51 protein-coding genes and 3 pseudogenes (1 of these 54 only partly in view) are annotated in these 56925 nt (G+C 69.1%); 25 read left to right on the top strand and 29 right to left on the bottom strand.

What is annotated here, in order from left to right; all coding sequences use genetic code 11:
- Together ACZ7IB_RS15770 and ACZ7IB_RS15765 are read right to left on the bottom strand one after the other, a co-directional pair.
- Positions 1-1269: the beginning of a S8 family serine peptidase gene (locus ACZ7IB_RS15770; protein ID WP_470913028.1), read on the bottom strand. The gene continues 2466 nt to the left of window position 1, outside the view; 1269 of the gene's 3735 nt are visible here — the first part of the coding sequence; it begins with the start codon at positions 1267-1269; the stop codon falls past the left edge of the window.
- 572 nt (positions 1270-1841) lie between these two features.
- Positions 1842-4052, bottom strand: a complete 2211-nt coding sequence (locus ACZ7IB_RS15765; RefSeq protein ID WP_470913027.1) for a HelD family protein — start codon at positions 4050-4052, stop codon at positions 1842-1844.
- A gap of 628 nt (positions 4053-4680) precedes the next feature.
- Between ACZ7IB_RS15765 and ACZ7IB_RS15760 the strand changes: the two genes are divergently transcribed.
- On the top strand, positions 4681-5763 hold the full coding sequence (locus tag ACZ7IB_RS15760) for a winged helix DNA-binding domain-containing protein (protein WP_470913026.1): 1083 nt from the start codon (positions 4681-4683) through the stop codon (positions 5761-5763).
- A 398-nt stretch (positions 5764-6161) separates the two neighbouring features.
- Here ACZ7IB_RS15760 and ACZ7IB_RS15755 read toward each other — a convergent pair whose 3' ends face one another.
- Entirely contained in the window at positions 6162-7145 is a 984-nt protein-coding gene (locus ACZ7IB_RS15755; RefSeq protein ID WP_470913025.1) for a LuxR family transcriptional regulator, read from the bottom strand.
- Positions 7146-7363: 218 nt separating this feature from the next.
- Here ACZ7IB_RS15755 and ACZ7IB_RS15750 point away from each other — a divergent pair, with 218 nt between their 5' ends.
- Positions 7364-8776, top strand: coding sequence for an aminopeptidase P family protein (locus ACZ7IB_RS15750; RefSeq protein ID WP_470913024.1), 1413 nt, complete (start codon positions 7364-7366; stop codon positions 8774-8776).
- A gap of 285 nt (positions 8777-9061) precedes the next feature.
- On the opposite strand, the gene ACZ7IB_RS15745 is transcribed toward ACZ7IB_RS15750, so the two are convergent.
- Positions 9062-9439, bottom strand: a complete 378-nt coding sequence (locus ACZ7IB_RS15745) for a hypothetical protein (RefSeq protein ID WP_470913023.1) — start codon at positions 9437-9439, stop codon at positions 9062-9064.
- A gap of 13 nt (positions 9440-9452) precedes the next feature.
- Between ACZ7IB_RS15745 and ACZ7IB_RS15740 the strand changes: the two genes are divergently transcribed.
- The 3 genes from ACZ7IB_RS15740 to ACZ7IB_RS15730 are packed head-to-tail and all read left to right on the top strand — an operon-like array spanning position 9453 to position 11839.
- Positions 9453-10037: a carbohydrate ABC transporter permease gene (locus ACZ7IB_RS15740; protein WP_470913022.1), complete on the top strand. Its 585-nt coding sequence runs from the start codon at positions 9453-9455 to the stop codon at positions 10035-10037.
- Positions 10034-10312: a hypothetical protein gene (locus ACZ7IB_RS15735; protein WP_470913021.1), complete on the top strand. Its 279-nt coding sequence runs from the start codon at positions 10034-10036 to the stop codon at positions 10310-10312. The genes ACZ7IB_RS15740 and ACZ7IB_RS15735 overlap by 4 nt, the downstream gene beginning before the upstream one ends.
- A 24-nt stretch (positions 10313-10336) precedes the next feature.
- Positions 10337-11839: a LacI family DNA-binding transcriptional regulator gene (locus ACZ7IB_RS15730; RefSeq protein WP_470913020.1), complete on the top strand. Its 1503-nt coding sequence runs from the start codon at positions 10337-10339 to the stop codon at positions 11837-11839.
- A 49-nt stretch (positions 11840-11888) separates the two neighbouring features.
- Here ACZ7IB_RS15730 and ACZ7IB_RS15725 read toward each other — a convergent pair whose 3' ends face one another.
- The 13 genes and pseudogenes from ACZ7IB_RS15725 to ACZ7IB_RS15665 all read right to left on the bottom strand — a co-directional run bounded on the left by ACZ7IB_RS15725 (position 11889) and on the right by ACZ7IB_RS15665 (position 27491).
- A complete protein-coding gene (locus ACZ7IB_RS15725; RefSeq protein ID WP_470913019.1) occupies positions 11889-13340 on the bottom strand; it encodes a dihydrolipoyl dehydrogenase family protein in 1452 nt (483 codons plus the stop codon).
- Positions 13333-13662 (bottom strand): helix-turn-helix domain-containing protein, encoded by a 330-nt coding sequence (locus ACZ7IB_RS15720; RefSeq protein WP_470913018.1) that lies wholly within the window; start codon positions 13660-13662, stop codon positions 13333-13335. Before ACZ7IB_RS15720 ends, ACZ7IB_RS15725 begins: the two co-directional genes overlap by 8 nt.
- Positions 13663-13773: 111 nt before the next feature.
- Positions 13774-13923 (bottom strand): annotated as a pseudogene (locus tag ACZ7IB_RS15715) (transposase); the annotation flags it as partial.
- 78 nt (positions 13924-14001) lie between these two features.
- Positions 14002-14592 (bottom strand): PhzF family phenazine biosynthesis protein, encoded by a 591-nt coding sequence (locus ACZ7IB_RS15710; RefSeq protein ID WP_470913017.1) that lies wholly within the window; start codon positions 14590-14592, stop codon positions 14002-14004.
- 238 nt (positions 14593-14830) lie between these two features.
- Positions 14831-15289, bottom strand: coding sequence for a CBS domain-containing protein (locus tag ACZ7IB_RS15705; RefSeq protein ID WP_470913016.1), 459 nt, complete (start codon positions 15287-15289; stop codon positions 14831-14833).
- Between the two features lie 218 nt (positions 15290-15507).
- Positions 15508-15807, bottom strand: a complete 300-nt coding sequence (locus tag ACZ7IB_RS15700; protein WP_470913015.1) for a hypothetical protein — start codon at positions 15805-15807, stop codon at positions 15508-15510.
- Between the two features lie 263 nt (positions 15808-16070).
- A complete protein-coding gene (gene sbnA, locus ACZ7IB_RS15695; protein ID WP_470913014.1) occupies positions 16071-17147 on the bottom strand; it encodes a 2,3-diaminopropionate biosynthesis protein SbnA in 1077 nt (358 codons plus the stop codon).
- A 209-nt stretch (positions 17148-17356) separates the two neighbouring features.
- Positions 17357-18427, bottom strand: a complete 1071-nt coding sequence (sbnB, locus tag ACZ7IB_RS15690) for a 2,3-diaminopropionate biosynthesis protein SbnB (RefSeq protein WP_470913013.1) — start codon at positions 18425-18427, stop codon at positions 17357-17359.
- On the bottom strand, positions 18424-19419 hold the full coding sequence (locus ACZ7IB_RS15685) for a TauD/TfdA family dioxygenase (protein WP_470913175.1): 996 nt from the start codon (positions 19417-19419) through the stop codon (positions 18424-18426). The genes sbnB and ACZ7IB_RS15685 overlap by 4 nt, the downstream gene beginning before the upstream one ends.
- 32 nt (positions 19420-19451) lie before the next feature.
- The gene (locus ACZ7IB_RS15680; protein WP_470913012.1) at positions 19452-22739 is read right to left on the bottom strand and encodes a non-ribosomal peptide synthetase; all 3288 of its coding nucleotides are present in this window, start codon (positions 22737-22739) and stop codon (positions 19452-19454) included.
- A 63-nt stretch (positions 22740-22802) separates the two neighbouring features.
- Positions 22803-25337: a Pls/PosA family non-ribosomal peptide synthetase gene (locus ACZ7IB_RS15675; protein ID WP_470913011.1), complete on the bottom strand. Its 2535-nt coding sequence runs from the start codon at positions 25335-25337 to the stop codon at positions 22803-22805.
- 1222 nt (positions 25338-26559) lie between these two features.
- Positions 26560-27126: a molybdopterin cofactor-binding domain-containing protein gene (locus tag ACZ7IB_RS15670; protein WP_470913010.1), complete on the bottom strand. Its 567-nt coding sequence runs from the start codon at positions 27124-27126 to the stop codon at positions 26560-26562.
- The gene (locus tag ACZ7IB_RS15665; RefSeq protein WP_470913009.1) at positions 27123-27491 is read right to left on the bottom strand and encodes a hypothetical protein; all 369 of its coding nucleotides are present in this window, start codon (positions 27489-27491) and stop codon (positions 27123-27125) included. Before ACZ7IB_RS15665 ends, ACZ7IB_RS15670 begins: the two co-directional genes overlap by 4 nt.
- Before the next feature lie 18 nt (positions 27492-27509).
- Between ACZ7IB_RS15665 and ACZ7IB_RS15660 the strand changes: the two genes are divergently transcribed.
- On the top strand, positions 27510-27866 hold the full coding sequence (locus tag ACZ7IB_RS15660) for a hypothetical protein (RefSeq protein ID WP_470913008.1): 357 nt from the start codon (positions 27510-27512) through the stop codon (positions 27864-27866).
- Positions 27863-28792, top strand: coding sequence for a TIGR03619 family F420-dependent LLM class oxidoreductase (locus ACZ7IB_RS15655; protein ID WP_470913007.1), 930 nt, complete (start codon positions 27863-27865; stop codon positions 28790-28792). The genes ACZ7IB_RS15660 and ACZ7IB_RS15655 overlap by 4 nt, the downstream gene beginning before the upstream one ends.
- 182 nt (positions 28793-28974) lie before the next feature.
- Here the strand turns inward: ACZ7IB_RS15655 and ACZ7IB_RS15650 are convergent, their stop codons facing one another.
- Both ACZ7IB_RS15650 and ACZ7IB_RS15645 read right to left on the bottom strand, forming a co-directional pair.
- Complete coding sequence (locus ACZ7IB_RS15650) at positions 28975-29181, bottom strand: hypothetical protein (RefSeq protein ID WP_470913006.1); 207 nt, start codon at positions 29179-29181, stop codon at positions 28975-28977.
- A gap of 97 nt (positions 29182-29278) precedes the next feature.
- Positions 29279-29539: a TetR family transcriptional regulator C-terminal domain-containing protein gene (locus tag ACZ7IB_RS15645; protein WP_470913005.1), complete on the bottom strand. Its 261-nt coding sequence runs from the start codon at positions 29537-29539 to the stop codon at positions 29279-29281.
- Here ACZ7IB_RS15645 and ACZ7IB_RS15640 point away from each other — a divergent pair.
- A complete protein-coding gene (locus ACZ7IB_RS15640) occupies positions 29538-29981 on the top strand; it encodes an amidohydrolase family protein (RefSeq protein WP_470913004.1) in 444 nt (147 codons plus the stop codon). The genes ACZ7IB_RS15645 and ACZ7IB_RS15640 overlap by 2 nt on opposite strands.
- A 149-nt stretch (positions 29982-30130) precedes the next feature.
- Entirely contained in the window at positions 30131-30487 is a 357-nt protein-coding gene (locus ACZ7IB_RS15635) for an NUDIX hydrolase (RefSeq protein WP_470913003.1), read from the top strand.
- 109 nt (positions 30488-30596) lie between these two features.
- Here ACZ7IB_RS15635 and ACZ7IB_RS15630 read toward each other — a convergent pair.
- A pseudogene (locus ACZ7IB_RS15630) lies at positions 30597-30742 on the bottom strand (MMPL family transporter); the annotation flags it as partial.
- Between the two features lie 42 nt (positions 30743-30784).
- Complete coding sequence (locus ACZ7IB_RS15625) at positions 30785-31582, bottom strand: serine hydrolase (protein ID WP_470913002.1); 798 nt, start codon at positions 31580-31582, stop codon at positions 30785-30787.
- Between the two features lie 783 nt (positions 31583-32365).
- Between ACZ7IB_RS15625 and ACZ7IB_RS15620 the strand changes: the two genes are divergently transcribed.
- A complete protein-coding gene (locus ACZ7IB_RS15620) occupies positions 32366-33820 on the top strand; it encodes a glyceraldehyde-3-phosphate dehydrogenase (RefSeq protein WP_470913001.1) in 1455 nt (484 codons plus the stop codon).
- Between the two features lie 155 nt (positions 33821-33975).
- Here ACZ7IB_RS15620 and ACZ7IB_RS15615 read toward each other — a convergent pair whose 3' ends face one another.
- Together ACZ7IB_RS15615 and ACZ7IB_RS15610 are read right to left on the bottom strand one after the other, a co-directional pair.
- Positions 33976-34335 (bottom strand): peptidoglycan-binding domain-containing protein, encoded by a 360-nt coding sequence (locus tag ACZ7IB_RS15615; protein ID WP_470913000.1) that lies wholly within the window; start codon positions 34333-34335, stop codon positions 33976-33978.
- 828 nt (positions 34336-35163) lie between these two features.
- Positions 35164-35319, bottom strand: a complete 156-nt coding sequence (locus ACZ7IB_RS15610; protein ID WP_470912999.1) for a hypothetical protein — start codon at positions 35317-35319, stop codon at positions 35164-35166.
- A 213-nt stretch (positions 35320-35532) separates the two neighbouring features.
- Here ACZ7IB_RS15610 and ACZ7IB_RS15605 point away from each other — a divergent pair, with 213 nt between their 5' ends.
- From ACZ7IB_RS15605 to ACZ7IB_RS15580, 6 genes are all read left to right on the top strand, one after another.
- Positions 35533-36648, top strand: a complete 1116-nt coding sequence (locus ACZ7IB_RS15605) for a PP2C family protein-serine/threonine phosphatase (RefSeq protein WP_470913174.1) — start codon at positions 35533-35535, stop codon at positions 36646-36648.
- Positions 36649-36948: 300 nt separating this feature from the next.
- Positions 36949-37686, top strand: coding sequence for an SAM-dependent methyltransferase (locus ACZ7IB_RS15600; RefSeq protein ID WP_470912998.1), 738 nt, complete (start codon positions 36949-36951; stop codon positions 37684-37686).
- A 285-nt stretch (positions 37687-37971) separates the two neighbouring features.
- The gene (locus ACZ7IB_RS15595; RefSeq protein WP_470912997.1) at positions 37972-38310 is read left to right on the top strand and encodes an antibiotic biosynthesis monooxygenase family protein; all 339 of its coding nucleotides are present in this window, start codon (positions 37972-37974) and stop codon (positions 38308-38310) included.
- A complete protein-coding gene (locus ACZ7IB_RS15590; RefSeq protein WP_470912996.1) occupies positions 38307-39194 on the top strand; it encodes an NAD(P)-dependent oxidoreductase in 888 nt (295 codons plus the stop codon). The genes ACZ7IB_RS15595 and ACZ7IB_RS15590 overlap by 4 nt, the downstream gene beginning before the upstream one ends.
- Positions 39191-40165 carry an amidohydrolase family protein gene (locus ACZ7IB_RS15585; RefSeq protein WP_470912995.1) on the top strand — a complete coding sequence of 325 codons (975 nt, stop codon included), beginning with the start codon at positions 39191-39193 and terminating at the stop codon, positions 40163-40165. Before ACZ7IB_RS15590 ends, ACZ7IB_RS15585 begins: the two co-directional genes overlap by 4 nt.
- Positions 40162-41403 (top strand): cytochrome P450 family protein, encoded by a 1242-nt coding sequence (locus ACZ7IB_RS15580; protein WP_470912994.1) that lies wholly within the window; start codon positions 40162-40164, stop codon positions 41401-41403. The genes ACZ7IB_RS15585 and ACZ7IB_RS15580 overlap by 4 nt, the downstream gene beginning before the upstream one ends.
- 126 nt (positions 41404-41529) lie before the next feature.
- Here ACZ7IB_RS15580 and ACZ7IB_RS15575 read toward each other — a convergent pair whose 3' ends face one another.
- Both ACZ7IB_RS15575 and ACZ7IB_RS15570 read right to left on the bottom strand, forming a co-directional pair.
- Positions 41530-42738: an MFS transporter gene (locus ACZ7IB_RS15575; RefSeq protein WP_470912993.1), complete on the bottom strand. Its 1209-nt coding sequence runs from the start codon at positions 42736-42738 to the stop codon at positions 41530-41532.
- Between the two features lie 81 nt (positions 42739-42819).
- Complete coding sequence (locus ACZ7IB_RS15570; RefSeq protein ID WP_470912992.1) at positions 42820-43008, bottom strand: hypothetical protein; 189 nt, start codon at positions 43006-43008, stop codon at positions 42820-42822.
- A gap of 630 nt (positions 43009-43638) precedes the next feature.
- On the opposite strand from ACZ7IB_RS15570, the gene ACZ7IB_RS15565 reads away from it, so the two are divergent.
- Positions 43639-45147 carry a glutamate synthase subunit beta gene (locus ACZ7IB_RS15565; protein WP_470912991.1) on the top strand — a complete coding sequence of 503 codons (1509 nt, stop codon included), beginning with the start codon at positions 43639-43641 and terminating at the stop codon, positions 45145-45147.
- A 114-nt stretch (positions 45148-45261) separates the two neighbouring features.
- Here the strand turns inward: ACZ7IB_RS15565 and ACZ7IB_RS15560 are convergent, their stop codons facing one another.
- Together ACZ7IB_RS15560 and ACZ7IB_RS15555 are read right to left on the bottom strand one after the other, a co-directional pair.
- A complete protein-coding gene (locus ACZ7IB_RS15560) occupies positions 45262-45510 on the bottom strand; it encodes a hypothetical protein (RefSeq protein ID WP_470912990.1) in 249 nt (82 codons plus the stop codon).
- Positions 45507-46055 (bottom strand): AAA family ATPase, encoded by a 549-nt coding sequence (locus ACZ7IB_RS15555; protein ID WP_470912989.1) that lies wholly within the window; start codon positions 46053-46055, stop codon positions 45507-45509. The genes ACZ7IB_RS15560 and ACZ7IB_RS15555 overlap by 4 nt, the downstream gene beginning before the upstream one ends.
- Before the next feature lie 108 nt (positions 46056-46163).
- Here ACZ7IB_RS15555 and ACZ7IB_RS15550 point away from each other — a divergent pair, with 108 nt between their 5' ends.
- The 4 genes and pseudogenes from ACZ7IB_RS15550 to ACZ7IB_RS15535 all read left to right on the top strand — a co-directional run.
- Entirely contained in the window at positions 46164-46373 is a 210-nt protein-coding gene (locus ACZ7IB_RS15550) for a hypothetical protein (protein WP_470912988.1), read from the top strand.
- A 10-nt stretch (positions 46374-46383) separates the two neighbouring features.
- A complete protein-coding gene (locus ACZ7IB_RS15545) occupies positions 46384-46827 on the top strand; it encodes a hypothetical protein (RefSeq protein WP_470912987.1) in 444 nt (147 codons plus the stop codon).
- Between the two features lie 63 nt (positions 46828-46890).
- Complete coding sequence (locus ACZ7IB_RS15540; protein ID WP_470912986.1) at positions 46891-47550, top strand: hypothetical protein; 660 nt, start codon at positions 46891-46893, stop codon at positions 47548-47550.
- 304 nt (positions 47551-47854) lie between these two features.
- A pseudogene (locus ACZ7IB_RS15535) lies at positions 47855-48718 on the top strand (carbohydrate kinase family protein); the annotation flags it as partial.
- 258 nt (positions 48719-48976) lie between these two features.
- Here ACZ7IB_RS15535 and ACZ7IB_RS15530 read toward each other — a convergent pair.
- Positions 48977-51208, bottom strand: coding sequence for an alpha-N-acetylglucosaminidase (locus ACZ7IB_RS15530; RefSeq protein WP_470912985.1), 2232 nt, complete (start codon positions 51206-51208; stop codon positions 48977-48979).
- A 192-nt stretch (positions 51209-51400) separates the two neighbouring features.
- On the opposite strand from ACZ7IB_RS15530, the gene ACZ7IB_RS15525 reads away from it, so the two are divergent.
- The 4 genes from ACZ7IB_RS15525 (at position 51401) to ACZ7IB_RS15510 (ending at position 56054) form a co-directional block, all read left to right on the top strand.
- On the top strand, positions 51401-52654 hold the full coding sequence (locus tag ACZ7IB_RS15525) for an ROK family transcriptional regulator (RefSeq protein ID WP_470912984.1): 1254 nt from the start codon (positions 51401-51403) through the stop codon (positions 52652-52654).
- 180 nt (positions 52655-52834) lie between these two features.
- The gene (locus ACZ7IB_RS15520) at positions 52835-53623 is read left to right on the top strand and encodes an SDR family NAD(P)-dependent oxidoreductase (RefSeq protein ID WP_470912983.1); all 789 of its coding nucleotides are present in this window, start codon (positions 52835-52837) and stop codon (positions 53621-53623) included.
- Positions 53624-53777: 154 nt separating this feature from the next.
- On the top strand, positions 53778-55121 hold the full coding sequence (gene lysA, locus ACZ7IB_RS15515) for a diaminopimelate decarboxylase (RefSeq protein WP_470912982.1): 1344 nt from the start codon (positions 53778-53780) through the stop codon (positions 55119-55121).
- 9 nt (positions 55122-55130) lie between these two features.
- Entirely contained in the window at positions 55131-56054 is a 924-nt protein-coding gene (locus ACZ7IB_RS15510) for a LysR family transcriptional regulator (RefSeq protein WP_266364394.1), read from the top strand.
- 19 nt (positions 56055-56073) lie between these two features.
- Here the strand turns inward: ACZ7IB_RS15510 and ACZ7IB_RS15505 are convergent, their stop codons facing one another.
- Complete coding sequence (locus ACZ7IB_RS15505; RefSeq protein WP_470912981.1) at positions 56074-56823, bottom strand: serine hydrolase; 750 nt, start codon at positions 56821-56823, stop codon at positions 56074-56076.
- Between the last annotated feature and the right edge of the window lie 102 nt (positions 56824-56925).

Below are 56925 nucleotides of genomic sequence, written 5' to 3'. Positions count from 1 at the left end.
CGGCGCGGACAGGTCGGGCTTCAGCGCGTTGTCGCCGAGGCGCGGGCCCTGGCTGGAGAAGGGGGCACGCCGGTCGGCGGAGTCGACCGCGCCGATCGTCAACGCGGAGTCGGCCGCGCCGGGGGAGCCGATGCTGCCGGGTGAGCCGGCGTTGCCGGCCGCGATCACGAACAGGGCGCCCGTGTCCTTGGAGAGGGTGTTCACCGCCTGGGCCATCGGGTCGGTGCCGTCACTGCCCTGCCGCGATCCGAGGCTCATGGAGATGATCTTGGCGTGGACGTCCTTGGCCGCCCATTCCATCCCGGCGATGATCTGCGAATCGAATCCGGAGCCCTGGTTGTTGAGAACCTTGCCGACGGCGAGCGTGGCGCCGGGCGCGACGCCCTTCTCCTTGCCGTCGGACGCCGCGCCACTGCCACCGACGGTGGAGGAGACATGGGTGCCGTGGCCGTGCCGGTCGGCGACCTCCTGCCCGTCGATGAAGCTCTTGGTCTCGCTCACCCGGTCCTTGAGATCGGGATGGGTCAGGTCCACGCCCGTGTCGAGGACGGCGACCTTGACACCCTTGCCGGTCAGCCCGGCCTCCCAGGCCGCAGGGGTGCCGATCTGGGCGTTGCTGGCCTCCATCGCGACGTCGACGCGTGCGTCCAGCCAGATCTTCGCGACGCCTCCCGACAGACGCGCACTGCCTGAAGTCGCGCCGCGTGCCCCGGAGGTGACGTCCGACGCGACCGTGCGCCAGAACTCCCCGGACTTCGACGCCTCCAGGGCCGCACCACCTATGCTCGGCAGCCCACGGACCTGACGGGCTCCGTGGGGCGTCGCGCTCCGGGCGTTCTTCGTGTACGTCACGATGAGCGGGAGGCCGTCGGACGACGGGTCACCGAGCCCCTGCTCGATCAGAGCGGTGACGTCGAAGAGTTCGGCGTCGAGGACGCCTGCCTGGAGGTAGGGCCGGGCCTCGTCGGGTACGACGGTGATCCGGCCGTCGGATATCTCGCTGCGAACCGCTCCGGTCGCGCCCTCGGGACGCTCCACGGCGACCGACTTCCGGCCCGCGCCGAGGTCGGTCACGGTCACCTGATCACCGGTGATCAGGGTGACGGTTCGCGCGGTGCTGGGTGCGTGCACGGGTGACGTGGCACGGTCGGTGCCCGCCCCCGCCGCCCCCAATGCCCCGGCTGCGACGGCCTGCCCTGCCGGCAGCAGTACGAGCGACAGCCCCGCTGCGAGCAGCCGGGATCTCCGCCTCGCGGATAATCTGGTCATGGATGACTCTCCTCCACGCACCCGGTGAATGGGTGGTTCCAGGTGCTGCGAAGAGTTTTCGCGGCGGCAAGTTGCGTGTCGACCGTTCTGCGCTGGCGGATATCTGCCTTGGCAGAGACCCGTCAGTGACGGCCGCGGAGCACGGGCTCGCCCTACGCCCAGCCGTGGCGGCGGGCGTACCAGCCGAGTTGGACGCGGGTGGTCGTCCCGGCCGGGACCATCAACCCCTGGATGCGCCGCTGCACAGAGTGCGCCGGCATTTCCACCTGCGCGGCCACCGCGTGGCCGGTGAGACCGGCGCGGATCCGGCACTGTCGGTGCGGACCAGGATGTCGGTGCCGTGCCGATAGGCGTCGGGGGTTTGCGCGAGCCAGAGATCAGCTATCCGCCGCATCGTCAGCCCCGGCAGACAGGCGACGCGGCAACCTGTATCGCGAGCCACGGCCAGTGGCAGCGCGCCGATCTTGACGTCCGGACCGGCCCTCGCAGGCCGGCCCGGACACCCGCGGTGACGGGCCCGGGAACGGCGGCACCCATGGCCGGTGCCGCTCGAGTACCGTGTCCGGGTGCCGTCAGCGCAGTGACTCGGGCAGCTCCTCCCGGTGGACGATGCCCAGGCGCTGCGTGGCGCGGGTCAGAGCCACGTACAGGTCGCTGGTCCCATACCTGGCGGGCTCCACGACCAGCACATGGTCGAATTCGAGCCCCTTCGCCTGCCGGGGGTCGAGCAGAACCACCGTGCGGGTCAGATCGGGTTCGGCACCGGCCCTGACTCCGTCCAGTGGAGCGGCGATCTCCTCGTGGAGCGCCCGCGGCGCGATCACCGCGAGGCGTCCCTCCTTGGGCATCAGCTCCGAGACCGCCTGCGCCACCGCCCCCGCCAGGTCCTCCCCGGCGTCCCGCGTCCACGGCACCTCGCCGGTGGACCGCACCGAGCCGGGCGGCTCGAAGGAAGGGTCGTCGGCGCGCACGACCCTGGCGGCCAGCTCCATGATCTCGGCGGGCGTGCGGTAGTTGACCTCGAGCCTGACGTGCTCGAAGCGGCCACCGACGTACGGCTCCAGGATCTTCTCCCACGAGCCGACGCCTGCCTCCTCGGAGGTCTGCGCGGGGTCGCCGACCAGGGTCAGCGAGCGGGTCGGCGCACGGCGCATCAGCAGCCGCCACGCCATCGGCGACAACTCCTGCGCCTCGTCGACGATGATGTGCCCGAACGCCCAGGAGCGGTCGGCGGCGGCCCGCTCGGCCGCGCTGCGGTGATCGGCCTCCTCCTGCCGCTCCGCCATCCGTTCGGCGTCGATGACGTCGTGGGCGGCCAGGACCTCGGACTCCTCGTCCTCGAACTCGTACGTCTCCGAGCCCCTCGACAGCTCCAGAACGCCCTGCGCGTACGCGATCCGCTCCTGGCGCTCGGCCTCGGCGGCGGCTCGCTCGGCGCTGTCGTCGACCCCGAGGAGTTCCGCCGCCTCGTCGAGCAGCGGAACGTCGGCGGAGGTCCACTTTCCGCCGACGGGTGCGCGCCGGATGGCTACGGCGTCCTCGTCCGATACGTACACGGGGTCGGCCAGGTAGCCGGTGAGAAACCCCTCCGGGGTGAGCGCGGGCCACAGTTCGTCGACGGCCGAGTGCACCGCCTCGCTGACGGCGACACCCTTGCCGAGCTGGGCGATGTCGTCGGGGCCGAGGAAATTGGGACCGCCGTACGGGTCGGCCCCGATTCGCTCCGTGAGCTGCGCGGTGAGGGCATCGATGATCCGGAACGCGAAGTGCGGACGGGCGAGATTGTGCGGCAGGCGGGTGTCGCGGGCCGCCTGGCGGGCCTCGTGGGCGATCTCCCAGTCGAGGAGGAGGTCCCCGTCGTCGTGCGGGATGACCAGCGGGGCGCCGGGCTCGGGCAGCCGCTGCCGGTCGCGCACGGCGAGCGCGAGCGCCTCCGCCATCGGCTCACCGCCCTTGACAGCGGCGGCACGGGGTGTGTCGGTGCCGTCGGCATGGACCCCGGGGAAGAGTTCGGCCTGCGTGGCGAGCAGGACACCGGTCTCGCCGAGCGCGGGGAGCACCTCGCCGATGTAGCTCAGGAAGGCCGGGTTGGGGCCCACGATCAGGACGGCTCGCTTGGCGAGCAGCTCACGGTGCTCGTACAGCAGGAAGGCGGCCCGGTGCAGCGCCACCGCCGTCTTTCCGGTACCGGGACCGCCCTCGACTACGAGCACACCGCGGTGCGGGGCGCGGATGATGCGGTCCTGCTCCGCCTGGATGGTCCGCACGATGTCGCCCATGCGGCCGGTGCGGGCGGAGTTCACGGCGGCGAGCAGCACCGCATCGCCGCTCGGGTCCTCGAAACCGGTGCGCTCGCGGTCCCCGACGTCGAGGATCTCGTCGTGCAACTCGGTGACGACGCGGCCCTTGGTGGTGATGTGTCTGCGCCGGCGCAGCCCCATCGGCATGTGACCGGTGGCGAGATAGAAGGGGCGGGCGACCGGCGCGCGCCAGTCGATCAGAAGGGGCGTATGCGCGGTGTCGTCCTCGCGGATTCCGATACGGCCGATATGGTGCGCGGCGCCGTCGGAGAGATCGATGCGGCCGAAACACAGCGAGCCGTCCACCGCATTCAGAGCCGCCAGCAGACCCGAGCGTTCGGCGACGAGCACGTCGCGTTCGAGACGGGCCTGCAGTCCGGTCCCGACCGGCGTCAGCGCGTCCTCGACGTGCTGTGCGGCGACTCCGCGCAGCACGTCGACACGGTCATAGAGCCGGCCGATGAATTCCTGCTCCTTCTGCAATTCGGCACTTTCCCGAGTTGACAAAATGGCTCCCTGCCGGATATGGTGCTTCTTAAGTGGCCCCCGTTGTGGGGCTTTTCTGTGGGCACACAGAAACACTCAATATACCCGGGAAAATCCCCGGTCCGCAATTGCGGACCGGGGATTTCTTGTGCTGCCGGTACTGCGGGCCCCGCATCGGGGCGACTCCTACGAGAGGCCGAGCACCTCGGCGCGTCGTCCGTCGCCCTGATGCCGTCGGCGCGCAACAGCTCCGGACGGGTCAGCAACGCCCGTTCCTCGCCCGTTCGCTCCAGGACGGTGCTGGACCGCCCGGCGGTCATGGCTTCCTCCTGACTCCCCATCGGGTCCCGGCGCTCGGCCACCGGGTCCTCACACCCGGGCCGTCACGCCCGCTGTTCTGCCGTGGCAAAGCTTCCGGCAGCCGTCTGTCAAGGATCAATACAGGCTTTGCAGGTCCGGCGTGACCGGCTGGTCGAGAACGAGCTCACCGAAGTGGCGACGGAAGCCCCGGCCTCGTACTGGAAACGCTGTACTGCCGGCTGGAGGCCGCGGAGGCGTTGAGCGCGGCTGCTTCAGCACCGACCACTCAACTTGCCTGAGTTCCAAGGTTCTAGAGTGAATCGGCATGCGGACAGTGGATGCGGAACAAGCCCGGCTGATGCGCGCTCGCGCGCAGGGCATCGGAGGCGGGCTGCGTGGCACCTCGGTGCCGGACGTAATGGCGCGGGCCTTCGCCGTGCAGGCGCAGGACGCGTCGGCCGCGGCGCTCGGGCTGAGGGCCCGGGCCGTCGACCTCACGGCCGAGGCCGTGGACAGGGCGACGAACGTCGAGCGGAGCGTCGTACGCGGCTGGTTCATGCGCGGCACGCTGTATCTGGTATCCGCAGCCGATCTGCACTGGCTGACCGTGCTGCTGGGCCCGGTCTTCCTGAAGCTCAGCGCCCGGCGCTACCGCGAGCTCGGCCTGGACGACGATGCGCTCGCCCGTGCCGAGCGCCTGATCACGTCCGCGCTGGCCGCCGAGGGCCCGCTGACCCGCGCCGAGCTCGCCGAACGGCTGGCCGGGGCCGGACTGCCCCCCCGCGGCCAGGTACCGTTCCACCTCGTACGGCGCTGTGCGCTGCTGGGGCAGATCTGCCACGGCCCCACCAAGGACGACGGCGAGGCCACGTTCGTCCTGCTCGACGACTGGCTGCCGGCGGACGGCGGCCCCGCCCTCGACGTGGAGTCGGCCGCTGTCGAGCTGGCCCGCCGCTATCTGGCCGCCCACGCGCCCGCCGCCCTGGAGGACTTCACGACGTGGTCGGGGCTGCCTGCCGCGATGGCCCGAAGGGCCTGGCGGACGCTTGAGGACGCCGGCGAGTCCGTGGCGTGCGAGGTGGCGGGACAGCGCTGCGCACTGCCCGCGGAGCGCATCGAGGCGACCGCTGAACCGGCGCTGGACGTCCGGCTGCTGCCGGCATACGACAATTACCTGGTCGGCTATCGGACCCGCGCGCTCTCCGTGGCCGTGCCTTACGAGCGGCAGGTCTGGCCCGGCGGCGGGCAGATCCGGCCGACGGTCACGGTGGACGGCCTGGCCTGTGCGACCTGGAGCAAGCGGAACCGGGGCAGGGCTGTGGCCCTCACCCCCTTCGGAGAGTTGACGGACGACATGCTCGCGGGCATTGCCGCCGAGGAGGCGGACATCGCCCGGTTCCTCGGGTGAACCGCTGCGCCGTACCAGGGACGCGCTGGTCGCCGACTACGCCCACGGCGGGTTGCCGTTCGATCTGCTCGTGGACCGGCTCCAGCCCCCTCGGGCCGGCAACCGGACTTCCTTCTTCCGAGTGCGCGTCCAGGTCGAGGAGGGTGCTGGAACGCCGACCGGCTACGAGGAGCTGCCCGAGTTCCACGCGCTGCAGGCCGAGGGCCTGGTGCCCGGGTTCGTGACCGCCAAGTTCGACCTGAACTTCACGGTGCGCGTGGCCCAGGACGGTTCGGTGAAGGTCCGGGTGTTTCGCAGCGGGCCGGGTCGACGCCGTCCGCCATGCGGCGACAGTCCTCGGCGCCGCCGGCCGAGCACGTTCGAGCCGCTCGCCTTGGTTTCGTCCGGCAGTGTGCGGGTCACAACCATCCGCAGCGCTGTGCCTGCAAGGCCATCTGGAAGCGGTTCGCGGCGCCCAGCTGGGCCATCAGGATCTGCAGGCGGCGGAACAGCGTGCGGCGGCTGATTCCCATCTCGCGGGCGATGACGTCGTCGCTCGCGCCGCCCGCGAGGAGCCACAGCAGGCGGCGGTCGGCGGGTGGCAGGCCGCCTGGGCGGGTGGTGCGGCCGTGGAACGGCAGGGCGTTCTGCCAGGACTGCTCGAACAGTGCCACGAGTGCGGAGAGCAGGCCGCACGGCTGCACGACCAGCATGGTGTTGTGCACGTCGGCCTCTTTGATCGACAACGACACGAGCGCGTACGCCTCGTCGATGATCACGAGTTTGACCGGCACCGACGGCAGTACCCTGGCCTGTTCGCCGGCCTTGATGCACGGTTCGATGACCTCCTTCAGGTGGCCCGGATGCTCCAGCGACTCCCGCGAGTACACGACACGCTGCGTCACACCGCGGGCGAGCGTGGCCAGCGCGTCGTCCGTGGCCCCGGACAAGGGGAAGTACGGTGGTGACTCGAACTGCCGGATCTGATCGCGGGCGCTCGCCCAAGCGTGACGAATCCTGGGGCCGATGGCGTCGCCGGTCACGACCTCGACGAGATTGTCGTTGTACGCGGCGAGCCGCTGTCGCCGGAACGACTCGAACGCGCCCCCGACGGTGATGCGCGACTCCTCGAGCTCGGCCGCCCGATGCCGGGCGAGGATCTCCAGGCCCGCGGTGGGCGGAACCGGGGCCACCACGTCCGCGCCCTCTTCGGCGGCACTGGCCAGACCGGCGTCGACCAGTGCGCCGTACGCCGTGGAGAGTTCGGCAGCGCCCAGACCGGCCGCGGTTCCGATGGCACTCAGCGGAGCGGGGGCCAGCTCCAGCAGCGCCAGATAGACCTGGCCCGCCGCGTGATCGATTCCCAGAAGCCGAAGGGCCTCGCCGAGTTTCGCGTTCGTCATACGCCGCATTATCGACGGCTCCTGTCGGGGCTATGGCCGATCTGTGCCAGTGGCAGTCTTCGGCACCAAGCGCGCGCGGTGCGGGATACGGTCCGGGAGCCGCCATCGACCGGTGGCAGCGAGGGCGCCCGGACCGCACCGGGAGGGAGCTCGGCCTGTCCGTATGGCCCCCTCTGCCCCTCGCCGCTGAGGAACTCACCCAGAAGAAGGTGCATGACGTGGCGAAAGGCCGAAAGAACGGTCTCTACTCAGGGATCTCCGAGGAACTGTCCGCTCTGATGCGGACGGGGTGGGCGGACACCGAGCGGCACGACCTGCGGCTCGGCGAGCAGGCTCCGTATGCGGCCCGCCGCCGCGCCGCGCTCTCCGCGCGCTTCCCCGGCGAACGCCTCGTGATTCCCGCGGGGAATCTCAAGGTCCGTTCGAACGACGACACCTACCCGTTCCGCCCGTACTCGGGCTACGTGCACATGACCGGAGACCAGGCCCGGGACGGCGCGCTCGTCTTCGAACCCCGTGCGGACGGCGGCCATGACGCCTACTGCTACCAGCTGCCGCGGGACAGCAGGGACAACGACGAGTTCTGGACCGGCGCCACGGCGGAGCTGTGGATGGGCCGGCGCCGCTCCCTCGCCGAGTCGGAGTTCGTACTCGGTCTGCCCTGCCGGGACGTCCGCACGGCGGCCGGTGACCTGGCCGCCGCCTCCGGTGCGCCGACCCGGATCGTCCGGGATCTCGACCCGTCCCTGGAGGCCGCCGTCACCACAGATGAGGAGCGCGACGCCGAACTGGAAGAGGCGCTCAGCGATCTCCGCCTCGTCAAGGACGACTGGGAGATCGCCGAGCTCCGCAAGGCCGTGGACTCCACGGTGCGCGGATTCACCGATGTGATCGGTGAGCTCTCCCGGGCGATCGCGTCGTCCGAGCGGTGGATCGAGGGCACGTTCTTCCGCCGCGCACGCCTCGAGGGCAATGCCGTCGGCTACGGCTCGATCTGCGCCGCGGGCGAGCACGCCACGATCATGCACTGGACGGACAACGACGGTCCGGTGCGCCCGGGGGACCTGCTCCTGCTCGACGCCGGAGTGGAGACGCACACCCTCTACACCGCCGACGTCACGCGCACGCTTCCGATCAGCGGAACCTTCACTCCTCTGCAGCGCAAGGTCTACGACGCGGTGTACGAGGCCCAGGAGGCCGGCATGGCCGCCGTCAAGCCGGGCGCCGCGTACCGCGACTTCCACGAGGCGTCCCAGCGCCACCTGGCGGCCCGGCTGGTCGAGTGGGGCTTCATCGAAGGCCCGGCCGACCGCGCGTACGAACTCGGCCTCCAACGCCGCTTCACCATGGCGGGCACCGGTCACATGCTCGGTCTGGACGTCCATGACTGCGCGCAGGCCCGGCACGAGGAGTACGTCGACGGCGTGCTGGAGCCGGGCATGGTGCTCACCGTCGAGCCCGGCCTGTACTTCCAGCCGGACGATCTCACCGTGCCCGAGGAGTGGCGCGGCATCGGCGTCCGGATCGAGGACGATCTGGTCGTCACCGACGACGGTCACGAGAACCTGTCGGCGGGTCTGCCACGGTCGGCGGACGACGTCGAGGCGTGGATGGCCCGGTTCGCGGGTTGAGTGCGGTGAAGAAGGGGCCCGGTGCCGGATCCCGCCGGATCGAACGGGTGCCGACCGGCAACGCCTGGGCCTGCCGCAGGGGCCCGGCCCGGAAAGCCGCCCTCGGAGGCCTCGTCGCGACCGGCGAGCCGGCCGGGACCCACCGGGCCCCAGGTCAAGGGCGCAGTCGAACGTCTGCCCTGCCACCGCAGGATGGCCACTGGCCGGCCGTGTAGACAACCCCGTGGGCCGATGCGCCCGGGCCGGCCGCGGCCGCCGCGGCGCCCGGACGACGGCCCCGGCTCGTCATCGCCCGTCCAGCAGGGACCGCAGTCCCACGGCGAGGCGTTCGTACTCTGCGGGCAGGTTGTAGATCTGCCCGCAGATCCGGATGCCGCCGCTGCCCGGCCAGGGCCAGGTCAGCACCCGGCAGCCCAGCCGGGTCGCGATCTTCTCGCGCAGGGCGGCAGCCTCGGCATGGGTGCGGGCGAGGCCGGGCGGCAGGCGCAGGGCCCGCATGGCGAGGCCGTCGTCGGCGGGCAGTGGGGTCACGCCAGGGAGGCGGGCGAGAAGGTCGGGGCCCTCGGGGGCGGCGAGCCAGCCGGTGTAGTCGGCGGTGGCCCGGTACTCGACCGCGCGAGGGAAGCCGCGGTCGTCCTCCCAGGAGGGAACGGGAGCGGACATCCGCTCCCGGTGGGTGGGGGACACCGCGAGCAGAGCGCTGTCGCCACCGTCGCCCTTCGCCACCTATCGCTTCCGCGGCCATGAGGCCCTGTTCGGGCTGCTGATGCCGGGACTCGTCGTCCCCGCGCAGGTCACCCTGGTGACGCTTTTCAAGATGATGGCCGAGCTCCAGTGGCTCGACACCCATCAGGCGGTCATCGCCCCCAACCTGGCGCTGCCCTTCGGCATCTTCCTGATGCGGCAGTCGATGGCCGCGCTGCCGAAGGAACTGCTCGACTCGGGCCGGATGGACGGCTGCGGTGAACTGCGGCTGTTCTGGCGGGTCGCGCTGCCGCCGATGTGCCCGGCCCTCGCGGCCCTGGCCATCTTCCTCTTCCTCTATCAGCGGAACGACTTCGTCTGGCCACTGATCGTGCTGCGCGATGACACCTCCTTCACCATCCCCGTCGCGCTCGCCTCGCTCCAGGGACTGGACGAGACCGACTACGGCGCCATCCTGGCGGGTACCTCGATCGCCGCCGTCCCCATGGCGGTGGTGTTCCTTCTCCTCCAACACCACTTCGTCTCCGGCCTGCTCGCGGGAGCGGTGAAGGAATGACCACGAACACACATCAGCAGATGCAGACGGTCAAGCACGACGCCGTGACCACCGCGCACGAGGCCCCGGCCCTCGCGGAACCGCTCCTCGAGGAGGTGTCGATCGCCGTCCTCGCACCGGGCGGAGGCCCAAGCCCGCGCTGGACCCTGACCGAACTCCCGGGCAGGCTGCGGAAGCTGGACGTACGGGCCCAGGGCACCCCCGTGGAGATCCGTCTCTCGGTGCCGCTCGGCGAGCCGCGGGCTACTGGCATCCACTCCGACCTGGTGATGTGATCGGGCGGCGCGACGGCCGAGGCGGTGGCCCGGCAGATGATCGGGGCGCTGCACGCGGTGCCGCAGATCTCCGTACGCCTGGACGAGGTCCCGCCGGAGCATCGGGAGGTGGTGCGCTTCTGGCTCGGGTGGTGGCACCTCCACCGCGAGCTGCTGCTCGACGGCCGCATCGAGCCGGGACAGCCTGACGAGCTGTACCCGCTGGTGGCGGCGGCCAGGGGCGACGAGTGCCTGCTGAGCCTGCATGGCGACCGGGTGGCGGTCCTCGACTTCGCCGCGTACCGCCGCTTCCACCTGGTCAACGGCTCGGACCGGGACCGGGTGATGGTGGAGGTCACCGGGGGCGGCGGCCCGGTACGGGCACGGGTCCACGGGCCGGACGGCCGTATGATGGCTGATCCTCTGACGCTCCTGCCGGAGGGGCCACCCGCTGGCCGCCCCACGCGGCGGTGCGCTGTCGCTCACACTCACGGAAGGACCGCGATGAAGGTCGGCATCACCGACGTCGCAGCCCATGCACAGGTCAGCGAGGCCACCGTCAGCCGGGTGATCAACCGGCGTCAGGGCGTGTCGCGCAAGACGCGGGAGGCGGTCGAGCGGGCCATGGCCGAGCTCGGCTACGAGCGTCCTACCCAGGGGCAACTGGTAGCCGTGGTGACCGAGTTCGTCTCCAATCCGTTCTTCGCCGATGTTGCCGAGCGGATCGAGTCGTCGCTCGCGCCGCACGGCCTCAAGACGGTGCTGTGCCCCGTCTTCCCCGGCGGTGTGCAGGAGCTGGACTTCCTCTCCGCCCTGGTGGACAAGGGTGTCGCGGCGGTCGTCTTCCTGTCGGCGTCCAACACGGTGGAGGGCGCCGACACCGACAGCTACGAGCTGTTGCGTCAGCGCCGCGTCCCGTACGTGGGCATCAACGGTGAGTTCGCCGACGGGGTGCCGGCGCCGGTTTTCTCCACCGACGACGCGCTCGCGGCCGAACTGGCCGTGGACCACCTCCACCGCCTCGGGCACCGGCGCATCGGCATGGCCTCCGGCCCGTCGGGCAACCGGCCCGCCGATCGCCGGGTGAGGGGCTTCGTCGACGCCATGACCCGCCGCGGCGCGGACGACGCGGAGCGGTGGGTCGTGCGGCAGTCCTACACCGTGGAGGGCGGACAGGCGGCCGCCGCGTCCCTGGTCGCGCTCGGGGCCACCGCGATCGTCGCGGCCAGCGATTACATGGCGCTGGGCGCTGTCCGTGGCATCCGGCGGCAGGGTCTGTCGGTGCCGGACGACGTCTCGGTGGTGGGTTACGACGGCTCTTCGGTCACCGAGTTCACCGACCCGGCCCTGACCACGGTCCGCCAGCCCGCGGACCGGCTGGCCCTGGAGGTGGGCCGCAGCGTGCTGGCCCTGGTCAGCAACCGCGAGGTGCCCACCGGCGAACTCCTCTTCGACCCGGAACTGGTCATCCGCGCCTCCACGGGTCCGGCACCTCGCCGGGCGGCGTCTTCAAATGTCACGCCCGCATCAGCAGAGACGCAAGGGTGACAGCTGCGCGGCGAAACCGGGGGTGGAGCGTGGCCCACGGATACACCGCCTAGTTCCGCTGGTAGGCGGCGAGGAGGAAGAGCCAGATCTCGCTGACGGTCGGGAAGCAGGCGACCGCGTGCCGCAGTCGTTTGAGCGGGACCTCGCCGGCGACGGCAATGGTCGCGGAGTGCAGCAGTTCGCTGATTCCGTAGCCGACGAAGGTCACCCCGAGCAGGACCTCCCGGTCGAGGTCGACCACCATCCGGGCGTGGCCCTGGTAGCCGTCGGCGTAGAGGTTGGCGCCCTGCGCGGCGTTGAAGTCGAGGTCGACTACCTTGGTGCGGTGGCCGGCCCGGGCTGCTTCCTCGGCGGACAGGCCCACCGCGCCCGCCTCGGGGTCGGTGAAGAAGACCTGCGGCACGGCGTGCTGGTCGGCGGTGGTGGCGTGGTCGCCCCAGGGGGCGTCATCCAGCGGGAGGCCGGCGGCGCGTGCGCCGATTGCGTCGCCCGCTGTCCGGGCCTGGTACTTGCCCTGGTGAGTGAGGAGAGCGCGGTGGTTGACGTCGCCAAGGGCGTACAGCCAGTCGCCTTCGACGCCGCGGACCAGACAGGTTGTGTCCACGTCCAGCCAGGAGCCTGGGGTGAGGCCGACCGTGTCCAGGCCGATGTCGTCGGTGTGGGGGGCGCGGCCGGTGGCGAACATGACTTCGTCGGCCTCCAGCTCGCTGCCGTCGTCGAGGGTGAGGGTGACCGGTCCGGCGGGGTCGGGGCGACGCAGGGCGGTCACCTGCACTCCGATCCGCACGTCCACGCCCGCCTGAGTCAGGCCGCGTGCGATGAGCTCGCCCGCGAAGGGTTCCATCCGGGGCAGCAGGGGGCGGCGCGCGAGCAGGGTGACCTGGGAGCCGACGCCCTGCCAGAGGGTGGCCATTTCGACACCGACCCCGCCGCCACCGACGACGGCGAGCCGGGCGGGGACGGTGCTGGAGTCGGTGCCGTGCCGGTTCGTCCAGGGTCGAGCATCTTTGATGCCCAGGATGTCGGGCAGCGCCGGGCGGCTGCCGGTGGCGATGGCCACGGCGTGCCGGGCGGTGAGCGTCTGGCTTGCGCCGTCGTCCCGGGTGACCGTAACCCGGCGGGGGCCGTCGATCCGGCCTTGGCCACGGAAGAGATCGGCACCGATGGATCTGACCCACTTGGCCTGTCCGCTGTCGTCCCAGTCGGTGACGTAGTGGTTGCGGCGGGCGAAGACCCGGTCGGTGTCGAGCCGGCCGGTGACGGCCTGCCGGGCGCCGTCCACCCGCTGGGTGTCGGCGACGGCGACGACCGGCCGTAGCAGCGCCTTGCTGGGAACGCACGCCCAGTAGGAGCATTCACCGCCGACGAGCTCGCACTCCACGACGGCGACCGTGAGGCCGGCGGCACGGGCACGGTCGGCGACGTTCTGTCCGACCGGGCCTGCGCCCAGCACGACCACATCATATGTTCCATTTGTGCGGTTTTTCAGTGATTCATTCATTTCTCCATCGCATCACGATCAGCGGTCGATCGCTCAGCCATGGGTTGCGTTGCTTGACGACAGTCCTCCGTCCGCGCCGGCGGACAAGCTGCCCCAGTGGCCGGATGAGCTTTCGTTCCTGTCGCAACCGGCACACCTGGGCCTCGGCTCGGGGCGGCGTGCGGCACGGTGTTGCGTGGGGTCGGTCGGAACGGTCGTGCAGCTCGTCACCTTCGTCCCGCCACCGGCGGACCCATTGGTGGGCGGTGGCACGCGAGATGCCCGTCTCGGCAGCGCCATCACCGTGGAAGCAGCACCCGCCGTGAACGCCAGACTCGACCACGCGGTGGCCGCCCCGAATGCCCAGGACCGCCTTCTACGCCAACGACGGCGGCCCGGATTTCGCGTTGCCGGTCCGTTCCGGCTCAGCGCGCTGGGCGGGCATCCGCGCGGTCTCATCAGTGATGCGGGCCCGGCGGCAGCGCTCGCGGTCGTCCGTCCAGGAGGCGGGAAGACACAGCCGGCGGTCGATCAATGTCCGACGGCGCTGGGCGGCGTAGGCGAGAAGGACACCGACCTGGCAGTTCTCCGTCCGGCCCGCGGTTGTGGGACATCCCGGCGGGACACAGGCTGAGACGGCCTCAGGAGTCGCAGGTGGGCAGCGGAACCGGCCGGACGAGTTCTAGGCGTGCAGGGTGCCGTCCATGACCGTGACGGCGTTCCCTGTGAGGTGGACGCGGTCGCTGTGCACGGCAGTGTGGACCCGACCAGGACGCGCGGACGCCTGGAGGCCGGTGAGTTCGTCGCGGCCAAGGCGCCTCGACCAGTACGGGGCGAGCGCGGTGTGGGCGCTGCCCGTGACCGGGTCCTCGAGAATGCCGTCGGCCGGTGAGAAGAAGCGGGACACAAAGTCGTACTTCAGACCGGTCTCGGCCGCCGGGGCCGTGATGATGACGCCGCGCAGGCCCTTGCGGCGCGTCAGGGCGGCTACCGCGTCCAGGTCGGGAGTCACGGCCCGAACGGTGGCTTCGTCGGGCAGGACTGTCAGCAGATCGCCGAGCGCGCCGGTATGGAAGGTGGCTTCAGGCCTGACCGCCAGCGCCTCGGCCAGTCCTTCCGGTACGGGGACTTCGGCGCCGGGCGCGGCCGGAAAGTCCAGAGTGACGCTGCCTGATTCGTGGGCGTGGGTGACCAGGACGCCGCTTTGCCGACTGCTGAACCGCACGGTGCCCAGGAGACCCCGCTCCACGCGCAGGATGTGCGCCGTAGCCAATGTGGCATGGCCGCACAGATTTGGTCTCGACGAGCGGTGCGAACCAACGGATCGCCCAGTCGCGGCCTCGGACTCAACAGGCAGTACGACCCGTATCAATGCCAGGAGCATGGTCCGTGCATGCATCGCGGACCATGCATTCGTGTGCGGCGTCTACCAGTTCATCGGCGCGGCGGCCGAATGCCGTGCGGATCGGACCCCCGGTCGGCGACTGTCCTCCGGGGTTCGAGGAGACGCCTCAGTGTGCGGACTGACCGGAAATTCCAGCGCTCGCGTATACGCGGCTCGCAAACTCGGCAATCTGTTCGTCGCTCAGATTCTTCGCAAGATTGGCCTCCGTGATCATGCCGACCAGACGGTGGCCGCTCTGGACGTCGATCACCGGCAACCGCTTGATCTGATGTTCCTCCATGATCGTCAGGACATCGGTGGCGTCCGCTTCGGCATCGATCCAGTGCACCCTGGCATTGAGCGATCCGGCCTGCACTGTTGCCGGGTCGACGCCCTCGGCACAGCACTTGACGATGATGTCACGGTCGGTGATCAAGCCTGTGAGCTTGTTGTTGTCGCCGCAGATGGGCAGGCATCCGACGTCCAGATCGCGCATCATCTTCGCCACGTCGAACAGCGACTGGTGCGCCCCGACGCACTGCACGCCGCCGGACATGATGTCTCGCGCTCGCAGCTTCTCAGCCATGATTTCCTCCCGTTCTCGACAGCGTTTATGTCCTCCGCCATCGATCACAACACGAATGGCTCGTCACCGCTCCCCGGAAGCGTCAGCAAGACAGGGAAACCGAGGCCGGCCGCGATCGCGCACCGATCCAGGCGCTCGTCCAGTCCTTTTGGCGCCATCGACCGTGGCTCCTCGGCCCGCCGACCCCACGGCGCCGTCAACATGCGGAACGATGACTGCTATGGCGCCAGGTGACTGAATCCCACCTCGAAGCGCTCGACCGAGACAACCCGTTGACCTTCCCTCTTTGCGATTTCTTCGCGGAGCCGGGTTGTCCTTTCCTCGCTGGCCTGCATGGTCTGCTCGTCATCCCACAAGGTCAGCGATTTGGCCTTCCCGGAGGCTCGGTCGACGAGGTAGTACACGCCCCGGAAGCCGGGGACGTCCTGGACCTGTTCGAGAGTCTCGTCCCAGTTCGCGGTCAGGCCTCCCTGCGCAGGAACCGGTGATCCCTCATAGGTGCTCAGCCTCGCGAACATCGCTGCCACCCCTTCCTGCCCGGCTGCCGGTCGGGGGACAGGCAGCTTCACGATCAGAGTGCTCCGGTATGGCGCACGTCGCATGCCGAGCAGCTGTTCCGTCCATCCACCGGCCCGGTGGGGGCTGGTCTGCCCGGCCCCGGATGCGCGCCGGGCGGCCAACTGGTGAAGGCGGGACGCCACACTTCAGCCGCCTGCTCTGCGTGTGGCACCCAGGAGGGCCTTGTGTGGGCTGCCGGCTCCATGGACAGAACACCCAGGTCTTACGAACCTGGAACTGATGGCGCTGGTTGACATTGCGGTTGCCGGTCTGCAGGGTCCAGCCGCCGGACCCACCGTGGGGGTGGCGCGGGGGAGGATGCCCAGGAACCGGCGGTCACCTCGTCGGAGTCGAGCACGTCCTTGCCGTAGAGATCCTGCAGCCAGTTGGTCTGGTAAATGGTGTCGAGGTAGCGCTCGCCGAGGTCCGGGCCGATGGCCACTGCGGTGAGTTCGCGCGTGTCATGCCGGGCCAACCAGTCCGTGGCTCCGCTGACCACCGTGCCGGTGGAGCCGCCGAACAGGAATCCGCGCCTGGCCAGACGGTGGCAGGTACGGATGGTGTCCGCCTCCTCGATGTACATCACCTCGTCCACATAGGACTCGTCGAGCAGCGGCGGGCGCATGCTCATCCCCAGGCCGGGAATCATCCGGCGGCCCGGCGGACCGCCGAAGGACACCGAGCCGACGCTGTCCACCGCGATGATCCGCACCGGTCGGTGCCACTCCCGGAAGTAGCGCGCGCAGCCCATCAGGGTCCCGGTGGTGCCGGCCCCGACGAACAGCACGTCCAGCTGCGGGAACTGGCGGGCGATCTCCGGCGCCGTCTTGCGGTAGTGCGCCTTCCAGTTACTCGGATTGGTGTACTGGCTGAGCCACACGTACCGGTCGTCGGAGGCGCACAGCGCGCGGATGTAATCGATCCGCGCGCCGAGAAAGCCGCCGTTGGCCTCCTGATCGGCGATCACGTGCACCTGGCTGCCCAACGCCTCCATCATCAACCTGGTCGACAGGTTGCCGCGGGAGTCCGTCACACACAGGAACCGGTAGCCCTTGCTCGCCGCGATCATGCTCAGCGCCACGCCGAGGTTCCCGGACGAGGACTCGACCAGGATCGATTCCGGCGTCAGGACTCCATCCCGCTCGGCGGCCTCCACCATCTCGAGCGCGGCCTTCAACTTGATCGAGCCGGCGAAGTTGAAGCCCTCACACTTCAGGAAGAGCGAATGCCCGATTATCGACCGAAGGTCGACATAGAGCTCCTCTTCGTTGAAGGCGTAGGGAACGGATACGACGGGCACGATGGTCTCCTCTGTTGGAGCAGAGCGCTTTCGGAACGTCCATCCGACCGTGGGCGGGCTTCTCGCTCTGCGGGCGGAAACCTGTGCCCGATCGAGCCGGACGGGGCCCTGCGTCAGCGGCCGCTGTCTCGTGCGTCAGGGCCTGCTGAGACTTGAGTCGTGATCTCCTGGGATCAGTCGTGGGTAAGCCTCCTGGGTTCTCGGCCGGCTCATCCGTACCGGCTCAGTTCGTGGAAGAAGTCGTCGACGACGTGCAACTCTCCGCGGCGGACCACTTCGGCGTAGACGTACTTGCCCACCGCGAGATCGAGCACCCCGAGGCCGAAGGGCGAGAACACCACCGGCCGGTCCGCCGGCACCGTCACCCGCCCGGCCATCACGTCATCCAGCGTGCCGTGCAGGAAGTCCCGGTTGCCCGTGAGTTGCTCGGCCAGATGCGGCGAGGTGTCGGCCTTCAGACAGTGCTCGATGTCATCGACGACGTTGGTCGAGGCGAGCAGGATCTCCGGCGCGAGGTCGCGCAGCGAAACGTGCAGCACCAGCGGATTGTGTGCGAACCACGACAGGTCGCTGACATGCGGCTGACCGGCGACGGTGGCGAAGACCACGAGGTCGCTGTTGCGGATCAACTGCTCGGCGCTGTCGTGCACGGTGATCCGGCCGGCAGTGCCCGACTGCTCCAGGTAGCACCGGAAGCCTGCCGCGCTGTCGGCGGACAGGTCGTGCACGCCGATCTCGTCGAACGACCAGCCGGTGCCGGCCAGGAAGGTGTGGATGTAGCGGGCGATCAAGCCCACCCCGAAGAACCCGACACGCGTCGGTCGCGGCCGGTCGCGGCTGAGCCAGTCGGCCGCCGACGCCGCCGACGCGGCCGTCCTGGTGGCGCTGATGATCGAGCTTTCCAGACAGGCGAACGGGTAACCGGTGTCGTGGTCGTTGAGGATCAGCACGGCCGAGGCCCTCGGGATGCCGGCCGTCACGTTCTCCGGGAAGCTGGAGATCCACTTCAGGCCGTCCACGCGCACCTCCCCGCCGATCGAGGCGGGCAGCGCGATGATGCGGGAGGACGGGCGGTCGGGGAAACGCAGGAAGTACGACGGCGGGTTCACCGAATCACCGGCGCCGTGCACCCGGTAGGTGGCCTCTACCAACTCCACGATCCGTTTTTCGCATCCGTGCAGCGCGCGCTGGACCTGGGCACCGGAGATCACCGCGAACGGTGGCACGGTGATCGGCGCGGCCATCGCGGACTGTGTTGCGGTGGAACTGATGGTGGTCATCCTGCGGTCACCTCGATGGTTGGCGAGCAATCGGCCAGATGCACCGGGTCGGCCATGGCGACGAGCACTTCGCGCGGTCCCTCGAAGGGCTCCCTGCTGTGCGCGGTGCGGATGTTGTCGACGAGCATCAGGTCGCCGGCCTGCCACGGCTCGCGTGCGGTGTTGGCCTCGTAGACGCTGTTGAGCAGCTGCACGACGTCCTCGCCGATCGGGTCGCCGTTGCCGAAGCGGGTATTGAACGGCAGCCCGTCGGCGCCGTAGACGTCCACCAGGTACTCGCGCACCTCGGGGGCCATCGTCCACTCGTTGAGGAACGCAATCTGGTTGAACCAGCAGCGCCGACCGCTGACCGGGTGACGCACCACGGCGCTGCGGCGCTGTCTGGTGCGCAGTCCACCGTCGGGCTGCCACTCGAACGTGATCGCGTTCGCGCGGCAGTAACTTTCGACGGCACCACGGTCCTCGGTGCCGAACGCCTCGGCGATGGACGCCCCGATCTCTTCATTGTAGCTGCGGCTGAGCAGCCACCCCTCCCGCTCGAACCGCTCTGTCAACTCGGCGGGCAGCGCGTCGAGTACGGTCGGTGAGTCGGCCACCGCGGTCGCCCCGCCGTCGGTGGGCACGCTGAGGCAGGCGAACATCATCAGGCCGGGGAACTCAAGCGTGTAGCTCAGTTCGTGGTGCATGCACATCGGCTGGTTCGGCGGCCACTTCGACGAGGAGTACACGCCGTCGGAGTAGGTCCGTCGCGGCGCGAAGACCTCCTTCTCGGTCATCAGACCGGTGGCCAGCTTCGAGAAGACGGCGCCGGTCTCGGCCGCATCGTGCAGCCCGAGGCCGCGGACCAGGACCGAACCGTGCTCGGCGACGACAGCGCGCAGCGCGTCCCGGTGCTCGGCCGCCCAGCTCAGCGCGCCGCCGGCGGCACTGGCCCGCAGCAGCGGAGGTTTGCCGGGTTCCAGTTCCACGTCTTCCAGCGACGCCGTGGGCATGAACGACATCTCGATTTCCTTTCAGTTGCCACTCAGAAAGAAGCGAACAAGTCGGCGGCGCGCAGCACAGCTTGTGCCGCCTCGGTCGGACGGGTGTGCAGGAAATGGTGGCCGCCGTCGGCGAGCTCGTGCAGGTCGACCTGCTCGGCCAGGAGCTGCCAGTCGCGGTACCGGCGCGGGTACTCCGCTGTGCTCGGGTCGTCGGCGGCAACGACCACGGTGACCGGCGCGGACAGCTTCGACGCGGGCGGGCTGTCCAGGGCGTCGGCGAAATAGCGGTGTGCGGACACACAGTCGTGCCGGTAAGCGGTACCGACGTGCTCGGCGTGCTGCGCGTCCAGCTCAACGAGCTCTGTGTACCCGCCGTCCGCGCTCAGCTCCGCGGTGATCTCGGCGTTGCTCAGCCCGGTCAGCTCGGTGATGGTGGCGCGCCGGTAGGCGGCGTCACCGAGCAGCTGCGCGCCGAGGAACACCCGTTGGACGTCCACCCCGCGCTCCTGCAGCTTTCTGGCCGTCTCAACGGCCAACGCGGTGCCCGAGGAATGGCCCCACAGCAGGACGCTGGTCAGGCCGCGCCGGATGATCTCGACGACGACCTGCTCGACCACCTGTGTCATCGGCGCGATCGGCTCGCTCCCGGCGGCCACGTCGTGACCGGGCAGCTCGACGGCGTAGACCGCCGGCCCGCCGCCCGCCAGTGCCCTGGCCATCGGCTGGAAGTTCACCGCATTGCCACCGGCGTAGGGGAAGCACACCAGGGCAGCGGCCTGCGCACCGTCCGATTCCGACAGTGGCTGAAGCAGCCCGGAGTGCCGCTCGGACCTGCCGTCGACCGGTCCGGAGTGCCGCTCGGACCTGCCGTCGACCAGCCCGGCCAGATCGGCAAGGATCGGGTGACGGGTGACGTCCTTGAGGGACACCGCACGGTCCAGGGTGATCGCCAGCTTCACTGCCGACAGCGACGTGCCGCCCCGGTCGAAGAAGTGGTCCCGCCGTCCGATCTGGTTCTGGGGGATGCCGAGCACCTTCGCCCATGCGGCCGCCAACTGCTGTTCGGTCGGCGTATTCGGTGCGCGGTAGTCGCCCTGGACGACGTCGAGTTCTTCGGCGAGCGCCCGCAGAGTCTTCCTGTCGATCTTGCTGTTGGCCGTCAGCGGCAGACTTTCCTGCCAGTGGAAGGCCGACGGGACCATGTACTCGGGCAGCGACTCACCGAGCCGGTCCAGCAGGACGTCGACCTCGAGTGGCTGCAGACCGGAGTAGAACGCCACCAGGTGTTTGCTCTGGTCGGTCCGCTCGGTGACCACTACTGCACCGTCGCGAACACCGGGCACCCGCAACAGGGTGTTCTCGATCTCGCCGATCTCGATCCGGAAGCCACGAATCTTTACCTGGGTGTCCCGGCGTCCGAGGAACTCCAGCTTGCCCTCGGGCTGCCAGCGACCGTAGTCGCCGCCCCGGTAGAGCCGGGCGCCCTCACGGTGCGGATCGGTCAGGTAGGCCTGCCGGGTGCGCTCGGGGTCGTTGACGTATCCGCGGCCGACGCAGACGCCGGAGAAGACGATCAGACCGGGGGCGCCGAGCGGCACCGGGGCCAGATGCTCGTCGACGACGTAGACGTGCACGTTGTTGACCGCAGGACCCAGCAGGACCCGGTCTCCGTCGGGCATACGGTCCATGACCTCGTGGTTGGTGTCGTCCGAGGTCTCCGTCAGCCCGTAGGCGTTGACCAGCTTGATCCCGGGCTGTGCGGCGAACCAGCGCTGTGTGAGCTCCTTCTTCAGTGCCTCTCCGGTCACCGACACGAACCGCAGGTCCGGCAGCTCGCGGGGGCGCTGCTGCAGACAGGACACGACGACGTCCAGGTAGGAGGGTACGACCTGGAGGACGGCGACCCGGCCGTCAATGATCTTGTCGATGAACCGCTGGACGTCCAGGATCACCTCCTGCTCCACCAGCAGGGTCCGCCCCCCGACGAGGAGCCCGGACACCAGTTGCCACAGCGAGATGTCGAAGCACTGGGGTGCGGTCTGGGCGACCACCTGTCCCTCGCCGATCTCCAGGTCATCGATCTTGGCGTAGAGGTGGTTGAGCATGCCCGCGTGCTCGCACATCGCGCCCTTGGGCTCACCTGTGGAGCCGGAGGTGAAATAGATGTAGGCGAGCTGGTCCGGTGCGACGCGGAGGCCCAGATCACCGTCGGCATGGTCCTCCTCGTAGGCTGCGCCGACGAATAGCTTCTGGACCCCGGACAGTGAGTCGAGGGCCTGGTCGAGCGTGGAGGTGCTGCCGGGTTCGGTCAGCACGAGCCCGCATGCGGCACGGGAGAGCATGGCCGCGAGGCGATCGGCCGGGAAATTCGGCTCGATGGGCAGGTACACGCCGCCGGCCTTGAAGACCGCGAGGACGGCGGCCATCCAGTCCAGGTTGCGCTCCGTCACCACCGCGACCACACCCTCGGGGCGCAGCCCCCGCGCCAGCAGGGCTCGTCCCAACCGGTTGGCACGCGCGTTGAGTTCCCGATAGGTCAGGTGCCGTTCCCCATGCACCGCCGCGATGGCGTCCGGGTGTGCCGCCACCCGCTGCTCGAACAGCTCGTGGAACCGGCGGTCCGGCAGCTTCCGGCGCGGACCGGCTAGCCCTTCGAGCTGAAAGCGGGTTTCCTCGGCGGAGAGCAGGCTCTGCCGCCCGTGCTCGGCCTCGGGATCGGCGGCGATCAGCGCGAGCGCGGTGAGGTGGTAACCGGCGATCCTGACGGCGCAGTCCGCGTCGAGTGCGTCGGTCCGGTACCGCAGGCGCAGCACGAGGCGGCCTTCGCGTTGTGAAAATCCCACCCACAGCACGGTGTTGACGGCGAGTTCTCCGCCCAGGCCGTGCGGATCGAACACGGTCTCGATCGGCGATTCGGCCAAGCCCAGCTCGCGCCTGAGGTCATCGGCCGGAAAGTCCTTGTGCAACAGCAGATCTGACGCGACTCGATGGGTGTACAGCAACAGCGTCCGCCACGAGTCGGGTTCGGTCGTCAGTCGGCAGGGCAGCAGCGGTCCGCCCTTCACAGCGACGTAGCCGGTCGCGACCTCGTGCTCGCCGGACAGCGCGGCGAGCACCTTGGCGTGCGCGGCGAGGAGCACCGAGTCGAGCGGCACCGCCAGGTCCTCGGCCAACCGGCCCAATGCCGCCACGACGTCGTCCGGGACCGTCGCCTCGTGTTCGCCGACGCCCGGCACCGGATTGAGCGTCCACCGCGGGATTGCGGTGGATCCACCGGCGACGAGCACAGCGCGCCAGAACTCCCGGTCGGCCTGCACTTGCATTTCCATCTGGTCGTCCCTCTCCATTCACCGTCGCGACTGTGCTGTCCAGCGCCGACAAGCGCGGCGCTGCTACCTCTTCCGCGTCAGTGCCTCGGGCTGATAAGGGGCATCTCGCGTTTCCGTGGCGGGGTTTCCTCCCCAGCGTGCGTGCTGTGGGACTTCCTCGCCCTTCATGAGAAAGGAGTCGGGGGCGAGCACCGCGCCGTCGCCCATCGTCACGCCGTAATGGACGTGGGATCCCACACCGAGGGTGCAGCCGGCGCCGAGGGTGCTGCGATCGGACTTGAAGGTGCCGTCCTCCTGCGAGTGGCACTGGATCTTGCTTCCCGCATTGAGCGTGCAGTCGTCCCCGATGGTGGTGAGCGTCCGCTCCGTCAGATAGCAGCCGTCGTCGAAGACCCTGCTGCCGAGCCGAACACCCAGCATCCGCCAGATCACATTCTTGAAAGGGGTGCCGTTGAAGACGTTGAGGTACGTGTCAGGCACCTTCCAGAGGCGCTCGTGCCACCAGAAGTACGGGTCGTAGATGGAACACAACTGTGGTCGCAGCGCACGGAATGCCGCGATGCCGCGCTCCACCAGTACGAAGTAGACGGCGGTGAATCCAAGGCTGAACACCAGGAACGCGGCGATCAGCACGTGCCCGTAAGTTCCGTACAGATCGACGTTCGCCAGGCCGAGCACCGTGAGCACGAAGAAGTGCAGCCACCGCACGAGCAGGAAGAAGACCATCGAGCGGATGTTGTAGCGGTTCTTTGCGGCGAGGCTGCGGCGCAACTCGTCGCCGTTCCGGAGATGGTCGAACCGGGAGTCGCGCTCGACCGACCGGGGAATCTCGAAGCACGGCGAGCCGAGCAGGCCCACGCCCTCGCGTACCTCGCCGTCGAGCGGAACCATCACCTTCGTCGCGAGGAGGCAGTTCTCGCCCGTCCTGGCCCCTGAGGGAAAGGCGATGTTGTTCCCGATGAAGTTGTGTGGCCCGATCGAGGCCCGGGACACCCGGAAGGACGTGCTCGAGAAGTCGGCATTGACGATGGAGAGCCCGTCGGCGACCATCGTTCCGCTGCCGACAGAGCACAGATACGGGGTCTCGTGCTGCACTTCCGTGCCGAAGTTCGACCCGGTCTGCTCGACCCGGGACAAGTCGTATCCGAGGCCGCGCAAATAGTGGACGATGTAGGAGCTGTCACCGAACAGCCATTTGAAGAACTTGATGTTGGTCATGCGCCCGATCCCCCGGTGTGCCGAGTAGTGAAACCCGTACAGCGGATAGACCTTGTCCGGCTCGACGAACAGGTTCAGCAGGCGCGGAACGCTGAACAGTAGGCCCAGGCCCACGACGACGAAGCCGAAGAACAGAACGAAGGAAAGGATCAGCGCGTCGACGTAGAGGTCCGGAGATGTGAACCCCCCCGTGCCCGGGCCCAGCCGGTTGTGCAGCGCCGGAACCAGGGTGAACAGCATGTACGCGCCCCCGACAACCAGTGGCACGTAGAGGAAGAACAGCTGAAGCACGGTGATGAGGCCGAAGCCGGCCCGGCGCAGCGTGCCGCACTTGGCCGGCCCGATCGTCACGTAGTCGTGCTCCGTGAGCTGGGCCGGGGATCCGTGCCAGTGCTGGCCGTCCGGGATCACCTGCCCGCTGTACAGCGTCGACGTGTGGCCGAGTTGCGCCCCGTCGCCCATCGACGTGTCGATGTCGAGCACGGTCTTCTCGCCGATGAAAACGTCCCGGCCAAGGGTGACCCGGCCGGTCTGGATACGGCCGGCGTGTGCCCGGTAGCAGGGGAAGAACGAGTCTTTGCGGATCACCGTGCCGGCGCCGATCGTGAGCAGGTCGGGGCAGACCGGAACGTTGTGGGAGAGGATCGTGACTTCCTTGCCGATCCGTGCGCCCAGGGCTCGCAGGTACAGCACGTACAGGGGATTGCCGACGAAGAAGATCATCGGGTTGGCGTGGATCAGCACCTTGACGGTCCAGAAGCGCAGATACGTCAGGCCCCAGACCGGGAACTCGCGGGATTTCCACCGGCCGACGAGGAGCCATTTGGCCACGATCGGGAAGGTGCACATACCGACGAAGGCGATGCCGCCGAAGACGAACGACCGCAGGTAGATATCGATCACATCCGAGCCGGCGGAGACCCATGCATAGCCTCGGTCGGCGACAAGTCCGGCGAGGAACGAATATCCCAGGAAAAGCAGGAACTGCAGCGTTCCGCAGAGGGCGTACTGCACCGTTCCGGCCGGAGTCACCACCTCGGTCGGCGCCGGGACCGACGACTCGACAGGGATGGGCGCGGCATCCGCGAGCCCCGTCGCCAGGCTTCGGATCGTCGGGTGCCGGTAGATATCCTTCATCGACGCCGATGGGAGGTCCGGCCGCTTCCTGACCCGTGCGCAGAAATGGGCCATCACCAACGAGTTGGCGCCGAGATCATCGAAGAAGTTGCTGTCGACAGACACTCGTTCGACGCACATGACGTCAGCCAGCACCTTGGCGAGGTCTGTCTCGATGCCGGTCTTCGGGCCGGTGTCCCTGGGCATGTCGATCGCAGATTCATCCGGCCCGGACATCAAGACCTCGACGGATTTCTCCTCCATGCGGGCTCCTTGAGGCGAACATTCGAGTGCCGTCGGCCATTACGGTCGGCGCCCCGTACTCGCGTTTTTTCGATGGCCGGAGCGAGTGGTCCGGAAGGCACGAGGCCGGGATCGGTTGTCCCATTCCCAAACCGTCGCCTTAGTCTCAACTGTCCACCTTCGGGCTGCCACCCGAACATCCCCCAAAAGAGGGGTGACCGGCTCGCAGGGGCGCGTGGATGTGGACAAGGCGGTCGGGATCGATGCTGAATGCGCCCTCCCTCTCCGGACGGGCGCCGCCTTGTGGACGGGCGTGACCGTCCGGGGCAGCGATCGGCCCGTACCGCCGCGTCGTACGGAGACGATTTCGGCTGTGATGGAGAACGTGGTGTCCTGCGCGGTGACGGTGCCCAGGTCGAGGCCGATCGGGTGATGCAGGGAGGCGAGCAGGCTCGCGTTACTTTGGTGAGGGTGGCGCGGGCATCGCGATTGGCAGGCGTGCCCTCGGGCACCCGATCCGGGATGGGGTATCCCCTGCTCGAACGGAGTTGAGAGCTTGGGGAAGGACGGCACCGCCCCACGACGACCGGAGTGATCGTCGTGGGCATCGGACCGTCCAGGCCGACCGTGGTGTCCGAGGGCGTGACGAAACCCGCTGCCCCGTCACGGAGCGTGCACACGATGCGCGTGACCGAACGGGGACACACCAGGGAACGCGGGCGACCAGCGCATCCAGAACCGTTCGGGATGCGCGCAGTGCCGGGCAGTGGGTCCAAGACTCACTCCTGCTCACTGATTAGGAACGGTTGCCTCCTCAGCAGTGGGCAGCGGCTGACGGCCCGGTCACGCCTCGGCGGCCACGTCGTGGAAGAGATGCCGGCCGAAGGAGCCGCCGCCCTCCACCACATGGACGGTGACCGCCTTCTGGGGCAGTCCCAGGCGGGTGCGATCTCGCGCTGGGCCACGACGGGCACCTTCAGGCTCGCCCAGATCTCGGCGCGGTCGGCGCGGACGTCGGCCATCGCGTTGTCGGGCTCCAGCGGGCTGTTGCTGGCGAACGCGAAGGTGAACTCGGCGTCGAATTTCTTGGTGAGCAGGGGCGGTACGAGCATGGGCAGGGCGGCCGCCTTGATCCTGCGCAGTACGGTGTCGTCCGATTCCCCGTCCACGGTGCCCGGCCCCCAGGTCACCTCCAGGGCCCGCAGCACGTCGATGCACTGGCCGAACGTCTCCCCGCGGACGGCTACGCCGTGCTCGACGGCCGCGACATCGGTGATGCCCGGCATCCGCGCGACGACATCGGCGTTGTGGACGGTCTCGACCGTCCCGTTGATCGTCGGCGGCCGGCGCACCATGGTCGGTTTGGCGTCGGGGACTTGGTGGTCCATGCCGACTTCTTGCGGCCGGTGACGATGGCGAGTGCGTCGATACGGTTCTGGGGCGTGCCCAGAACCGTGAACTCGTCGGGCGACTTGAGAGGTGCGGCGGCCGCCAGGACCTTCGTGCCGGCCGCGGCTTCGGCGAGCGATCCGTACGTCGCGCTGTGCGTCGACCCGTATCGGATCACGCCGTCCTCAGTGGTGAGTTCGGACGACTCGACGCCCCATTGAGAAGCAGCAGTCGATATCAGCCGTTGCCGGGCGACTGCCGCCGCGGTGCGTACGGGAAAGTACATACTGCGCATCGAGTTGGAGCCGCCGGTGAGCTGGTTCATCATCAACTCGGGCCGGGCGTTCGCGAGAGCGACCCGAACCCTGTTCAGCGGAAGGTCCAGCTCCTCGGCGATCATCATGGCGATCGCGGTGGTCATGCCCTGGCCCACCTCTGCCCGGGGCACCGCGACGAGGCGGTGCCGTCCGTGTGCACCTGGACCGTGATCAGGCCTGAAGTGGGCGCGGCCGCCAGGTTCTGCAGATCGCCGAGGTCGAATAGGTCCTCGGGCTGCGGCAGCGACGGCACGGCCGCCTCGGCCTCCTGCCCGTCGAGCGCGTCGGCGCCGAAGCGTACGCCGACGGCAAGGGCCGGGGCGGCAAGGAGGTAGGCGAGCACTCTGCGGCGGCCGGGGCCTTCGGGTGCTGATCGCGAGTGCTGGGGCGAGCGGCTCTGTTCTGCCGTATGAGGTCCTTCCAGGAGCCCGAACGGGGAGACGAGTGGGACCCGTTCCGCGTCTGTCACGGGGCACAGAGGTGGGCCATGGTCACGCTGAGCTACGTCGAGCGGGCGTGGCTGTGTGTGTCGCACAACCGGACGGCGGTCAGCATTGTTTCACCTGATGGGGCTGGCACCGAGCGGTCTCAACGGGCACAGGGCGAGAGAGAGTTCCACATGGTCGCCACAGTTCGTGATGTCGTGTCCGTTGACGGTGTGGATCCTGCGAAGGCGGCTGAGGGCGGTGTTGCGGTGACGGAACAGCAACTCGGCCGTTCGGACGACGGATCCGGCATGGCGCCCGATCTCTTTCGCCGAACGTTTCGACGGACACCGGACAAGGAACAAATGGGTGTCCTACGTCAGTTGTCCAGCAGCCATCATGAAGGAGTGCATACATGACGATCTCACTCGGTCTCGGTCTCCCGCAGATGAAGCAGTACGATATCGGCCACGATGTGGCCACCGTGGCACGCGCGGCGGAAGAGACCGGATACGCGAGCCTTTGGGTCTTCGAGCGTGTCCTGTTTCCTGAGCCCGCCACTCAGGGGCTGTACGGCGTACCGGGGCTGCCGTGGCCGGACCAGTACCGCAGTGTCGCCGACCCACTCGTCACGCTCGCGCTGGCTGCCGCGGCCACCGGCACGGCCCGGCTCGGCACCAGCGTCCTGGTCGCGCCTTTGCATGTGCCGTTCCAACTGGCCCGTTCGCTCGCCTCGCTGGACGTCGCGAGCGGTGGGCGAGTGATCGCGGGCCTCGGCACGGGATGGTCTCTGGACGAGTATGCAGCTGCCTCCGTCGCGCCCTTCGAGAGGCGTGGTGCGGTCCTGGACGAGCTGCTGGACGTGTGTGCGGCCGTCTGGGGCCCGGACCCTGTCTCCTACGAGGGCGAGCTGACCACCATCGCGCCGTCCGAGGTCGGCCCCAAGCCGGTGCGCCCCATTCCGGTCTACCTGCCCGCGAACAGCCCGCGCGCCACCCGCCGTGTGGTCGACCGGGCGGACGGCTGGATGCCCGTGGCCATGGGCGCCGCTCGGCTGGCCGAGGAGTGGCAGCGGGTACAGGACGTGGCGGCCGAGCGTGGTCGGGAGCGTCCGGTCGGTGTCTGCGCCCGTGCCAATGCGCGGTACAGCGCCAAGCCGTTCGAGGGTGCGGGCCGACAGCCCTTCCACGGGAGCGTGGCGCAGATCGTCGAAGACCTGGTGGCACACGCCGAAACGGGCGTACCGGAGTTCCTGCTGGATCTGCAGGGCGCGACGCGCGACGCCGCGGAGCTGATCGACGTGGCGGCCGAGGTGTACGAGGCAGCGCGAGCCGCGGGCGTCTGACGGTCGCGCGATGGTGTCCGGGCCCGCTGCCCGGCGCGGACGGACTGCGGAGACCGCCGCCGGCCTGTTGAGGTGTCCAAGTCGTGAGCCGGCGCCGGTCGCAACCGTCGCTCGGAGGGGTGCTGGGACGGATGCGTTCGTCCCAGCACCCCTCCTGCCCGCACGGCCTGTCCGCATCCCGCTCAGCCGGGCATCGTCCAATGCCGTTCGGACGACTGTCCCGCGGCGCGGATCAGCAGTTTCGCGCCGTCCGTGGCGCCGCCCTGGGCCTGAAGGCGCAGCCCGGACTTGACGTTCTGCAACGTGCCGCCCGGCACGGCGGCCCAGGACTGGGCCAGGGCGTCGTTGTGCTGGTCGAGGCAGGGCCGGCGTGCCCGCGGCCGGGCCAAGTGATCGGGCCCCGCGGAAAGCGACCGACGCGTTGCGTCAAGGCCCCGCCCGGGGGGCCCGGCCGGGGCCCTCCGGACCGATTCTTGAGCACTCGGCTCACTTCCGTTCCACCAGCCGCGCGGTCACGGACAGTGCCATGCGCAGCGCACTGTCCCGGTCCGCCCCGTGCTGGCCGAGGACGACGCGCGTACTCAACCCGTCGAGCAGGGCCATGAGTTCGTAAGCACGCGCCTCCGTATCCAGGCCCGCTGCGAAGCGGCCCTGCCGCACGCCCTTGGCGAGGAGTGATTCGTCCACGTCGAGTGCTTCGACTTCGACGACACACCTCGCTTCGCCGCACTGGGCGTGGGCGTGCATGCAGCCCCGTCACAGCGCCCCGGAGGTCGCGGGACCCGGCAAGGACTGGGCAGAGAACATCGGCGCCGGCCGCCGGCACAAGGCATGGCCCCTGCGCAGCCTGCACACGGCCGGGGCGGTGCTGGCGCTCTCCAGCGACTGGAACGTGGCCGAGACGGACCCGGTGATCGGCATCTACAACGCCGTCACCCGGCGCCCCCTGGGCGGCGGTGAGCCCTGGATGCCGCAGGAGACGATCAGCGTGGAGGCCGCGGTCCACGGATACACGATGGGCTCGGCATACGCCAACTTCCTTGAACACGAACGAGGTTCGCTGACGGTCGGCAAGGCCGCCGACTTCGTGGTCCTCTCCCGCGACATCCTGCGCGGGGCACCGGAGGACATCCCCGGCACCGTGGCGGAGACCGTCGTGGTCGCAGGCCTCGTCGAGCACGGCGGCTGAACACCGATGACGCCGGACCAGCGCTCGGCGTGGTTCCGCGGTCGGCGAGCTGCGCGCCACCGTCGGGATTGAGACCTTGTTCAATCCGGATCGGAGTCCGCCGCCGGGGCGTCCACCGGGCCAAGCATCCGAAGCAGCGCCGCGTTCTGATGGTCCTCGACCGGTTCAGGCAGTCGTGGGAGCTGGCTGGAGGGCGGATCGAGCAAGGAGAGTCGCCGCGCCAGGCGGCCGTACGCGAGCTGCAGGAGGAAACCGGACAGGTGCCGGACGGAAAACTGCGGTTCGTCGGCTACGCCGGCTTCACGCCGGCGCCTGACCGGCGTGCCGAATACGGTGCGCTGTTCGCCGGCTGCAGCGCCGGTGTTCTCGATTTCCAGCAGAACGAGGAGATCGTGGACATTCGTTGGTGGGATCTCCGGGAAGCCCTGCCCGGGCGAGTTCAGCCTCTGGATGCCCACCTTGCTCGGCTCACGTGGGATCCGGCCTTCAGCCGGCCCACACCGTGAAAGCCGAACAGAGCCGGCTCAGGCGTCGTTGACGGACCGGACCGGTGGGACCGGAGTGACTGCATCCACGCCCTGCGACGTGGACGGGGTGGGTGCGATCGTTTCGTCCTGCAGAAGTCGCGGCGAGCACGGCACCGGCCGAGGTGATGACGCACCGGTGCCGGCCAGGCCCGCCAGGACGCCACGGGCATGGCCGAGCCGCTCGCTCTCCTCACGTACGCGATCCATCAGGACGATGTGGTAGCCGATGCCCAGAGGATCAGTCGGAGCGAGCGACTTCCGCTCAACGCCTCGCCGTCAAGCGGCATCCGTCAGGTCACGATGGATGATGCGGGCTGCTTCTTCGACTGTGCCGACGCCATAGTCCATCGTGCGATTGCCGGTCGAGAGCACAGCCATGCCGTAGTCGTGACCACCGCCGGTGAAGGCGCCCACGCTGTTCACCCGCCATCCGCCGGAGGTGCGCGGCAGCCAGCCATTCTTGACATGCACGGATGTCGTAGCGGGTGATCCGGCGGGCACCCCCCACCTCTGGCCGGGGGTGACGTGATTCATCAGACCGAGAGCGTAGCTGCGCGAGGAGGGGGTAAGCACCGCATTCTCCGTTGTCAGCAGTTGCATGAGCCGGAGCTGGTCGCCGGCGGTGATCTGGGTGAGGCCCCAGCTTTTACCTGCAGCGGGAACGGTGTGCCGCATCTGTGCCAGAGCCAGGAACTTCTTGAAGCCGGCGGCACCGATCTGGTGCCAGAGGGTGGAGGTCGAGTCGTTGTCCGACTCGGTGATCATGGCAGTGGCCAGCTCCTCCTCCCGCGGAGTCAGTTTCCGGTGTGCCTCCTCGGCCTGCCGCAGCAGTGCTCCGAGCACCGAAACCTTCACCACGCTGGCGGAGTCGAAATACGTGTCGGCCTTGAGCTCACAGGTGGTTTCGGTGATCCGGTCGTACAGGGCCAGCGACCATGTGCCCTGTCGCCCGTTGAGAGCCCCGGCTATGTCGTGGGACAGCTCGGAGGCCAGTCCTGGCTTCTTCGAGGTACAGACGACCTTCGAACCACCCGCCGTGGCGCCGGCGGTGCCGGCCGACGCCGGGGTTGCCAAGGCGAATACGGTGAGCAATGAGCTTGCCGCCAGGGCAGTGGCCAGACCGCGCCGCGAGCAGGTCAATATGTGTGATCCATGCATGAAGGCTGTGTCCTGTCTCGCTGTGTGCCGTAGGTCATCTCGCCGGACCTCGCACGACCGGCTGAGAGTCGGGCTCCCGCCGCGTTTGCTCACAACCGCTCGGCGAAGTGGGCCGCAGCAGGTGGCCGCCCTGGCATCTGTTCGGGCCGCGGAGAATCGATGAATGGGAATCGGGGCTCAGCGATACCGGATCGGATCCCAATTCATAGGCCACGGCGACCATACGTGGCCCCAAATCGGGGATCTTGAATATTTGGTGCGAAATGTCCGGTATGGGAACTTTGTCGATATGTGATGTTCGCCAAATCGGCAGCCCCTGAAGCGGCGCCATCGAACGCCGAGGTGGCAGGGCGGCCCACGTCCTGCCCGGGGATGCGCGGGTGCGCCGACGGGGCGCACCTTGCTGCTCGGCCCGCTCCGGGGCCATCCGGTCCCGCGACCGGCCGGCTCTTCGCCGATCCCGCCGGGTGGCTCCTGCCGGAGATCCCCGACTCGCTGTTCCGTAGGTCCGGAGTCTGTTCCGGCCCGGCGCATCCCGCGCCTGGGCACCGTTCCGGCGGAGGCTGTGGTGATGGCTGCCGTTACCGCGCAGTGGACCGGGGAACCCGATCGCGACATCCCGCTCGGGTGGCACCGATTGAATGATCAAAGTGGCGGGGGGTTAGCATATGAGCGCCGCCTAGCTCGAAAGATAAGCCTGTGACTGTCAATGACGACTCGTTCACCAACTGGAAGAACCGCGAGGAGATCGCGGAGTCGATGATCCCCATCATCGGGAAGCTGCACCGGGAGCGGGACGTCACAGTCCTGCTTCACAGCCGCTCCTTGGTGAACAAGTCGGTGGTCAGCATTCTCAAGACCCATCGATTCGCCCGGCAGATCGCCGGCGAGGAGCTCTCGGTCACCGAGACGCTGCCGTTCCTGCAGGCTCTTGCCACGCTCGATCTCGGCCCTTCCCAGATCGACATCGGCATGCTCGCCGCGACGTACAAGACCGACGGCCGCGGTCTCTCGGTGACGGAGTTCACCGCCGAGGCCGTCGTCGGCGCCACGGGTGCCGACAAGATCGAGCGCCGCGAGCCGCGCGATGTCGTGCTCTACGGGTTCGGCCGCATCGGCCGCCTTGTCGCCCGCCTGCTCATCGAGAAGGCCGGCTCGGGCAACGGCCTGCGCCTGCGCGCCATCGTCGTCCGCGGGGGCGGCGGCCGGGCCGACGGGGATCTCGTCAAGCGCGCCTCGCTGCTGCGCCGCGACTCCATCCACGGCCAGTTCCAGGGCACGATCACCGTCGACGAGGCGAACAGCACGATCATCGCCAACGGCAACGAGATCAAGGTGATCTACGCCAACGACCCGTCGGAGGTCGACTACACGGCGTACGGCATCAAGGGCGCCATCCTCATCGACAACACCGGCAAGTGGCGCGACCGCGAGGGCCTGTCCAAGCACCTGCGCCCCGGCATCGACAAGGTCGTCCTGACCGCACCGGGCAAGGGCGACGTCCCGAACATCGTGCACGGCGTCAACCACGACACGATCAAGCCGGATGAGCAGATACTGTCCTGCGCGTCCTGCACCACCAACGCGATCGTCCCGCCGCTGAAGGCGATGGCGGACGAGTACGGCGTCCTGCGCGGCCACGTGGAGACCGTCCACTCGTTCACCAACGACCAGAACCTGCTGGACAATTACCACAGCTCCGACCGCCGCGGCCGCTCGGCGCCGCTCAATATGGTCATCACCGAGACCGGTGCCGCCTCCGCCGTCGCCAAGGCGCTGCCCGACCTCGAGGCGCCGATCACCGGCAGCTCGATCCGCGTCCCGGTGCCGGACGTCTCGATCGCGATCCTCAGCCTGCGGCTCGGGCGCGAGACCACCCGCGAGGAGGTTCTCGACTACCTCCGCAACGTGTCACTGACCTCGCCGCTCAAGCGCCAGATCGACTTCACAACTGCCCCCGACGCGGTGTCGAGCGACTTCATCGGCTCGCGCCACGCCTCGATCGTCGACGCCGGCGCCACCAAGGTCGACGGCGACAACGCGATCCTCTACCTGTGGTACGACAACGAGTTCGGCTACTCCTGCCAGGTCATCCGCGTCGTCCAGCACGTCTCCGGGGTGGAGTACCCGACCTACCCGGCCCCGGCGGTCTGATCTCGGCAGACTGTCCGATCCGGCGTCCCGGCAGGCGGGGGGGGGGGGGGGGGGGGGGGGGGGGGGGGGGGGGGGTCGGGCCCCCCCCCCCCCCCCCCCCCCCCCCCCCCCCCCCCCCCCGCCGCCCGCCACCGGCAGCGCCAAGCCTGGGCAGCTCACTCCGGATACGGGTCGTAGCAGTCCAGTGCGGGGTGGTAAAGCACCTGCCAGGTGTCCTCCTCGACAACCCCGGTTCTGTCCAGACCGTGGCACCCCTGAATCCAGATGATCTTCTTCGACGTGGCTGAGCCGAAGACCCCGTCGACCGCGATCTTCGGAACGCCGCCCCACACATTGCTCAGACACTGCGCCTGCTTTACGGACGGACCGGTGTTCACGTACGTGAGCGCGGGACGATCGGTGGAGGACGTGTAGGAGCATGTCTCCTCAGCGGCGGCCGCATCGTGCGTCGTCGTCGCCAAAGCCCCGGCGGTCAGCAGTGCTGTGCCGAGGGCCGCACACTTGCGACGGATCATGTCGGGTACTCCTCTCCGTATGGGCATCTGCGCCTCCATCAAGCATGGGGGCGCAAGCGTCGTCCCGCGCATTCGGACCACCGCGCCCGCGCGAGGTGCACCGGCCGGTCCGGAGGCCGGTCAGCCGGTGCGCGGACGACCGCTTGGTAGGGCCAGGAGCCTTCGGGGCGGTGTGGCCGGGGTGCCCAGCCGGGCGGCGCCGACCGTGGCCCTCGGGTAGGCAGACGTCGGCGGGGGAGGGGGCGGGAGGCATCGCAGCTCGGAGCGGCCACTGCCGCCGTGCTGCTCACATGCCACGGCTTTCAGCGTGTGGCGGTGCCCTGACCTGGGAGGCAGGCGTGTGAGGGACCGTGTCACACCCCGGAACGCCGCTCCCCGGCACAGCGCGGTCTGCCGGGGAGCGGGTGTGGACAGCAGGCAGGATGGTCGTTGAAGATCCTCTTCCTTTCGCGGGAGTTCCCCAGGTCTGTCCCTGCCACCCCGGCCCGGCAACTTGCCGGCGACGTGCCGGGGCAGCGACCCGCCGGCTGCGGCCGTGCTCGGCCTCTTCGTGATCACGCTCGTCGCCCTCGTGGTCGACGTCGCGCTGCCTTCGATCAGGGACGACCTCGGCGGCGGCATCTCCGTGCTGCAGTGACCGGACCGGGCAGATCGCCGCGGTCCTGGCGATGGGCGGCCTGACGTACGGAAATGCTGGACTCGATGCACCGTGCTCGGTCTCGAACTCGCCCTGGAATGAGCCGCCCAGCAGGCCTCGCGGCGGCGCACGCATGGACGCCCTCCGGCGCGAGCCGGCGAGGAGCCGCCACCGTACAGCTGCTGTCTCTGTCAGGTCTCCGTGTCCTCCGCGCCGCGCTCACCCTCCGCCTGGGACGGCTGGGTTCGCGTCGTGGCGGGGTGCCGCTCCTCGGCCGGATTCATGTCCTCTTCCAGCCGCTCGCCCTCGGCCTGCGACGGCGTCGGGTACTCGTCGTTCTCGCTCATGGCCGCCTCCACAGTCGGAACGAATGCATACAAAATGAGCGTAACGCTTCGTCCAGTCGGGCAGCATGTTCACGACGCGTCAGCGGGCGCTCCGCGCTCAGCCCCCAGCACGTGGCGAAGAGCTCACCGGGCCCGACCGCACCTGGCCGACTCGTCAGCCGCCCGTCGACGGGGCACTGTGGAGACGTGGGCCTCAGTGGACGTTTTGCGGGTCTGCGGGAGTCATGGCGGCCGAGCCATGCCCTGCTCGCGATTCCCGTTGTGCTCATCATCGTGATCACAGTCGTGGACATCTTCGTGCCGGAGGACGTTCATCTGGGACCACTGCTGGTCATCGCGCCCGCGATCACTGCCTCATTCGCCGGCCCTCTGCTGACCGGAGTGATCGGGCTCCTCGCCGTGGCGGCCCAGGCATACATAGGCCTGCAGCTCGGCGTGCCGTCCTCCCGGAACTCGGTGGTGCAGATCGCCGCCCTCGCTGGGCTCTCGGCCCTGATCGTGTTCTTCTGCGTGGTACGCGAGCGGCGCAGACGGGAGCTCGCCCAGGTGCGGTCGGTGGCCGAAGCCGCGCAGCACGTTCTGCTGTGGCCGCTCCCGGACCGTATCGGCCCGCTGCGGATCGCCTGCTTGTACCTGGCTGCCGAGGACGAGGCCCAGATCGGCGGTGACCTGTACGCAACCACCCGCATCGAAGGCGGAACCCGGGTGCTGATCGGCGACGTGAGAGGCAAGGGCCTGGCCGCCATCGGAGAAGCCGCCCTTCTGCTCGGCGCCTTCCGCGAGGCCGCCCACCAGCACACCGGCCTGCCCGCACTGGCCGCGGCCCTCGAACAGAGCGTCTCCCGCTACCAGGCCGACTTCGAGCCGGAAGAGGAGGCCGGGGAACGCTTCGCCACCGCCCTGCTGCTGGAGATTCCCGACCGGGGCCAAATCAGCAGCATGACCAGCTGTGGACACCCTGCACCGCTGCTGCTGAGCCCAGGGCACGCCGTCACAGTCCCGAGTCTGCACCCCGCGCCCCCGCTGGGGGTGGGCGGCACTGGTCCGACGGGTTACGCGCTTGACGTGTTCACCTTTGAGGAAGGAGACACGCTCCTCCTCTACACCGACGGCGTCATCGAAGCACGCGACCGAGGCGGAGACTTCTACCCGTTCGCGGAACGGGCCGCCCGGTGGGCAGAGAGCTCCCCGGAGGCACTCCTGCACCACCTGCGAGGCGACCTCCTCGCCCATGCCGGCGGACATCTGGGCGACGACGCCGCTTTCGTCGCGATCCACCGCACTCCCATCCCCCATTCCGGACGGCACCACGGAGATCGCCCACCCTGACGGCTTTTGCCGCGGGGCGTTGCTGTCGCTGTTCACCCTGCTCGGGCCGCGATGGCCCGGGTGTGCCGTCCCTGCGCGAGATGCCCCAGCACCTCCAACTCGCCTGCACCCGGCGCGGCGAGAGGGTCCGCGGCCGTGACCGTCGTACCCCAGCACCGGGGCCGGCGGCCCGGCGACGCTGTTGCAGCCAGTGGACGTGAAGTGGTTCGGATCCCGGCTCCGGATTGTCGTCTGACAGGGAGTCAAGTTCCCAGAGGAAAACGACATGTGTGCGATCTTCGGCGCTTTCAGGCTGTGCCGGTGAACCGTGAACAGATCTCTGAGCTTGCCCATGCCGACCACCCGATCAAGTCCCCTCTCGACGACGACTCGGTTCGACAACTGTTGGAACGTGACGTCCCGCGTGGCGACGAGCGGGTACTCGACCTGGGCTGCGGCGGCGGGGAACGGCTTCTGCGCGCCCTGAACACGCACCCGCACCTGCTCGCCGAGGGCGTCGACACCTCCGAGCACGCGCTTCGGCATGCCCGTGAGGCCGCGAGTCGCCTCGGCGTCCGCACGCGCCTTGCACTGCACCACCAGGAGGCTGCGGACTTCCGTTCCACGTACTCGTTCGACCTGGTACTCAGCGTCGGGTCCACGCATGCCTTCGGCGGCCTGCTGCCCACCCTCGCGGCGGCACGCAAGCACCTGGCCCCGGGCGGACGCGTCCTGATCGGCGAGGGCTTCTCGGGACGTGAGCCGTCACCGGAGGCCGTCGAGATGCTCGGGGACCTCACCGACCTGGCGACCACCGTGGACCGTGTCGTCGCCGACGGGTGGACTCCCGTTCACGGGCATATCAGCACGCGCCGTGAGCTGGACGACTACGAGTGGGCCTGCTGGGGGGCACTGGCCTCCTGGGCCCTGGACCACCCCGCCGACCCGGACAGCTCGCACGTGCTCGAGACAGCCGCGATCTGCCGCACCGAATGGTTGCGCGTCTACCGGGACATGCGGGGCCTCGTCAGTCTGGTCCTGCGCCGGACATCCGACTGACCCCGGACGAGCCCCGGCGCCCCGGCCCCGTCCCGACAGTCGTGCAGGCACGTCCGGGCCTCGGGGCGCTCGACGAGTCGGCCGAGTCCGAAGCGGGCTCCGGCCCGGAGGAGCGGTTCCGGGAGGGCGCCGAGCAGGCCCCTGCCGATCTCACCCGACCGCGTCGGCAAACGTGGGGGCTGCCTTCTCTCCATTGGGCTGTGGCCACGCCGGAGTTGCGTGGCCACGGGGGCCGTGAGTCTGTGGGAGTCGTGCTCTGACAGATCTCAGCCCTCAGGAGGAGACATGCGCGCTGAGCAGAACGGCCGCTCGGCCGACAGGCTTTCCGTGGTGTACACGGTCCACGTCATCGAGGGCGGTGAGCAGGGGTTTCTGGAGGCGTACGAGGGGATACGGAAGTCCGTCGCCAGCGTCCCGGGACACATCATCGACCGGCTCGGCGAACCCATCGATGATTCCCGCCAGTGGGTGATCACCAGCGAGTGGGAGACGCCCGATCACTTCTTCGCCTGGCAGCAGGGCGAGGACCATCGCGCACTGCTGGCCCCGCTGCGCGTCTGGGTCGACCAGACCCAGTCGCTGCGATACCGGGTCATTCAGGAGACCGTGGGGGTGAAAGCATGATGCACCCCACCACCGGCCCCGTCGCCGTCCTGGGGCTCGGCACCATGGGCACCGGCCTGGCCACGCGCCTTCTTGAGCAGGGCGTACAGGTGCGTGTCTGGAACCGCACCGCGGGGCGGACCGAACCGCTCGCCCGGGCCGGCGCCGTCGCCGCAGCCCACCCGGCCGATGCCGTCGAGGGCACGAGCGCCGCCATCTGCACCGTGACCGACGGCGAAGCCCTCGCCGCCGTACTGCACGGGCCGGACGGAATCATGACCGGGGGCCCGTACCCCGGCGCCCTGGTCTGCGCGAGCACGGTCGCCCCCGAAGAGGTCGTCCGCCTCACCGGGGACATGCACTCCGTTCTGGACGTCGGCATGCTCGGGAACCGGGAGCACGCCCGCAGCGGTGAGCTGCGGCTGTTCGTCGGCGGCGAGGAACGGGTCTTCACCGCCGGGCGCCCGCTGCTCGAACTGCTGGGCAAGCAGGTCGTCCACCTCGGCGAACTCGGTTCCGGCATGCGGATGAAGCTGCTCCTCAACCTGCTGATGGGCATCGAGGTGCAGGCACTGGCCGAGGCCGTCGAACTGGCGGCCGCAACCGGACTCGACCGGCAACTCGTCCTCGGCACGATCGCCGGCAGCGGCTTCGCCTCGCCCGTCATGTCGTTCAAGTCCAAGCGGCTGGCAGCCGGGCGCTTCGACAAGCCCGACTTCCGGCTGAGCCTGATGGCCAAGGACCTCCTGCTCGCCGCGGACCAGGCCGCTGCGGCCGGGCTGCGGCTCCCTCTCGTCGCCGCGGCCGCACAGACCCACGTCCACGCCATCGACCAGGGACACGGGGACGAGGACTGTGTCGCGGTCGCCCACGCACTCACACCGACCCCAGGAACTCAGACGTGATCATCGACATCCACGGACATCTGTCCCCACCGGAGGCCGCCCGAAGCTTCCCCATGCCTCCCAGCCTGACCGACGTCGACGGAATGCTGGCCGCCCGCGACCAGGCCGGCATCGACCTCACCATCATCGGCAGCCCGGTCGGCGCGGGCGCCATGGCGCGGGTTCCGGGCGTCGACAACTACTCGCAACCACGGGACCGGCTCCGAAGCTTCCACGCCTGGATGTCGGGCCTGATCGCCACCTTCCCGGACCAGCTGCGCGGGTACGTGTACGCCAACCCGTTCGGCGACGACGATCACCTGGAAGGAGTCCGGGAGACGCTGGCGGATCCCGCCTTCGTCGGCCTGATCACCACCTCCAGCGTCCACGGCGAACTGCTCGGCTCTCCGCGAGCCGACTCCTTCTTCGCGCTGGCCGCCGAGACGGGAGTGCCGGTCCTGGTGCACGCCCCGGCCGAACCGATCGGCACGGACCGGGTCGACAACTTCGGCTTCGTCGAGCAGATCGGCCGGTTCGGCGACGTCACCATGGGCATGGCCATGATCGCGTTCGCGGGGTGGCTGGACAAATATCCGGGCCTGCGGCTGATCGGTGCCACCGGCGGCGGTGCGCTGGCGCTGCTGCCGGAACGCCTGCAGACAGCGGCGCGTCCCCGGCACTGGGGCGGGGGCAAGCCGCCGGCGCCGTCCTCGTCCCCGGCTCCATCCTCCGCCGCGCCGTCGGCCGACCCGGGCGGCGCACTCCAGCGCATGTATGTCGACACCAGCACATTCAGCCCGGCGCACCTGGGCCTCAACGCGGAGGTGCTGGGGCCGGAGCGGATGCTGTTCGGCACCGACTCGCCGCCGATGTCCGTGCCCCTGGAGGAGTTCATGCACATGATCGAGAAGCTGCCGATCGACAAGGCGTCCCAGCAGCTCATTCTCGGCGGCAACGCCGAGGCCCTCTTCGACCTCAGGAGCCGTCCGTGACCACAGTGGACGATCCGGTCGCCGCAGCCGAGCGGTGCACCCCCGAGTTCCGACGGAACCCGCACCCGGTCTACGCGAGCCTCAGGGACACGGCACCCGTCTGCCCCATGCGGCCGCCGCACGGCATCGACACGTACCTGATCACGCGGTACGAGGACGCGAGGGCGGCCCTGGCGGATCCGCGGCTCAGCAAGGACATGTACGGGGCCATGGACGCCTACCGGAGGATCTTCGGTGACTCGTCCGTGGCTCTGGACGACCACATGCTCAACTCCGACCCGCCCAAGCACACCCGGCTGCGCAAGCTCGTCAGCTCCACGTTCACCGCGCGTCGCGTGGAGTCGCTGCGGCCGCGGATCCAGGACATCGCCGACACGCTGCTGGACAACTGTGCGACCCGCGAACCGGTCGACCTGCTGCCCGCGTTCGCGTTCCCGCTGCCGATCATCGTGATCTGTGAACTGCTCGGCGTGCCGCCGGACGAACGGTCGGAGCTGCAAGGCCTGTCCACCACGGTGGCGCAGACAGGATTCAGCAAGGAATCCAAGCAGGCGCAGCAGAAAGCGGAGGAGAACCTGCACGCGTACTTCGCGGATCTCCTCGCGCGCAAGCGCAGCCGCCCGGGTGCTGACCTGCTCAGCGCGCTCACCGCTGCCCAGGACGAAAACGGCGGGCTCACCGAGCAGGAGCTGATCTCGACCGCGTTTCTGCTGATGTTCGCGGGTCACAAGACAACCGCCTACCTCATCGGCAACGCCGTCCACCATCTCCTCACCCATCCTGCGCAGCTCCGTGCCGTGCAGGAGAACCCGGAGCTGGTCGGACAGGCAGTGGAAGAACTGCTGCGCTACGACGGCTCGGTGGAGAGCGCGACGTTCCGCTTCGCGACCGAGGACGTGCAGATCGCCGGGGCGCGGATTCCGAAGGGCTCCCTGGTTCAGATCGCGCTCAGTTCGGCCAACCGCGACCCGCTGAAATTCGACTCTCCGGACGAGTTCGATGTGAAGCGACCGGCTGCGCAACGTGCCCATCTGGGGTTCGGGCACGGCATCCACTACTGCCTGGGAGCGCCTCTGGCCAGACTGGAGGTGCAACTCGCTCTCTCGGGTCTGTTCAGCCGTTTCCCGAGGGCGGCTCTGGCGGACCCCGCGCGTGAGGCGCCCTGGATGGAGGTTCCGTTCCCGGCCTTCCGCGGCCTCGCGGAGCTGCCTGTCGTGCTCAAACCTGTCGCGCCGTGACCCACAGTGGGAAGACACCGGCATCCTGTCCGGGCCGCCTCGGAGACCCCGGGGCGGCCCGGACGCCTCGGGGCATCGATTCCGGATGCGGTGGCTGTCAGACGTCCCGACCGTCGTCGTGACCGTTTACGCCTCCGCCGGCGGCCTGCGCGCAGCGTACGTTCCCGCGCCCGCCGCCAGCAGCATCACACAGCCCGCGAAGATCAGTCCGGCTTGGCGCAGCCCGAGCCATGTGGCCATGGCACCGACCCCCACCACCGGCACCGAGATCCCGGCGTAGGCGACGACGAAGAACGCCGAAATCGTGCCGCCACGATGCTGTGCCGGGGCCGCGCCGCTGACCAGGGTGAGTGCCGCGCGAAAGGCCAGTCCCTGGCCGGCGCCACCGCACAGGGCACCCAGGACCAGCAGGAGCATGGACTCGGCGATCAGCGATGACGCCACAAGCAGCAGGCCCACAACGAGGATGCCGCACCCCACGGGGAGCGCGAGGCGCGCGCCGATCCGTTGTGTCAAGGACTGCCCGATGGTCGAAGCAAGGAACACGGAGAACACAACGGCGCCCGAAACAGCCAGGTTGCGCACACCCAGCGTCTGCGAGGCGAAACTCGGCGCGACCGCCGTGAACAGCCCGAGAAGTGCGAAGCCGGCGAACGCCGCCAGCGAGGCGGGCGTGAACACACCCTTCACCTCGGGAGGCACCCTGACTCCCTGCGGCGTCAGAGGAGGCCATCGCTTCGGCTCCGCCACGGTCTCCGGCAGGAACCAGGTGACCCCACAGGCCACAGCCACCAGCCCCAGGTGTACCCAGAACGGCAGCATCAGCGGCCAGGGCGTGTACTGCGCGAGGAGGCCGGAGAGCAGCGGCCCGCAGCCCAGACCACCCATGTTCGCCGCGGTGGCGGCGAACCCGGCCCGCGCCTTCTGCCCCGGACCGGCCAGCTCGATGACGGCCGCTGTCGCCGCACCGCTCAGCAAGCCGGCCGCGCAGCCGGACAACAGCCGCCCCGCGAAGAGCAGAGGCAGACCGCTCTGCAGGAGGAAGCAGCCGGCACTCGCGGCCGACAAAGCCATGGCGCACAGGAGCACCGGTCTGCGGCCGACCTCGTCGGAGTAGTTGCCCGCCACCAGAAGCACGGTGATGACCGCAATGGCATACACGGCGAACACAACGGTCACCACCAGCTCGGAGAACCCGATCTGTTCCTGGTAGAGCCCGTACAACGGTGTGGGCAGGGTTGTTCCGGCCATCCCGATGGCGAAAACCACTGCCGCAGCCGGATAGCCCGGCCGCCGGCCATCGCCTGCGTTCACCGCGCCCTCGCGAACGATCACGTACGTCACCCTATGAGTGGCCGCCCACTGGAGAGGCACACGGCACGAGGTGGCGAGGCGGACCGAGGGACGTCTGGATCGTCAGTCCCAGAGTTTGTAGGTCACGTTCCGCGGCGTCTGCGACGGCCTGCCGTCGGTGTAGGTGAGTTGCAGCCGTGTGAAGCGTTTCAGCTCAGGGTGCTTCTTCCAGGAATCCGGGCGGTCGAGCCTGACGATGACGGGGTAGGAGTGGAACCTGCCTGCGGCACAGTAGGGCTGACAGTCATTCACCGCGTCGAGTCCTCTGCCCACAGCGGACGTGTGTCCCCAAGCGGACCATCGAAGTCCGATGAGGTGGTTGTTGCCATCGCCGCAGGCGAGCAAGAAGTCGCCGGGACGTACTTGCGAATTCGAGAAACAGTCGACGACCACTGCACGGGCGGGCGCGGGTGACCCTGCGGATGCGGACGCTGGTACTGCTGCTGCCGCGAGCGCTGTGGCAGCACAGAGCATGACCGCTGTTCTGAACTTGTCTCTTTGCATATCAGCTCCCCAGCTGCCTCTCTTTCGAGCCCGGGCGACCCCGCGGGTACGCCTCACTCGTTCCGCGCGCTGCGGTCTGCGCGCCAGAAGCACTCGTCGGTGGCGGTGGCGCCGTTCTTTCCGCAGTTGTTCCTGAATCGACGCTACGACCGTGGCCAGGGATGCACCACCCGTACAGGCGACACCCGGGCAAGACAGAAGCGGAAGGAGTCCGCTCCGCCGACAGAACGGCTCGCCTTCGACCAGTGATCGACAACCTGTCCGCGGCACCCCCCGGCTTGCGCTGAAACCGCTGCACCGAGCAGGTCGTCGTAGCGGAATGCAGGCGTAGTCTGGCCGTAACGCCTGTGTACCGCGAGTGAGCGACGGAGGCGGCACATGACCGACCCCTACGGCTTCCTCAAGACACCCCGCCGGCCCGTCCCGGCGCGCCCCGTCCAGGACCGGCTGAGCGACTGGAACGAGGTCTACGCGGGGCAGGCGCGCCTTCCGCTCGTGTCCGAGCAGGCGGGGCGTTGCATGGACTGCGGCATACCGTTCTGCCACAGCGGGTGCCCGCTGGGAAATCTCATCCCCGAGTGGAACGCGTATGCGAGGAAGGGCGACTGGTGGGCAGCGGCCGAGCGACTGCACGCGACGAACAACTTCCCGGAGTTCACCGGGCGGCTGTGCCCGGCGCCGTGTGAGGACGCCTGCGTGCTCACCATCAATGCCGATCCGGTGACGATCAAGAATGTCGAACAGGCGATCGCCGACCAGATCTGGGCGCGCGGATACGCGACGCCGCAGCCGCCCGGGCGGCTGAGCGGCAAGACCGTCGCCGTCATCGGCTCCGGCCCCGCGGGACTGGCGGCAGCACAACAACTCACGCGCTCCGGTCACACCGTCGCCGTCTACGAGCGCGCCGACCGCATCGGCGGGCTGCTGCGCTACGGCATCCCCGCGTTCAAGCTGGAGAAGTGCCACCTGGACCGCCGTATCGAGCAGATGCGGGCGGAGGGCACCATGTTCCGCACATGTGTGGACGTCGGCAGCGATCTCGACGCCACCGAGCTCGCAGAGCGACACGACGCGGTCGTCATCGCCGTCGGAGCCACGGGGCAACGGGAACTGCCCGTCCCGGGCCGTGAGCTTTGCGGCATCCACCAGGCCATGGACTACCTGACCCTCGCCAACAGGGTCGCGGAGGCCGACCACGATGTGCCTGTAGTCACGGCCGAGGGCAAACACGTGGTGATCATCGGCGGCGGGGACACCGGCTCGGACTGTCTGGGCACCGTCATGCGTCAGGGCGCCGCCTCCGTCGTGCAGTTGGACATCAATCCGGAGCCCGGTGACACCCGGCGGAACACCGAGCCCTGGCCCGTGTATCCGAAGGTCTATCGGATATCCCATGCGCATGAAGAGGCCCGGGGGCGAGAGGGCGCGGATCCGAGAGTCTTCTCCTCCGCCACTCTCAGCTTCGAAGGGGACCCGTCCGGCAAAGTGCGCGCGCTGCGCCTGGTGGAAGTGGAGCCCGAGGGCAGAAGGCCGCGGCTGGAGACGGAGCATGTGATCCCGGCGAATCTGGTCCTGCTCGCCCTCGGCTTCTTCGGTCCCGAACGGGACACCGGCCTGATGCGGCAGCTCGGACTCACGCTGGACGACCGGGGAAACTTCGCCCGGAATGCTGCCTTCGCGGCCGAAACGGCAAAGCCGGCCGAGCGGACAGCCCGCGCCGGGACCGGCGGGTTGTTCATCGCAGGTGACGCGGGACGTGGCCAGTCCCTCGTGGTGTGGGCCATCGCAGAGGGACGGTCCGCCGCGGCCGCAACGGACCGCTACCTGAACGGCTCCACGGCGCTTTTGGCGCCCATCGCTCCACAGGACCGGCCTCTGGTCGCCTGAGCGCCTCCAGCACAGCATTGCCGGCCTGAGGATTACCTGTCACGAGAGCACGAGAGCACGAGAGCACGAGAGATCGAGGGCGAAATCCTGCCCACCGACAGCGACGCGTTTTCCTCAATGGGCGAGCTGAGCAATACGGTCGGTCAGCCGCGCGAGACCATTGGAGGGCGGCGCCACTGTCTTTCTTCGGTCGGCGCCGATCGCTCTGCCGATCTGCTCTCCCAGTGCTGCCGGATCCAGGGTCGAAATCATCTCGCACACGCCCCGCTCCGTGAATTGGCCGACCCGGTCCCCTTGATCGTCAATGCCGCGATCCGCCGGATACGCCAGAACCTGTGCACCGCTCGCTGCGGTCTCATTCATCGAACCGTAACCGCCCCGGCACAGCCGATCAGATCCGGGACACTGATGCCGCCACGCTGTACTCGAAGAGGATGCGGGAACCGGCACACGGTCATGGCGGAAGCGGGATCACCTGCATCCGACCGATGGCGCACTGGCGCGCGCCCGCACCCTCGCGTCGATAATTGCGCCATGATGGACATTCGCAAAGGTCGCCACCCGCCGACCCCACCTGACGCTGGACAGCAGCTCAGTGCGGTTCGGACCGCAGCCAGCTGCTGGTCATTGGTGTAGTTGGTATGGCCTGCGCCCAGTGCGATGCCGGCTCCGGGGTGGTCGGCGACAGCACGTGCCACGGCGTGTGTTCGGGCTGGTTCCCACTCGGCTTCGGCCACGAGACGTCCGACGGCGGCGATGCGCTCGCGGAGTTTGGCGATGCTCCATCCCACCTCCGCGCAGTACCCGTCCGCAACGGCGTCCAGATCGACGAACGGTCTTTGCGTCCTCGCCGCGACCTCTTGGCCGAGAGTGGTCTTACCGGTGCCGGCCGGGCCAATCAGAACCATCCATGGAGCCTCAGTGGACGTCGGTCGGCTCACGCGGCATTCGCCTCATCGCGTGCGGACCACGCCAACGGTGAAGCGCTCCGCCCCGACGGCAACGGAACGCACTACGTGCGAGGAGTCGACCCCAAGGCCCTGAAGTTCTACGTCGACGGAGTGATCAACGAGCGCATACCCAAAATCGAACCGAAATACGGACTGCGAAATGGTCGAGAGGCCTTCTGGGACCCGGACAAGGAGGCCGTGGTCATCGTGGACGGTGACGGGGGCACCGTGTTCACCCCCAAGGAGGGATACTCCTACTTCGAGGACCTGGAATAAGAGGAGCGGTATGTCCGAGCAAACCAGCCGCAGCGTCAGTCTCTCCCACTCGGAGTTCACGAGGCTTTACTTCCTGACACGCGAACTCAATGAGTTCCCCGCTGAGAGACTGCAGGGTTTCGGATGCGATGCCGAAGAACTGAAAGATCTGCTGTCACGGCTCAGGAGCGCTCGTCGGCAGTCCAAAGAGCATGGGGAAGCTCACCGTTTGACACTTGTCTTCTCGACGACGCTGCCCGAATCGGACGCCGCACCAGCTCTTGCCCGCGACGGAGACAACCACACTCGGGCGGCGCCCGCCCACATGACCGTCACCGTTCCCGCGAGCGTCGCGCAGTGGTGGGCCCCCGCTGCGCGCTGGGTCCTCCATGCTCACAGTCCCCGGGAGATTTCCCTACGCACTGGGTACTCAACCGATGAGTTGCGCGAAGCACTGGCAACCTTGCCGGACTGAGACCGATTCGTGCCTCGCCTCCTCAAGGAGCGGTATTGGCGGCGGGCGAGGCGGTCATGGAGGGTGATCAGCACGGCGGGCGAGGCCGACATCAAGCCCGCCATGGTGGCTGCTACTCCGAAGCAGCTTCGCGAGGACGTGCGGGGAGCCTTCGATGTGGCCTGGGACAAGCGCGGTGCGGTCTTCGCCGAGCGGAGGATCAGGGCCCTGCCCCGGCAAGGTATGAGTCGCCAAGAGGAACAGGTCTTCCAGACAGCGATCGTCTATAACCTCGTGGTTCTCTTCGGCAAGCACCCCACGAAGACGGTTATGGAGCGCTTCGGAGGCTCCGAGGCGACGGCCAGGCGCTGGGTGGGCAAGGCGCGCGACTTGAACCTCGTCAAGGAGCACGAGGAGCTCAAGGACATGGGCTTTCCCGAGGACCAGATCCCTTGGCTCGAAGAAGACGATTCTCAGTTCATGGAGAACTTCATCAAGGTCATGGACGAGATGGCCGTGATCATGCCGCCCCGGATATACCACCTGGTCCGAGGAGCGATGTTCTTCGAAATACTCGGTCAGGTTATGGACGGAGAGGGGAGCGGAGGCGACGGTGCCGACGAAGGCGTGCGGTCAGCCGCCCGGGAGCTGCTGCATGCGATGACGGGCAGCACGACGCTCGGCGGCGCGGACGACTCGTCCCCAGCGCTGCAGGACGCGCCGACGGCGCCGAGTCAGCCGTAGGCGGCCCGGGCCGTCCGTCGCGTACCAGTAAACGTACTCAGTCGTGTACTGACCAGGAGCCCGCTGGCGCTCAGGACGAGCCACAACACACCATCCATGTGGACAGGAATAGACCACGCTTCCAAGCTTGACCAGAGCGCGTCAGTAGGTCCCAGGTGGCGCACGCCGTCGGCCTCGGACGGGTGCGACGTCCATGGAGTCCGGGTGCGACGAGCCGAACCGCGTTTCGTAGCCACGCCATACTGGCCCGTGGCGGGAACAGAGAGGCGGAACGGTGATCCAACAGCACACGGAGTACGACGTCTTGGTGGTCGGAGGCAGCGGGGTGGACACCATTGTCCGCGTCGGCTCCCTGCCGGTACCGCTCGCCGACTCGGTCCACGTCGGGCCGATCGAGGAGTGGCCCGGCCACACCGGAGGGAATGTGGCCCTCGGTACCCGGGCGCTCGGACTGAAGGTCGCGCTGCTCGACTGCATCGGCGACGACTGGACGGGCGCGCAGGTGCGTGAGCGGCTGGCCGAGGGGGATGTGGAGTTCGCCCCGCTGATCTCGACGGCGGGCACCCGCCGCGCGGTCAACCTGGTGGACGCGACCGGACGCCGGATGTCCTTCTACGATGCCCGCGACCCGGCGGATCTGCGGATGCCCCGGGACTTCTACCTTCCCCGGCTGCGGCGCACCCGCCACGTCCACCTCTCCATCATGAATTTCGCGCGCTTCCTCTACGACGACATCGAGGATCTCGGTGTCCCCGTCTCCACGGATCTGCACGACTGGGACGGACTTGCCGACCACCACCGGGAGTTCGCGCTCCGCTCCGACCTCGTCTTCCTCAGCGCGGCGGGCGCGGGCCAGGACGCCACCGCCCTGATGCGGGAGATCCTCCGCGAGGGCCGCGCGGACACCGTCGTCGTCACGGCGGGCGCAGACGGCTCCTACGTCCTCACCCGGGACGGCGGCTCGGTCCCGCACCACATTCCGGCGACCGTTCCGCCCGCGCCGGTGGTGGATTCCAACGGCGCGGGTGATGCCTTCGTCTGCGGCTTCCTCTACGGGAGACTCGCGGGCCGGGACGCCCTGGAATGCGCCCGCCTGGGCGCGGTGGCGGGCGCCCATGCCTGCACGGCTCCGGGTTCCACCGCCCTCATAACCCAGGAGGCCCTTCTGGCGCCGGATCAGGTCCGGAGCAGGAAGGTCGACAGCGATCACCTCGCCTGCCGCGGTGACGGCCTCGGCGAGCGCGCCGAGATCGGCGCCGGGGCAGCAGCCGAGGCCGAGCACTGTGTGGCCGGGCCGGAGTCCGAGTTCGTCGAGCATGCGGCTCTTGCAGGCGCGACCCAGGTCGGTCGCGGCAGGGCGGTCGAGGTGGACGACGGAGTCGGGGGCGATGGTCTCGAATGCCGATGACGTCATGGGGCCGGCCAATCAGTCACCGGCAGTCGCAGCGACAGGCGCCGGAAGGGATGCGCGTACAGTTTCGGCCAGCGCCACCGGGTCGCCCGTGGGCTTCACCGGGTAGCTCTTGAGCTCCAGGTTCCAGGCGTTGTCCCGCTCGAACCAGTCGATCGCGGCGGGCGGCTGCCCGGTGACCAGGGCCGTGTCGAGGGAGTCCAGGTAGAGCGTCCAGCGCTTGGCGTAGAAGTCGGAGACGAGGCCCGACCATTCGCGGTTCGCGTAGTCGCGCAGCCCGCCGGACTCGCTGCCGGACCGATGGCCCCAGGTGGTGAGGACCGAGCGGGCGTCGAATTCCGCGGCGGACCGCTCGGCATCGGTGCTGCCCCAGGACTTGGCGTCCTTGAGCCAGGGCCCCAGCATGAACCGCCGGTCGGTGGCCAGCAGCCGGTCGAGCAGGGCGAGGTCCTGCTTCCACTCCGTGGTCCGCTGCCGGTACAGGGCGAGGTCCTTCCCCTCGTACGCGGACTTGATCTGCGGCAGCAGCGTACGGCTGCGGTTGGCCAGGGCCTGTCGGGCCACATCCACCACATCGAAGCGGTACGCATCCGACTTCCGCAGATCGGGGGCGACTTGGAGCAGCTCCGTGAGCGCCTGCTGCACCGTCGTCGCGTCGTATCGCATGGACGACGGGCTCCAGCTGGCCGCCGTGGTGACGGTCAGCCCGGGGCGTGCGGTGAAGAGGCTGTCCTGGGACTCGCTCCAGGTACCGGACGGGGTGCTGTAGGGGCCGGTCCGCAGCAGCTCCCACGCCTTGGCGGAGTGCGGGTCGGCGCCGCCGTAACGGCGTTCGGCATAGTCGGCGAACCAGGCCGAGTGGTCCAGCGGGGCGGTGCGCCAGGCGAGTTCGGTGAAGAGTTCGTACGCGACGGGGTTGCCGCCGGTGCCTTCCGGCAGGTACGCGATTCCCTGAAGCGCGCTGTTCGGCTTCGTACGCCACTCATTGAACCGGGCTGTCCAGACCCCGGTGTTGGCCCCGATCGTGGTGTGGCCGCCGAAGTTGGGGATGGTCCCGAAGGCATAGGGTGCGCCGTGCCAGGCGGCCTCGCGGTCCAGGCCGTTGTAGCGGTCTGCGAGTCCGTCGACGATGAAGAGCTTGCTCTTGTCGACCGCGTCGATGAGCTGCGTGGAGGGGTTGTTCTGCCAGCCGAGCAGGACCCAGGTGGCACCCGGGTGCGCGGTCTGCAGGGCGTTCATGACGGCCTTGGCCGCGTCCCCGACGGGCACATTGCCCGGCCTGCCGCCTTCGTGCAGCAGATCCATCTTGTACATGGCGGAGTCGCCGAACAGCTTGCGCTGGTGACGGTAGAAGGCCTCTGCGACCTTCGGGAACATCTCGCTGCGCGGGTCCAGCCAGTCCGGCCGTTCGAAACCGACCCAGCCGCCCTGCGGGACCACGGGGCCGGTGGGGTTGTGGTCCGTGAACCCGGGCGGGACCGTGCCGTAATAGCCGGGCAGGACCGGCGTCATGCCGAGTCGGCGCAGCCGGTCGGCGATCCTGCGGCCGAGCGCGGCGCGCTGATCCAGCAGCCTCTCGGTGACCGGGCCGCCGAACCCGGACATGTTCTGCATCAGCCACCACGGCTGGTGCGCCGGGCCCGGAATCCAGGACGTGAGCTCCTTCTTCGCGTATCCGAACTCCTGGAAGGTGTCGTAGTACACGGCATCCGCGCCCATCTGCACGAACACCTCGTTGACGCCGTGCAGCGCGAGGACATCGATCTGCTTCTCGTACGAAGCCCAGTTCCGGTACGCACCGGAGTAGCCGTCGTCCGTGTCGTTGAGGGCGAACCGGTGCGGCACCGAGGCGTCCTGGCGGACCGTGCCGACGGGTGCCGGGAGCTTCTTCGGGAGCTTCGACGTGCTGTCGCCCGGCCAGCCGATGTCCACCTCGGCCGTGTACTTGAGGTACCAGTTGACGCCGCTGAGGAGCACGGCGGGGCTGGTGCCCTGGATGCGCACATGACCCGTGGTCCCGGAGACGGCGAAGTAGTCACCGGATGCGGGACGGCTCACCGGCACGAGGTCGAACTGCCCGGCGTGCCGGGGGAGGAGGCGGCGCAGTGCCGACTCCGCCGGCCCGGGGGCGAAGGCGGGCCTGTCGCTGGGGGTGGCTTCCGCGGGAGCGGCAGGAGTGCTCAGCACCGTGGCCAGCACAGCGAGGGCGGCAGTGCAGGCGACGATCCAGGATCTGAGGCTTCTCAAGGTTTGACCTCGTCCGATGAAGGGATGCGGGGGCTTGTCGAGGACATGGTGCGGACATGCATCTGACTTACTAACGGAGCATTCGTTAATATGAGCGGGATGCGCCATGGTCGTCAAGAGCGCCGACAGCCCGGGTTCTCGAAGCGCTGGGTACAGTGCCGACAGGGCGGTCGGGCAAGGGAGTTGACGCACATGCCAGTCCGGAAAGCAGCGGCCACCGGGCCGCACGTCCTGCGCCGGATGAATGTAGCCGCGGTGCTGGCCGCACTGCGGGAGGGGGACACCCCCACCGCCCGCGTCACCGACCTCGCATCGCTCACGGGACTGTCACGGCCCGCGGTGACCAGGGCTCTGACCGAGCTGAGGGACTGCGGCCTGGTGGAGTTCACCGCGGCTGCCGGACCGCAGCAGCTCGGCCGTCCCGCCCAGTACGCCAGGTTCCGCGCCGAGTCGGGACATGTCGCCGGGGTCGACATCGGTCCGCACAAGGTGCTGGTGGTGATCGCGGACCTGGCAGGTCAGGTGCTGGCCACCCATCGTGCAGCCGTGGACAGGGGAGTGGCCGGGCCACAGCTCTTCGCCACCGTCCGCGCCGCACTGACGGCGGCAGTGGCCGAGGCGGGCGTGCCGTTGTCGAGCCTGTGGGCGGTGAGTGCCGGCACTCCGGGCATCGTCGACCGCGAGCGGGGCGAGGTGCTGCTCGCTCCCAGCATTCCCGACTGGGCCGGGCTGCCCGCTGTTTCGCTGCTGCGCGACTGGTTGCACTGCCCGGTGTCCATCGACAACGACGTCAACCTCGCGGTGCTCGCCGAGCGTTGGCGCGGAGCCGCGGTCCCCGCCGGAGCGGGCAGCGGCGCCGACGCCGGTGTGCGTACCGACTGCCTGGTCTTCGTTCAGTGGGGGCGGCGTATCGGTACCGGCATCGTCATCAACGGCAGGCCCTACCGGGGCAATTCGGCCGCCGCCGGTGAACTGGGCTTCGTCGACCTCGTCGGTGATCCCGACACCCGTCCCGTACCGCGCCCGGCCGACGGCATGGGGCCGTTCGAGCGGCTGGTCGGCGCCGAGGCCATTCACCGGCTGGCCCTGGAGGCCGGCGCTCCCGTGGGCGACGCCCATGACATCGCACCGCTCTTCGCAGCGGCGGAAGCGGGCGACCGGGCCGCCGTCGAGGTGGTGGAGCGCGTGGCCGCCCGGTTTGCCCGAGGGCTCGCCGTACTTCTCCTTGTCCTCGATCCGGGCAGGGTCGTCATCGGCGGCGGGGTGTCGCGAGCGGGGGATACCCTGCTGGGCCCTGTGCGCAGGCATCTGCGATCGCACACCCTGGTGCCGGTCGAGCTGAACGCATCGGTGCTCGGCGAACGAGCCGTTGCGATGGGTGCGGTGCGCCATGCCCTGGATGTTGCTGAAGAACGCGTGACAACAATGCACCAAGGTGTCACGTAGCAGCGAGGGGGGCGGACCCGTCTCAACAGGCGGTGTCACCCGGACGGTGGGCCTGCGTCACTCCGCTGCTGTCCGCACCGCGCCATCACTGCCGACACCGGAAACGATGAGTCCGTCGTGCCTCATGGCGCGCCCGGACTCGCCGTCGTCGGTGCCGTCCGTTGGAGCTAGGAGGCCGTGATGGATCTGCACCTGACAGGCAAAGTGGCCTTGGTCACCGGCGCGGGCAGGGGCATCGGCCTTGCCGTGACACAGGCGCTCGCCAACGAGGGCGCGTGTGTGGTCGCCGCCTCCCGCACCCCCACCGAACCCCTGTCCGAGCTGGCGGCGCGCAAGGACGTCCACTTCGTGCAGGCGGACCTCACCGAGCCCGACGGCTCCGCAGAACCGGTGGCGGAAGCGGTCGCCAGGTTCGGCGGGCTGGACATCCTGGTCAACAACGTCGGGGCCGTACGTCCGCGAGCGGGCGGTTTCCTGTCCGTCGGCGACGACGACTGGATGTGGGCGATGACGGTCAACTTCCTCACCGCGGTCCGCACCACGCGCGCCGCGCTGCCACACCTGATCAAGGGCGGCTCGGGCTCCATCGTCACGGTCAGCTCGGTCAGCGCCTTTCTGCCCGACCCCTGGGTCATCGACTACTGCGCGAGCAAGGCTGCCCTGACCAACTTCTGCAAGGCCCTGTCCAAGGAGGCCGGCCCGCACGGGGTACGGGTGAACACCGTCAGCCCCGGACCCGTCGCCACGGATCTCTGGCTGGGGGAGGCAGGCATCGCGGCCACCGTCGCAGCGACCGACGGCACCGCACCGGACACCGTCGCCCAGGAGTTCGCGGCCCAAGCAGTGACCGGTAGGTTCACCCGGCCGGAAGAAGTCGCCGATCTGGTACTGCTGCTGGCGAGCGGCCGTTCGGGCAACGCCACCGGATCGGACTTCGTCATCGACGGAGGACTGATCACGACCTTGTGACGGGAGTCCCGGCCCGGTACGAGGAGCCCTTCCCACGACCGTCGACGCGGCTCGAGCATCGAAAACAGCGAGGCTCAGCCACAGAAGAATGCGCTTTTGTGACCCCTCGTGCAGGCCGCAGGATGGCGGAGAACCGGCCTACGGGGGAGGAATCATGTCGTCAGCCATCGAAACGGGTCTGCTGCCCTTCACTTCCGAGATCCGCCCGGAAGGGCTCGCCGTCGGAGGCGTCCTGCTCACCGAACTGGCACAGCGTTGGGGAACACCACTCTTCGTGTACGACGAGGAGCACCTGCGCCGACGCTGCCGGGAGGCGGTCGCGGCCTTCGGCCAGGACAACGTCGCCTACGCATCCAAGGCATTCCTGTGCACGGCCATGGCCCGCCTGGCCCATGAGGAGGGACTGTTGCTCGATGTCGCCTCCGGCGGCGAGCTGCGGGTGGCGCTGCACGCGGGTGTTCCGGCCGGACGGATCGTGCTGCACGGCAACAACAAGGACGAGGCGGAGCTGCGCACGGCCATGTCAGCCGGGGTGCGGCACGTGGTGGTCGACAGCTTCGACGAGATGGACCGCATCGAGTTCCTGCACGCCGAGGAGCAACTGCCGCCCGCCCGGGTCCAGTTGAGGGTGGCGCCCGGTGTCGCCGCAGGCGCACACGAGGCGATCCGGACCGGTGGCAACGACTCGAAGTTCGGCTTCGGCCTCGTCGGCGCAGCCGCCGCAGCCGCCGTGCGGCGGGCCGCCGGCTCCCCGGCCATGATCCTGGAGGGCGTCCACGCGCATGTGGGCTCCCAGGTGCTGGACACGGCGGAGCTCGCGGCAGGAGCCGCGGCCGTCGCACGGTTCGCCGCGGAGGCAGGGGTGCACCGGCTCACCGTCGGCGGCGGCCTCGGAGTCGCGTACGAGGCGGGGCAGACCGTACCCTCGTTCGCCGACTGGGCGGCCCGGGTGCGCACCGCGGTGCGCGATGCGGGCTGGGGCGGCGACGTGACAGTGGAGCCCGGCCGGTCCATCGCCGCCCGCGCCGGGCTCACCCTGTACCGGGTGGGCACGATCAAGCGGATCGAGGGCGTGCGGACATACGTCAGCGTCGACGGCGGGATGAGCGACAATCTGCGCCCCGCCCTGTACGGCAGTCGCTACGAGGTGTTCCTGCCGGGTCGCCCCCGCGCCCCGCGACCGCTGCGGGCACGGCTGGTCGGCAAACACTGCGAGAGCGGCGACGTGATCGTCGACGACGCCGCCCTGCCGGCCGAGGTCGCGGTGGGTGACCTCCTGGCCACGCCGGTCACGGGCGCATACGGATATGCCATGGCGTCCAACTACAACAAGCTGCCGCGCCCCGCAGTCGTCTTCGTGGCCGATGGCCGTGCCCGCACCGTGGTGCGCCGGGAGACCGAGGAGGACCTGCTGCGCCTGGACGTGGACGAGCCCGCCGGGCCGCCGGCGACCGTACGATCGGATGCCGGGGCGGCGCAGTGCGTCGGCACGGCCTAACCTGACCCGATGCTGAACAGTGCCCGACTGCTCGTCCTGCTGGAAATAGCCCGCACGGGCACCATCGTGGCCGCGGCCCAGGCGCTGCATCTGAGCCCGTCCGCCGTCTCGCATCAACTCGCCCGCCTGGAGCAGGAACTCGCGGTGGCGTTGGTGGAACGTCAGCCGCAGAGCCTGCGGCTGACAGCGGCCGGTGTGCGACTGGCCGAGCACGCACAGGCTGTCGCCGACCTGATGGCTGTCGCACAGGACGATCTGCGGGCGCACTCCGAAGGTGACGCCGGGGTACTGCGGCTGGGCTTCTTCGCTTCCTCGGGCCTGGAGCTGCTTCCTCGGGCGCTGTCGGCCTTCGCAGCCGAGCGGCCCCAGGTCGAGCTGGAGCTGATCCTGGGGCAGCCGCACGAGCTGGTTCCCGATCTGGAGGCGGGCCGGCTGGATGCGGCGGTCGTCTTCGAACATCCGCTGGATCCCTGGTGCCGGCAGGCGGCCGTGGACGTGGAGATGTTCTTCGACGAGCCGCAGCTGGTGGTCCTCCCGTTGCGGCACCGCCTCGGTCGGCGCACCGCGGTCCGGCTCGCCGCTCTGGAGGGGGAGAGCTGGATCGGTACGCACGGTGGCCACACCGGCGAACCGGTCCTGGAACGCGCATGTGCGGCCGAGGGGTTCCGGCCGCGGGTCCGCTGCCGCAGCGATCACTACCAGGTCACGATCAACCTGGCCCGCGCGGGCATGGGTATCGCGCTCGTCCCGGCCCTCGGGCTCGGCGACACCACGGGTGTGCACGTCTGCCGACTGGACCATCCCCGACTGCACCGGCGGATCGGGGTCGCCACCCGGCCCACCAACCGCAACCCGCTGCTGCGGATCTTCCTCGCGGAGCTGCGGTCGGCCGCCGAGGAGATCCGGTCGCTGCTGGAGATGCAGTGGTCCTGACCGGCGGGGCGTGCCGCTCTCATTCGGCGGCGCGGCGTCGGGCACAGGCCGCGAGGGTGCGGCCGACGTCCCGGATGGCGTGCACCGCGGCCCGCTGCGTGCTGGGGCCCAGCGCCGGGTCCCAGTGGGCCACCACCGCGTACGCCAGCCGGCGCGCACCGACGATGACACCGGCATCGGCGCGGACCCCGGTGTCGGTACCGGTCTTGTTGGCCACCAGAAGCCCGTCGGGCAAGGGGTTCGGGAAGCCGGGGGCGTACGGGTCGTGATCCACCAGGGCGGGGACCAGACCGTGGTCGGTGTTGGCGCGCATCCACTCCAGCAACCGCGCGGAGGCTGCCGGGGAGCTCATCGTGCCGTGTACCGCATGTGTCACCAGCTGTGCCAGGTCCCGGGCGGTTCCGGTGGCGAAGACGGGCGGTACATCAGGGCCCCGGATGTCACGGACCTTGTCGTGCAGTGTGAGGCGGTCGAGCCCGAGTTCCTCCGCCAGCCGGGCCGTGGACTCGCGCCCCACCAGGCGCACGAGCGCGTTGGTGGCGGTGTTGTCGCTGACCGAAGCGGTCAGCCAGGCCAGATCCTCGACGGTCCATCCGCGCCTGCTCATCCGGCGCAGCAGCCCGGTGCCGTCCGCCATGTCCTCGTCGAGGACTTCGACGGGACGGTCGGCCATCAGCTCCCCGGTGTCCAGTCGGCGTGAGACCTCGGCGAGCAGCAGCAGCTTCGAGGCGGACGCGACCGGCAGCACGGTGCGGTCGTCGACCCCCACCGTCTCGGGGGGGTCGGGGGGGGGGGGGGGGGAGGGGAGGGGGGGGGGGGGGAGGGGCGAGCGACGCGGGGGCGCTGCGAAACGGGGGAGAACGATCGGATA

The organism is Streptomyces sp. NPDC037301, assembly GCF_055602785.1.
The sequence above is the reverse complement of the archived record's forward strand: the minus strand, read 5'-3'. Positions and strand labels throughout refer to the sequence as shown.

Coding starts and splice junctions, on each gene's coding strand:
- ACZ7IB_RS15640 (WP_470913004.1), top strand. CDS start 29,538: ATGCAGCCCCGTCACAGCGCCCCGGAGGTCGCGGGACCCGGCAAGGAC.
- ACZ7IB_RS15565 (WP_470912991.1), top strand. CDS start 43,639: ATGACCGACCCCTACGGCTTCCTCAAGACACCCCGCCGGCCCGTCCCG.
- ACZ7IB_RS15595 (WP_470912997.1), top strand. CDS start 37,972: ATGCGCGCTGAGCAGAACGGCCGCTCGGCCGACAGGCTTTCCGTGGTG.
- ACZ7IB_RS15725 (WP_470913019.1), bottom strand. CDS start 13,340: ATGAATGAATCACTGAAAAACCGCACAAATGGAACATATGATGTGGTC.
- ACZ7IB_RS15545 (WP_470912987.1), top strand. CDS start 46,384: ATGTCCGAGCAAACCAGCCGCAGCGTCAGTCTCTCCCACTCGGAGTTC.
- lysA (WP_470912982.1), top strand. CDS start 53,778: ATGTCGTCAGCCATCGAAACGGGTCTGCTGCCCTTCACTTCCGAGATC.
- ACZ7IB_RS15610 (WP_470912999.1), bottom strand. CDS start 35,319: ATGAGCGAGAACGACGAGTACCCGACGCCGTCGCAGGCCGAGGGCGAG.
- ACZ7IB_RS15635 (WP_470913003.1), top strand. CDS start 30,131: ATGGTCCTCGACCGGTTCAGGCAGTCGTGGGAGCTGGCTGGAGGGCGG.
- ACZ7IB_RS15670 (WP_470913010.1), bottom strand. CDS start 27,126: ATGACCACCGCGATCGCCATGATGATCGCCGAGGAGCTGGACCTTCCG.
- ACZ7IB_RS15645 (WP_470913005.1), bottom strand. CDS start 29,539: ATGCACGCCCACGCCCAGTGCGGCGAAGCGAGGTGTGTCGTCGAAGTC.
- ACZ7IB_RS15560 (WP_470912990.1), bottom strand. CDS start 45,510: ATGAATGAGACCGCAGCGAGCGGTGCACAGGTTCTGGCGTATCCGGCG.
- ACZ7IB_RS15745 (WP_470913023.1), bottom strand. CDS start 9,439: ATGTCCGCTCCCGTTCCCTCCTGGGAGGACGACCGCGGCTTCCCTCGC.
- ACZ7IB_RS15660 (WP_470913008.1), top strand. CDS start 27,510: ATGGTCACGCTGAGCTACGTCGAGCGGGCGTGGCTGTGTGTGTCGCAC.
- ACZ7IB_RS15685 (WP_470913175.1), bottom strand. CDS start 19,419: ATGCCCACGGCGTCGCTGGAAGACGTGGAACTGGAACCCGGCAAACCT.
- ACZ7IB_RS15705 (WP_470913016.1), bottom strand. CDS start 15,289: ATGGCTGAGAAGCTGCGAGCGCGAGACATCATGTCCGGCGGCGTGCAG.
- ACZ7IB_RS15555 (WP_470912989.1), bottom strand. CDS start 46,055: ATGGTTCTGATTGGCCCGGCCGGCACCGGTAAGACCACTCTCGGCCAA.
- ACZ7IB_RS15655 (WP_470913007.1), top strand. CDS start 27,863: ATGACGATCTCACTCGGTCTCGGTCTCCCGCAGATGAAGCAGTACGAT.
- ACZ7IB_RS15675 (WP_470913011.1), bottom strand. CDS start 25,337: ATGGAGGAGAAATCCGTCGAGGTCTTGATGTCCGGGCCGGATGAATCT.
- ACZ7IB_RS15700 (WP_470913015.1), bottom strand. CDS start 15,807: ATGTTCGCGAGGCTGAGCACCTATGAGGGATCACCGGTTCCTGCGCAG.
- ACZ7IB_RS15680 (WP_470913012.1), bottom strand. CDS start 22,739: ATGGAAATGCAAGTGCAGGCCGACCGGGAGTTCTGGCGCGCTGTGCTC.
- ACZ7IB_RS15760 (WP_470913026.1), top strand. CDS start 4,681: ATGCGGACAGTGGATGCGGAACAAGCCCGGCTGATGCGCGCTCGCGCG.
- ACZ7IB_RS15755 (WP_470913025.1), bottom strand. CDS start 7,145: ATGACGAACGCGAAACTCGGCGAGGCCCTTCGGCTTCTGGGAATCGAT.
- ACZ7IB_RS15525 (WP_470912984.1), top strand. CDS start 51,401: ATGCCAGTCCGGAAAGCAGCGGCCACCGGGCCGCACGTCCTGCGCCGG.
- ACZ7IB_RS15735 (WP_470913021.1), top strand. CDS start 10,034: ATGACCACGAACACACATCAGCAGATGCAGACGGTCAAGCACGACGCC.
- sbnB (WP_470913013.1), bottom strand. CDS start 18,427: ATGACCACCATCAGTTCCACCGCAACACAGTCCGCGATGGCCGCGCCG.
- ACZ7IB_RS15510 (WP_266364394.1), top strand. CDS start 55,131: ATGCTGAACAGTGCCCGACTGCTCGTCCTGCTGGAAATAGCCCGCACG.
- ACZ7IB_RS15590 (WP_470912996.1), top strand. CDS start 38,307: ATGATGCACCCCACCACCGGCCCCGTCGCCGTCCTGGGGCTCGGCACC.
- ACZ7IB_RS15520 (WP_470912983.1), top strand. CDS start 52,835: ATGGATCTGCACCTGACAGGCAAAGTGGCCTTGGTCACCGGCGCGGGC.
- ACZ7IB_RS15615 (WP_470913000.1), bottom strand. CDS start 34,335: ATGATCCGTCGCAAGTGTGCGGCCCTCGGCACAGCACTGCTGACCGCC.